The organism is Streptomyces sp. NPDC001604, assembly GCF_042893475.1.
GTDB lineage: Bacteria > Actinomycetota > Actinomycetes > Streptomycetales > Streptomycetaceae > Streptomyces.
Genome location: NZ_JBIAUY010000001.1, coordinates 98,646 through 155,764, shown reverse-complemented (window position 1 = coordinate 155,764; position 57,119 = coordinate 98,646). Strand labels below are relative to the sequence as shown.

Sequence of the window (57,119 nt, the reverse complement as noted above, 5' to 3'; positions counted from 1 at the left end):
CCGTCGTACGCCGGCTGCACGAGAAGCTCTTCTACCGCCCGCTGCTCGACGCGGTCGCCCAACTGGCCCCCGGTGAGGCCCGGTTGAGCCCGGAGGCGGCCCGGGAGCGGCTGGTCGCGCTCGGATACGGCGACCCGGCCGCCGCCCTGCGTCACCTGGAGGCGCTGGCCTCCGGGGTGACCAGAAAGGCTGCCATCCAGCGGACCCTGCTGCCCGTGCTGCTCGGCTGGTTCGCGGACTCCGCCGACCCGGACGCGGGCCTGCTCAACTTCCGCAAGGTCTCCGACGCGCTCGGCAAGACCCCCTGGTACCTGCGGCTGCTGCGGGACGAGGGCGCGGCCGCCGAGAACCTCGCCCGTGTGCTGTCCGCCGGCCGCCTCGCTCCCGACCTGCTGATGCGCGCCCCGGAGGCGGTGGCCCTGCTCGGCGACGGCGACGGCGGGGGGCTGGAGCCGCGCGAGCGGGCCCACCTGGAGCAGGAGATCCTCGCCGCCGTCGGCCGCGCGGAGAACGCGCAGCAGGCGGTCACCGCGGCCCGTGGCGTCCGCCGTCGCGAGCTGTTCCGTACGGCCGCCGCCGACATCGTCGGCTCCTACGGCACCGAGACCCAGCCGGCCGAGGCCGACCAGGGCGCGCTGGTGGACCTGGTCGGCGGCGCGGTGTCCGACCTGACGGCGGCGGCGCTCGCCGGGACCCTGCGCGCGGTGGTGCGCGACGGCTGGGGCGACACGCTGCCGACCCGGTTCGCCGTGATCGGCATGGGCCGCTTCGGGGGCCACGAGCTGGGCTACGGCTCCGACGCGGACGTGATCTTCGTGCACGAGCCGCGGGAGGGCGTGCCCGAGCAGGAGGCTTCGGAGGCCGCGAACCGGGTCGTCTCCGAGATGCGGCGGCTGCTGCAGATCCCGAGCGCGGACCCGCCGCTGCTGATCGACGCGGACCTGCGGCCCGAGGGCAAGTCCGGCCCGCTGGTACGGACCCTGAAGTCGTACGAGGCCTACTACCGCCGCTGGTCCCTGGTCTGGGAGTCCCAGGCGCTGCTGCGGGCCGAGCCGGTCGCCGGGGACGAGGAGCTGGGGCGGTCCTTCATCGAGCTGATCGATCCGCTGCGGTATCCGGCGGAGGGGCTCGGGGACGACGCCATACGGGAGATCCGGCGCCTGAAGGCCCGCATGGAGTCCGAGCGGCTGCCGCGCGGCGCCGACCCCAAGCTGCACACCAAGCTGGGGCCCGGCGGCCTGTCCGACGTCGAATGGACCGTACAGCTGCTGCAGCTGCAGCACGGCTGGTCCGAGCCGGGCCTGCGCACGACCCGCACCCGTCAGGCGCTGGCGGCGGCGGCCGCGGCCGAGCTGATCTCGGCGGAGGACGCGTCGATACTGGACGAGGCGTGGGTCCTGGCCACCCGCGTCCGCAACGCCGTGATGCTGGTACGCGGCCGTGCGGGGGACACCTTCCCCTCGGGAGGGCGTGAACTGGCCGCCGTGGGCCGGTACTTGGGGTACGGGGACGGGCACGTGGGGGACATGCTGGACGCGTATCGCCGTACGGCGCGGCGGGCTCGGGCCGTGGTGGAGGCGCTGTTCTACGGGGCGTGAGGACGGGTTTTCGGCTGCGGGTGCGTTGTGGTTGCTCGCGCAGTTCCCCGCGCCCCTTCAGGGCGCTCTCGTCAACCGGCGGGGATGCGCCCCGTCAGGGGCGCGAGGAACTGCGCGACCAGCCACGACGGCGCAGCAGCCGCATGACGGCCTATCGCGGCACTTCCAACCGCGGCGCAGCCAACGCAGCGCGCGGTAGCGCATACGGCAACGCTCCGTACCAGACCCTGGACACCGCGAACCCGAAGGCCAGGCACAGCAGACCACCCACCGCATCCAGCCAGAAGTGATTGGCGGTAGCCACAATCACCGTCAGCGTCACCGCCGGGTACAGAAGGCCGAGAACCCGCACCCACGGCACCCGGGCCAGCGCAAAGATCGTCAGCCCGCACCACACCGACCACCCGATGTGCATGGACGGCATCGCGGCGTACTGGTTCGACATGTGCTTCAGGTCCCCGGATGCCATCGACCCCCAGGTCTGATGGATCATCACCGTGTCGATGAAGGTGCTGCCGTTCATGAGCCGCGGCGGCGCCAGCGGATACAGGTAGTAACCGACCAGCGCCACACCCGTCGTCGCGAACAGCACCAGACGCGTCGCCGCATACCGGCCCGGATGACTACGGTAGAGCCACACCAGCACACCCAGCGTCACCACGAAGTGCAGCGTCGCGTAGTAGTAGTTCATGCCGATGATCAGCCAATTCACCGAGTTCACCGCGTGGTTGACCGACTCCTCGACGGCGATGCCGAGATGGTGCTCCATCCGCCACAGCCAGTCCGCATTGCTCAGCGCCTGGTCGCGCTGTTCCGGAACCGCGTTGCGGATCAGTGAGTACGTCCAGTAACTCACCGCGATCAGAACGATCTCGAACCAGAGGCGGGGGCGGCGCGGAGTGCGCAGTCGGCGCAGGAATCCCGGGCCGTTCGCGGCCGTGGGGGAGTCGGGAGCGGCCGTCTGTTCGCGGTCGTCCAGACTGGTCACGGTCGAGTCACCCATGGGCACAAAGTCTGCCAGAAACGCCTTCTGCGACCGATCATCCCGCGGTCGGGTTCGGGCCGCATGTTCTACAACAGACGGATGTGTGCGCCTACTCCCGACGCACGGCAGGAACTCGAAGATTCTCCGCCCTAGGGACGATTCCGGTCCCCGGGCGCCGAAGCAGTCGAACCACGCACCACCAGTTCCGGCATGAACACGAACTCACTGTGGGGCGCAGGCGTCCCGCCGATCTCCTCCAGCAACGTACGCACCGCCGCCTGGCCCATCGCCGGGACCGGCTTGCGGATCGTGGTCAGCGGCGGGTCCGTGAAGGCGATCAACGGGGAGTCGTCGAAGCCCACCACCGAGACGTCCCGCGGGACTTCGAGACCGAGCTGCCGCGCCGCCCGTATCGCGCCGAGCGCCATCATGTCGCTCGCGCACACCACCGCCGTGCAGTCACGGCCGATCAGCGCGGTGGCGGCGGCCTGGCCGCCCTCCAGGGTGTACAGCGAGTGCTGGACGAACTCCGACTCGATCGTCTCCGTGGCCAGTCCCAGCTGGTCCTGCATCGTGCGCACAAAGCCCTCGATCTTGCGCTGCACCGGTACGAAGCGCTTGGGGCCGAGTGCGAGACCGATCCGCACATGCCCCAGCGACACCAGGTGGGTGACCGCCAGCGTCATCGCCGCGCGGTCGTCGGGGGAGATGAACGGCGCCTGCACCTTCGGCGAGAAGCCGTCCACCAGCACATACGGCACGCCCTGCGCGCGCAGGCGCTCGTAGCGCTCCATGTCGGCGGTGGTGTCGGCGTGCAGTCCGGAGACGTAGATGATGCCGGCGACCCCGCGGTCGACCAGCATCTCCGTCAGCTCGTCCTCGGTGGATCCGCCGGGGGTCTGGGTGGCGAGCACCGGGGTGTAGCCCTGCCGGGTCAGGGCCTGGCCGATCACCTGGGCCAGCGCCGGGAAGATCGGGTTCTCCAGCTCCGGGGTTATCAGGCCCACCAGGCCCTCGCTGCGCTGCCGCAGCCGCACCGGGCGCTCGTAGCCCAGCACGTCGAGTGCGGCGAGCACGGACTGGCGGGTGGTGGCGGCGACGCCAGGCTTGCCGTTGAGGACGCGGCTGACGGTCGCTTCGCTCACCCCCGCCTGAGCAGCGATGTCGGCAAGCCGTGTGGTCACAGGGGTGGACTGTACCGGCCGACCGTCACTTTGCACACCAATCGGGCGCCGGGCGCGCGCTGTTGCACGGCCCCGAGCGGGTTGCTGCGTCATCGCGGTCCCTCGTGTTCTGGTGGGCGCCTGGTTCGGCAAGAGCTTGCAGAGTCTTGCACAAGACTCCCATGGCCCGCTCAGCGGCTTCAATACTCGGTTGCGCGGGGGTCGAGGAGAGGTCACGGGCGGGTAACTCTCGCGCCGTCTTGCAATTTTTTGCTGCAAGACCTTTCGCGCAGCTTTCAACGCTGTTACGTTCACGTCGCCCGGCGGCGGCAACGGCGCAGTCGGCAAGACGGCAGGAACGGCAGACGGGGCCGCACCTGCACCACACGGGCTTTCACCCTCAAGGAGAACTCATGCGGCGTGGCATAGCGGCCACCGCGCTGGTGGCGTCCCTCGCCCTGGCGGCGACGGCGTGCGGCGGAAGTGACAGCGGCGACAAGGCCAGCGGTCCGGTCACCATCACCTGGTGGGACACCTCCAACGCCACGAATGAGGCGCCGACGTACAAGGCCCTGATCAAGCAGTTCGAGGCCGCCAACAAGGACATCAAGGTCAAGTACGTCAACGTCCCCTTCGACCAGGCGCAGAACAAGTTCGACACCGCAGCCGGCTCCAAGGGCGCCCCGGACGTGCTGCGCTCCGAGGTCGGCTGGACCCCCGCCTTCGCCAAGAAGAGCTACTTGCTGCCGCTGGACGGCACCGAGGCCCTCAAGGACCAGAGCAAGTTCCAGCCCAGCCTGATCAAGCAGGCCCAGTACGAGGGCAAGACCTACGGCGTGCCGTTCGTCACCGACACCCTCGCCCTCGTCTACAACAAGGCCCTCTTCAAGAAGGCCGGCATCACCGAGGCCCCCAAGACCTGGGACGAGCTGAAGGCCGACGCCGCCAAGATCGACTCCAAGGCCAAGGTCTACGGCTACTGGGGCTCCACCCAGTCCTACTACGCGCAGACCTTCCTCTACGGCGAGGGCACCGACACCGTCGACGCCGGCGCCAAGAAGATCACCGTGAACTCGGCCCCCGCGAAGAAGGCCTACGGCACCTGGCTGAGCCTCTTCAAGGGACAGGGCCTGCACAAGGCCGACACCACCGCCGACGCCTACGCCCACATCCAGGACGCGTTCGTCAACGGCAAGGTCGCCTCGATCATCCAGGGCCCCTGGGAGATCACGAACTTCTACAAGGGCTCGGCCTTCAAGGACAAGTCCAACCTCGGCATCGCCACCGTCCCGGCCGGCTCCACCGGCAAGGCGGGCGCCCCGACCGGCGGCCACAACCTGTCCGTCTACGCCGGCTCGGACTCCGCCCACCAGAAGGCGGCCCTCAAGTTCGTCAACTTCATGACCTCCGCGAAGTCCCAGACGGAGATCGCCCTGAAGAACTCCACCCTGCCGACCCGCGACGACGCCTACACCGCCGAGGTCAAGGCCGACCCGGGCATCGCCGGCTACCAGACGGTCCTGCCCGCCGCCCAGCCGCGCCCCGCGCTGCCCGAGTACAGCTCCCTGTGGGGCCCGCTGGACACCGAGCTGCCGAAGATCGCCGACGGCAAGGAGTCCCTGGACAAGGGCCTGAGCAACGCCGAACTGGCCATCGCCAAGCTGGTGCCGGACTTCAGCAAGTGAGCCCCGAGTGACCGTCGGGTCCTCCCCCACTCTCGAATTCGCTCGAGCGGGGGGACCCCCACTTCCATGGGGGGACGGACCCGGCGGTCACCGGCCTGTGCCGAGCCGCCCGCCACTTTGACCGCCGTAGAACTTCCCAGGCTGTAGAACTCCCCAGAAGGTGTCGAACATGACAGTCGCCATCGACCGCGCCACCGGCAAACGCCACGGTGACCGCGCGCCACGGCCCGGGTTGGGCGGGCGCCTCAAGCGCAGCTACCAGAAGTACTGGTACGCGTACGCGATGATCGCCCCGGTGGTCGTCGTGCTCGGGGTCCTCGTGCTGTACCCCCTGGTGTACGGCCTCTACCTCACCCTCACCGACGCCAACAGCCTGAACACCGCGCGCACGATCGGCGTCAACCACATCGACGCCACCTACAAGTTCATCGGCCTGGACAACTACAAGGACATCCTGTTCGGCCCGCTGTCGTACGACCGCTTCTGGTCGCACTTCATCTGGACGGTCGTCTGGACGGCCCTGTGCGTCGCCCTGCACTACACGATCGGGCTCGGCCTCGCGCTGCTGCTCAACCAGAAGATGCGCGGACGCACGCTCTACCGGCTGCTGCTCATCGTGCCCTGGGCCGTGCCCACCTTCGTCACCGTCTTCGGCTGGCGCATCATGCTCTCCGACGGCGGCGTCCTCAACAGCTTCCTCCACACACTGCACCTGCCGACGCCCGACTGGCTGGAGGACACCTTCTGGCAGCGGTTCGCGGCGATCATGGTCAACATCTGGTGCGGTGTGCCGTTCATGATGATCTCGCTGCTCGGCGGACTGCAGTCCATCGACGCCTCCCTCTACGAGGCCGCCGAGATGGACGGCGCGAGCGCCTGGCAGCGATTCCGGTACGTCACCCTGCCGGGCCTGAGGTCCGTCAGCTCCACCGTCGTACTCCTCGGCATCATCTGGACCTTCAACCAGTTCGCCGTGATCTTCCTGCTGTTCGGCCCGACCGGCGCCCCGGACGCCCAGATCCTCGTCACCTGGGCCTACTTCCTCGGCTTCGGACAGCAGCCGCGTGACTTCGCGCAGTCAGCCGCCTACGGCATCCTGCTGTTGGCCATCCTGATCGTCTTCACCTCGTTCTACCGCCGCTGGCTGAACCGCAATGAGCAGCAGCTCGCGGTCTGAGGCAGGAGTTCCCATGAGTACGACCACTGTCGAAACCTCCGCCGCGGTGACCGAGGACGGCTCGGCGCAGGGCCCTCGCAAGGTCCGGAACCGCGGCGAGCGCAGCCTCGCGGCGTCCCTCGCCTCCCACGGCATCCTGATCGCCGGGAGCGTCATCGCGCTCTTCCCGATCGCCTGGCTCGTCTTCCTCTCCCTCGGCCCGGACAAGGACGACTACCTCCACCCGGGCGGCATCTGGAAGAAGATGACGTTCGACAACTACTCGTTCGTCCTGCAGCACACGAGCTTCTTCGACTGGCTGAAGAGCTCGCTGATCGTCTCCCTCGGCACCACCGTGCTCGGCGTCCTCGTCGCCGCGACCACCGGCTACGCCGTCTCGCGGATGCGCTTCCCGGGCTACCGGAAGTTCATGTGGGTGCTTCTGGTCACGCAGATGTTCCCGGTGGCCGTACTCATGGTGCCGATGTACCAGATCCTGTCGGACCTGGGGCTCATCGACAGCTACCTCGGGCTGATCCTCGTCTACTGCTCGACCGCGGTGCCATACTGCGCCTGGCTGCTCAAGGGCTACTTCGACACCATCCCGTTCGAGATCGACGAGGCGGGACGCGTCGACGGGCTGACCCCCTTCGGCACGTTCGCACGGCTGATCCTGCCGCTCGCCAAGCCGGGCCTCGCGGTCGCCGCCTTCTACAGCTTCATCACGGCCTTCGGCGAGGTCGCCTTCGCCACCACGTTCATGCTGGACGACCAGAAGTACACGCTCGCCGTCGGTCTGCAGACCTTCGTCAGCCAACACGACGCCCAACGCAACCTGATGGCCGCCACCGCGGTGCTGATCGCGATACCCGTCTCCGCGTTCTTCTACCTGGTGCAGAAGAACCTGGTGACCGGGCTCACCGCGGGCGGAACGAAGGGCTGACCGCCCACGGGATCCCAGACCCGAGGCGGCCGCGGTGTCCATCCGACCCCGCTGACACCGCGGCCGCCTCGTCACCACAGTCGCCCGTACGCACACACCTGACCCAATGACTCCGTTACGTATCAAGGACGCCATGAGCCAGCAGCAGTCCACCGACCCGGCCCCGGCCCCGACCTCCGCCGTAGCCACCGTCGCCAAGCGCAGCGACTGGTGGCGCGACGCGGTGATCTACCAGGTCTATCCGCGCAGCTTCGCCGACAGCAACGGTGACGGCATGGGCGATCTGGAAGGCGTACGCTCCCGACTCCCGTATCTGCGCGACCTCGGCGTGGACGCCGTGTGGCTCAGCCCCTTCTACGCCTCGCCGCAGGCCGACGCCGGCTACGACGTCGCCGACTACCGGGCCGTGGACGCCATGTTCGGCAACCTGCTCGACGCCGACGCGCTGATCCGCGACGCCCACGAGCTGAGCATGAGGATCATCGTCGACCTCGTCCCGAACCACTCCTCCGACCAGCACGAGTGGTTCAAGCGGGCACTGCGGGAGGGCCCCGGATCCCCGCTCCGCGAGCGGTACCACTTCCGCCCGGGCAAGGGGAAGAACGGCGAACTCCCGCCCAACGACTGGGAGTCCATCTTCGGCGGCCCGGCGTGGACACGCGTCACCGAGCCGGACGGCACGCCGGGGGAGTGGTACCTGCACCTGTTCGCCCCCGAGCAGCCCGACTTCAACTGGGAGCACCCGGCGGTCGGCGACGAGTTCCGCTCGATCCTGCGCTTCTGGCTCGACATGGGCGTCGACGGCTTCCGTATCGACGTGGCCCACGGCCTGGTCAAGGCGGAGGGGCTGCCCGACCTCGGCTCCCACGAGCAGCTGAAGCTGCTGGGCAACGATGTCATGCCGTTCTTCGACCAGGACGGCGTGCACGAGATCTACCGCCAGTGGCGCACCATCCTCGACGAGTACTCCGGCGAGCGCATCTTCGTCGCGGAGGCCTGGACGCCGACCGTCGAGCGCACGGCGAACTACGTCCGCCCCGACGAACTCCACCAGGCCTTCAACTTCCAGTACCTGTCGACCGATTGGAACGCCGACGAACTCCGCAAGGTCGTCGACCGCACCCTGGAAGCGATGCGCCCGGTGGGCGCCCCCGCCACCTGGGTCCTCTCCAACCACGACGTCACCCGCCACGCCACCCGCTTCGCCAACGCGCCCGGACTCGGCACCCAGATCCGCCTGGCCGGTGACCGCGCACTGGGCCTCAGGCGCGCCAGGGCCGCCACCCTGCTGATGCTGGCGCTGCCCGGATCGGCGTACGTCTACCAGGGCGAGGAACTCGGCCTCCCGGACGTCGTCGACCTCCCGGACGAGGTGCGCCAGGACCCGGCGTACTTCCGCGGCGCCGGCCAGGACGGCTTCCGTGACGGCTGCCGGGTGCCGATCCCCTGGACGCGCACCGGATCCTCGTACGGCTTCGGGGACGGTGGCAGTTGGCTCCCGCAGCCCGAGGGCTGGGGCGAGCTGAGCGTCGAGGCGCAGACCGGCGTCCCCGGCTCGACCCTCGAGCTGTACCGCGCCGCCCTCGCCGTCCGCCGCGAGCAGCCCGACCTGGGCGCGGGCGACACGGTGGAGTGGCTGCGCGCCCCCGAGGGCGTACTCGCCTTCCGGCGCGGGGAGTTCGTGTGCGTCGCGAACACCAGCGGTGAATCGGTGACGACTCCGGCGTACGGCCGCGTCCTGCTCACCAGCGGCGAGGTCACCGAGGCGGACGGCGAGACGAAGGTCCCGGCGGACACCACGGTGTGGTTCACCACCGGCTGACCGATCCCGCCAACCGCACCCGGCCCGCTGCCTTTCCCACGGGGAGGGCCGCCGGGCCGGGAACGGGAGCGACCGGTCTTCCTCCTCCCTGTACGCCCCATCGGATTGACCCCACGATCACCACGGGAATCTCCGTCGGCGGAACCGGGTTACTTGCGATCACAACCATGACGACGGGGCCGTGGTCCACCGCAGGAAGGGACGGAAGCCGATGAGCCTTCGCCAGTTCGAGTACGCGTTGGCCGTGGCCGAGGAGGGCTCGGTGACGGCGGCCGCGGAGCTGCTGCACGTCGCTCAACCCTCGGTGTCCCAGCAGATCCGCGGCCTGGAGCGGGAGCTCGGCGTGGAACTGTTCGCCCGTACGCTGGCCGGGCTGGTGCCCACCGTCGTCGGCCGAGCGTTTCTGCGCGAGGCAGAGGTCGCGGTGAGCGCGGCACGGCGGGCGAGGGCGACGGCGCGGGCCGGCGCCGACGATCTGGTGGGCGAGCTGGTGGTCGCGGTGCAGATGGGCTTCGGCACGCGGCAGCTGCCGGGCGCACTGAGCGCCCTGCGCCGGCGCTACCCGCGCCTCGAGGTCACCGTCTTCGAGGAGCCCAGCTCCGCCGAACTGGAGCGGCTGTGCCGCCGGGGTGTGCTGAACCTCGCCCTGATGGCGGCGTGCGAGCGCAGCCCCTCCGACGCCCACCACCTCGGCGACGAGGAGTTCGTCGTGGTGCTGGGCACCGGGCACCCGCAGCTCGCCGCGGACCGGGTCGAGCTGCGGGAACTGGAGGGGGAGCCGTGGGTGAGGTTCGACCGCGACAGCGCGCTCGACGGCGTGCTGCTGAACGTGCTGCGGGAGAACGAGCTGACCCCGATGACGGCCGCCCGTGTGTCCCAGACGGCGACGGCCGTGCGCTGGGCCGCCCACGGGCTGGGGGTGACCCTTGTCCCGGCCTCCGCGGTGCCCCACGGTGACGAGCACCTCGTGCGTCCGGTGTTCCCGGTCGTGTCCCAGCCCGTCATCGCCGTGCTCCGGCCCGGCGCGGGTCCGGCGGAGACGGCCCTGCTCGAATTCCTGCGCCAGGAGACCTGGTCCGATTCCGTTTCCTTGTCGCCGGTTTCCTGACGGCCTGCAAGTAAGCGAGCGCCGTGGAATTCCTCAGGCGGATTCTTTCCGCCGGAAACAGCGTTCCGGGATGCCCTCGGCGTCAACCCCTGGGGAATTCGCCGCCGTCCACGACGAGATTGCTCCCGGTCAGCCAGCTCGCCCGGTCGGACACGAGGAACAGCACCGCGTGGGCGATGTCGTCGGGCTGACCGTCGCGGCCCAGCGGGGTGGTGTCGTCGGCGTTGGTCGGACCGGGCGCCAGCTCCAGGCGCGCCCACTGCTCACGCGTCGCCTCGCCGCCGGGGGTGGCGGTTCTGCCGGGAGTCACGGTGTTGACCCGGATGCCGTGCGGTGCCAGCTCCAGGGACAGCCCCCGGCTGTAGTTCTCCAGCGCCGCCTTCGCCGCCGTGTAGTGCAGGAACGGCCCTGCGGGAGTGAGGACCGCGGCCGAGGAGACGTGCACGATCACGCCCGAACCCCGGTCCTGCATCCCCGGTACCAGGAGCGAGTCCAGCCGCACCGACGCCAGGTAGTTCAGGTCCAGCGCGTCCTGCCACTCCTCGTCGGGAATGGCCGAGGCCCCCTTGTACGGCTGTGCCCCGCCCGCGTTGTGGACCAGGATGTCCACCCCGCCGAGCACCTCCTGCGCGGCCGCGGCGAGCGCCTTCGCGCCGGTGCGTGTCCGCACGTCGGCCTCCACGAAGGCCGCACCCTCAGGCACCGTGCTCGACGCCGACCTGGCGGTGGTGAGCACTTCGGCGCCCGCCTCCAGGAATTGGCGCACGACGGCCGCTCCGATTCCGCGTGAGCCACCCGTGACCAGGGCTCGCTTTCCCGCGAGTTCCCGCTTTTCCGATCCGTTCCCGAACGTGGTCATTCCACTGGTCCTCTCGATTGCGTAATTGTCCGCTCGACAGAAACTACGTACGGCAGACAGCGAGAGGCAAAGACGAAATGTCACCACACGGTATAGGGAGTTCCTATGGCATCCCGGGCCCCTCCGTCGGCACGGACGGTCGGCCTCCTGGGGCGTCAACCGGCCGCGAGAAGGGGGTGCTTGTGAAGGGCGTGACAGGGCCGATGTGAAACTTCTTGCTCCGGCTTTCAACTCTCTTGCTGTAAACGTTTCGTTAGCGGTACGTTCACGCCGGCGCTCGGCAACGGAGCCGCGCCGCGGCGCACGGGGAGACCCGACTGAGCCGCTCTCGCAAGGAGTTCGCCTGTGACATCGACCAGTTCGGCGCCCCCGAAGCGCCACAGGAAGCGACGCCGGACCGCCCTCGCGGCCACCCTGACCACGCTCTCCGCCGCAGCAGCCGCAGCCCTGTGGGCCCCCGGCAGCATCGCATCCGCCTCCCCAGCCGGCACCAAGGACGTAACCGCCGTCCTCTTCGAGTGGAACTTCGCCTCCGTCGCCAAGGAGTGCACCAACACCCTCGGCCCCGCCGGCTACGGCTACGTCCAGGTCAGCCCGCCCGCCGAGCACATACAGGGCTCGCAGTGGTGGACCTCGTACCAGCCGGTGAGCTACAAGATCGCGGGCCGGCTCGGAGACGCGACCGCCTTCAAGAACATGATCGATACCTGTCATGCAGCAGGTGTGAAGGTCGTCGTCGACACGGTCATCAACCACATGACCGCGGGCAGCGGCACCGGCACCGGCGGCTCTTCGTACACGAAGTACAACTACCCGGGCCTGTACTCCTCGTACGACATGGACGACTGCACGTCCACCATCAGCGACTACACCAACCGCGCCAACGTCCAGAACTGCGAACTCGTCGGCCTCGCCGACCTGGACACCGGCGAGGAGTACGTCCGCGCCACCATCGCCGGCTATATGAACAGCCTCCTCGGCTACGGCGCCGACGGCTTCCGCATCGACGCGGCCAAGCACATACCGGCCGCCGACCTCGCCAACATCAAGTCCCGGCTGAGCAACCCGTCGGTCTACTGGAAGCAGGAGGTCATCTACGGCGCCGGAGAGGCCGTCCAGCCCACCGAGTACACGGGCAACGGCGACGTCCAGGAGTTCCGCTACGCCTACGACCTCAAGCGGGTCTTCAACAACGAGAAACTGGCCTACCTCACCAACTACGGCGAGGGCTGGGGTTACATGAGCAGTGGCGTCGCCGGTGTCTTCGTCGACAACCACGACACCGAGCGCAACGGCTCGACCCTGAACTACAAGGACGGGGCGAACTACACCCTCGCCAACGTGTTCATGCTCGCCTACCCGTACGGCGCCCCGGACATCAACTCCGGCTACGAATGGTCGGACAAGGACGCAGGCCCGCCCAACAACGGCCAGGTCAACGCCTGCTGGCAGGACGGCTGGAAGTGCCAGCACGCCTGGCCCGAGATCATCCGCATGGTCGCCTTCCGCAACGCCACCCGCGGCCAGTCGGTGACCAACTGGTGGGACAACGGCAACAACGCCATCGCCTTCGGCCGGGGCAGCAAGGGCTACGTCGCGATCAACCACGAGTCGAGCAGCCTGACTCGCACGTACCAGACGTCGTTGCCCTCCGGGACGTACTGCAACGTGCAGAACAACACGCTCGTGACGGTGAACTCGAGCGGGCAGTTCACGGCCACCCTCGGGTCCAACACCGCCCTGGCGATCTACGCCGGCAAGTCGAGCTGCTGAGGGACGGAAAACAGCGGATCCACAGTCACCGAAGGGGAACGTGGGATTGACGCTCATCGAGTGTCGTCCTACGTTCCCTGATGTCTGTGGGAGCGCTCCCAGGCGGCGTTCCCGTGAAGGGAGCATCATGCAGCGCAGGCTCAGAAAGTGGGCGTTGACGCCCTTGGCGGCCCTGCTGACGGCCGCCACCACCGCGGCCGCCCTGCCGCAGCCGGACGCCGCCACCACGGCGACCATCAACGGCTCGACCACGTACCAGCCCATCGACGGCTTCGGATTCTCCGAGCACTTCGGACGGGCCGCCATCATGAACGGCTCGCAGGGCTTATCCGCCCAGCACCAGAAGGAGATCCTCGACCTGCTGCTCGACCGCAGCACCGGGGCGGGGTTGAGCATCCTGCGCCTGGGCATCGACTCCGGCATCCAGCCCACCGACCCGGGCGGCCCGAACGCGACCCCCAAGTACACCTGGGACGGCATCGACAAGGGCCAGGTGTGGCTGGCCAAGCAGGCCAAGGCCTACGGCGTGAACCGCTTCTACGCCGACGCCTGGACCGCCCCCGGCTACATGAAGACCAACGGCACGGACGCCGACGGCGGCACCCTGTGCGGCCTCTCCGGTGCCACCTGCCCGAGCGGCGACTGGAAGAAGGCGTACGCGAACTTCCTGGTCCAGTACGCCAGGTTCTACCGCCAGGAGGGCATCCGCATCACCGACCTCGGGTTCACCAACGAGCCCGACTGGACGGCGACGTACGACTCCATGAGGTTGACCCCCGCCCAGGCCGTCGAGTTCATCAGGACCTTCGGGCCGATCGCGCGCGCCGCCGGGTACAAGGTCGCCTGCTGCGACTCCTTCGGCTGGGACGAGGAGAAGGCCTACAGCAGCGCGATCGAGGCGGACGCGAAGGCGCGGGGCCTGGTCACCACCCACACCGGCCACACCTACGCCAGCAAGGTCGACGGCCCCCTTCCGACGAAGAAGCGCACCTGGATGTCAGAGTGGTCCCCCGACGGCACCACCTGGAACGAGAACTGGGACGACGGCAGCGGCTACGACGGCTTCACCGTCGCCTCCGCCATCCACGACGCCCTCACCAAGGGCAACACCAGCGGCTATGTGTACTGGTACGGCGCCTCGCTGGGCGCCACCCGAGGCCTGATCCAGATGGACGGCGACAGCTACCACGTCTCCAAGCGCCTGTGGGCGATGGCCAACTACAGCCGCTTCATCCGCCCGGGAGCCACCCGCATCGGCGCCACGACCTCCGACACCGACCTCAAGCTGTCGGCGTTCCGCAACACCGACGGGACGGTGACCGTCGTCGCGTTGAACACCTCCACCAGCGCCACTCCGGTGACCTTCGACCTGAGGAACACGAAAATCGCGAAAGGCACGGCGACCCCGTACCTGACCGACGCCACGCACAGCACGGCACAGCAGCAGACCGTGGCTGTCAGCAAGAGTTCGCTGACCACCACGGTTCCGGCCCGGTCTCTGGTCACCTACACCATCAGGCGATAGGGCCCGCTCACTTCCAGGTGTCAGGGGGTGATGTATCCGGACGAACTGCCCGTCGTGTACGAGCGGTTCGTCCGGGGAGGCCGGTGTCCGGTCATGTGCGGCTCCGAAGAGTTGGGGTGTCGGGAAGGCGCGCCAAAGTTGCTTGTGAAAGTTCTTGCTGTGAGTTTCAAGCCTATTGCTGTAAACCTTGCGTCAGCGATACGGTCGCGCGGGGTCGGACCCAACAGAGCCGTCATCGCAAGGAGTTTCGCCTGTGATACCGAGAGCGAGACGGGTTGCGGCCGTCACCGTCGTGGCCGTTGCCGCCGCCCTGATCCAGCCATTGGCCGCGCAGGCGGCCCCCCCGCCCCCGCCGCCCTCCGACGCGAAGCTCGCCGCCGTGCCCGCCCGGCACGACGACACCCGCGAGCAGTTCTACTTCGTCATGCCGGACCGTTTCGCCAACGGGGATACCAGCAATGACAAGGGCGGGCTCACGGGCTCACGCCTCAGCACCGGCTACGACCCCACCGACAAGGGCTTCTACCAGGGCGGCGACCTCAAGGGCCTGACCAAGAGGCTCGACTACATCAAGGGCCTGGGCACCACCGCCATCTGGATGGCCCCGATCTTCAAGAACCGTCCCGTCCAGGGGACGGGCAGCAACGCCTCGGCCGGCTACCACGGCTACTGGATCACGGACTTCACACAGGTCGACCCGCACTTCGGCACCAACAAGGACCTGGAAACCCTTATCTCGAAGGCCCACGCCAAGGGTATGAAGGTCTTCTTCGACGTCATCACCAACCACACCGCGGACGTCGTCGACTACAAGGAGAAGTCCTACGACTACCTCTCCAAGGGCGCCTTCCCGTACCTGACCAAGGACGGCCGCCCCTTCGACGACGCCGACTACGCGGACGGCAGCAAGCAGTTCCCCGCCGTCGACGCCGGCTCCTTCCCGCGCACGCCCACCGTCGCCGCCGCGGACAGGAACGCCAAGGTCCCGGCCTGGCTCAACGACCCGACGATGTACCACAACCGCGGTGACTCCACCTTCGCCGGTGAGAGCACCACGTACGGGGACTTCGGCGGCCTCGACGACCTGTGGACCGAGCGTCCCGAGGTCGTACAGGGCATGGAGAAGATCTACGAGCGCTGGGTGCGCGACTTCGACATCGACGGCTTCCGGATCGACACGGTCAAGCACGTCGACATGGACTTCTGGACCCAGTGGGCGACCGCCCTCGACGCCTACGCGGCCAGGCAGGGGCGCAAGAACTTCTTCATGTTCGGCGAGGTCTACTCCGCCGACACCTCGATCACCTCGCCGTACGTCACCCAGGGGCGTCTCGACGCCACCCTCGACTTCCCCTTCCAGGACGCGGCGCGCAGTTACGCCTCCCAGGGCGGCAGCGCGCAGAAGCTCGCCTCGCTCTTCGGTGACGACTACAAGTACACGACCGACAAGGCCAACGCGTACGAGCAGGTCACCTTCCTCGGCAACCACGACATGGGCCGCATCGGGTACTTCCTGAAGCAGGACAACCCGAAGGTCACCGATGCCGAGATCCTCAAGAAGGACGAGCTCGCCAACGAGGTGATGTTCCTCAGCCGCGGCAACCCCGTCGTCTACTACGGCGACGAGCAGGGCTTCACCGGCTCCGGCGGCGACAAGGACGCCCGCCAGACGATGTTCGCCTCGAAGGTCGCCGACTACCTCGACGACGACGAGATCGGCACCGACCGCACCCACGCGAGCGACTCGTACGACACGAGCGCACCGCTGTACCGGCAGATCTCCGCGCTGAGCAAGCTGCGCAAGGACAACCCCGCCCTCACGGACGGCGTCCAGACGCAGCGGTACGCGGCCGACGGCTCCGGTGTCTATGCGTTCTCGCGTACGGACGCCAGGACCGGCCAGGAGTACGTCGTCGCCCTCAACAACGCCGACGAGGCGAAGACAGCGGCCTTCGCGACCGGCTCGGCGGCCATGAAGTTCCGCGGGATCTACGGGACTTCGGACGCGGTCACCTCCGACGCCGACAAGAAGATCACGGTCACCGTCCCGGCCGGCTCGGCGATCGTCCTCAAGGCGGCGGGCAGGCTCGCCCAGCCCACCACCGCACCCACCCTCACCCTGAAGGCCCCTGACGCCGGCGCCACCGGCACCGTGGAACTCTCCGCGGACGTCGCCGGCGGACAGCTCGACCGCGTCGTCTTCGCCGCCCAGGTCGGCGGCGGAAAGTGGCAGGTCCTGGGCTCCGCCGACCACGCCCCGTACAAGGTCACGCAGACCATCGGCAAGGACGTCCCGGCCGGAACCGCCCTGCGGTACAAGGCGGTCGTCGTCGACACCGCCGGGCACACGGCGAGCGCCACCGCCGCCTCCACCACCGGAACCCCGCCCGCCGCGGAGACCCCCACCGCCTCCTCCCGCGACTACGCGATCGTCCACTACAAGCGCACCGACGGCGACTACGACAAGTGGGGTCTGTACGCCTGGGGCGACCTGGCCGACGGCGAGTCGACCACCTGGCCGGCCGGGCACCCCTTCGTCGGCCGTGACGCGTACGGCGCCTTCGCCTACGTCAAGCTGAAGCCGGGCGCCTCCAGCGTCGGGTTCCTGGTCGTCGACAAGGACGGCAACAAGGACGTCTCCACCGACCGCACCATCGACGTCACCAAGACCGGCGAGGTCTGGACCGAGCAGGGCAAGGAGGCCGTACAGACGACTCGGCCGGACTACCCGGCGCAGGACAAGTCCAAGGCGGTCATCCACTACCACCGCGCCGACGGGAACTACGACGGCTGGGGACTGCACGTGTGGACCGGCGCCGCGAACCCCACGGACTGGTCGAGCCCGCTGAAGCCGGTGCGGACCGACGCCTATGGTGCGGTCTTCGAGGTGCCGCTCAGCGACGGTGCCACCAGCCTCAGCTACATCATCCACAAGGGCGACGAGAAGGACCTCCCGGCCGACCAGTCGCTGGACCTCAAGTCGAACGGCTACGAGGTGTGGCTGTTGAACGGACAGGAGAAGTACCTGCTGCCACAGCCCGCGGGCTCCGCCGCCGCGCTCGACCTGAGCACCTCCAAGGCCATCTGGATCGACCGCAACACAGTCGCCTGGAACGGCTCCGACGCCGCCGTCTCCACCCAGCTGCTGTACTCCCACGACGGCTCGATCGCCGTGAAGGACGGTGCGCTGACCAGCGACGACGAGCGCTGGCTGCGCCTTGCGAAGACCACCCTCACCGAGGCCCAGAAGGCCAGGTTCCCGCATCTGAAGGACTACACGGCCTGGTCCGTCGACCCGCGTGACCGCGACCGCGTGCGCGAGGCCCTCGACGGACAGATCGTCGCCTCCCAGCGGGCCGCCAACGGCGCCGTGCTCGCGGCGACCGGCGTCCAGATCGCCGGCGTACTCGACGACGTGTATGCGAGCGCGACCAAGGCCGAGCTGGGGCCGACGTTCCACAAGGGCCGTCCCACGCTCGCCGTGTGGGCGCCGACCGCGCAGAGCGTGGTACTGGAGCTCGACGGCTCGCTCAAGAAGATGAAGCGCGACGACTCCACCGGTGTCTGGTCCGTCACCGGCCCGGCGTCCTGGAAGAACAAGCCCTACCGGTACGCCGTGAAGGTGTGGGCGCCCAGCGTCCGCAAGGTCGTCACCAACACGGTCACCGACCCGTACTCGGTCGCCCTCACCGCGAACTCCGAGCGTAGCCTGGTCGTCGACCTGAACGACAAGTCGCTCGCCCCGAGCGGCTGGTCGGGCCTCGCCAAGCCCAGGGCCGTACCGCTGAAGGACGCCCAGATCCAGGAGCTGCACATCCGGGACTTCTCCGTCGCGGACAGGACCGTACCGGCGAAGGACCGGGGCACCTACCTCGCCTTCACCGACCGGAACAGTGACGGCTCCAAGCACCTGCGGCAACTCGCGAAGTCGGGCACGTCGTACGTCCATCTGCTGCCCGCCTTCGACTTCGCGACCGTCCCCGAGAAGAAGGCGGACCAGGCGGCGCCGGACTGCGACCTCGCCTCCTACGCCGCCGACTCCGACAAGCAGCAGGCGTGCGTCGCGAAGACCGCCGCGAAGGACGCCTACAACTGGGGCTACGACCCGTTCCACTACACGGTCCCCGAGGGCTCGTACGCGACCGACCCGGACGGGACCGGCCGTACCGTCGAGTTCCGCAAGATGGTGAAGGGACTGAACCAGGACGGGCTGCGGGTCGTCATGGACGTCGTCTACAACCACACGGCGGCCGCCGGCCAGGCCGACACCAGCGTCCTCGACAAGGTGGTGCCCGGCTACTACCAGCGGCTCCTCGCGGACGGCTCGGTCGCCAACAGCACCTGCTGTGCGAACACGGCCACCGAGAACTCCATGATGGGCAAGCTGGTCGTCGACTCGGTCGTCACCTGGGCCAAGGAGTACAAGGTCGACGGCTTCCGCTTCGACCTCATGGGACACCAGCCGAAGGCCAACATCCTCGCCGTGCGAAGGGCGCTCGACGCGCTGACCCTCGCGAAGGACGGCGTCGACGGCAAGAAGATCATCATGTACGGCGAGGGCTGGAACTTCGGCGAGGTCGCCGACGACGCCCGCTTCGTGCAGGCCACGCAGAAGAACATGGCGGGGACGGGCATCGCGACCTTCTCGGACCGCGCCCGTGACGCCGTGCGCGGCGGCAGCCCCTTCGACTCCGACCCCGGCGTCCAGGGCTTCGCCTCCGGTCTGTACACCGACCCCAACTCGTCCACCGCGAACGGTACTTCGGCCGAGCAGAAGGCCCGGCTGCTGCACTACCAGGACCTGATCAAGGTGGGTCTGTCCGGAAACCTGGCCAAGTACCGCTTCACCGACACCGGCGGCAAGGAGGTCACCGGCGCCGAGGTCGACTACAACGGCCAACCGGCCGGTTACGCCGACGCACCCGGTGACGCCGTCGCCTACGCCGACGCGCACGACAACGAGTCCCTCTTCGACGCCCTCACCTACAAGCTGCCCGCCTCGACGAGCGCCGCCGACCGGGCCAGGATGCAGGTCCTCGCGATGGCGACGGCCACCCTCTCGCAGGGGCCGTCCCTCTCACAGGCGGGCTCCGACCTGCTGCGTTCCAAGTCCCTGGACCGCAACTCGTTCGACAGCGGCGACTGGTTCAACGCCATCCACTGGGACTGCACGGACGGCAACGGCTTCGGGCGGGGGCTGCCGATGGCGGCCGACAACCAGTCCAAGTGGCCGTATGCGAAGCCGCTGCTCAGCTCGGTACGGGTCGGCTGCCCGCAGATCGAGGGGGCCTCGGCCGCGTACCAGGACCTCTTGAAGATCCGTTCGACGGACGGCGTCTTCTCGCTCGGCACGGCCGCGCAGGTGCAGTCGAAGCTGTCCTTCCCGCTGTCCGGGAAGGACGAGACGCCCGGCGTGATCACCATGAAGCTGGGCGACTTGGTCGTCGTCTTCAACGCGACACCGAGCAGGCAGGAGCAGCGCGTCGGTTCCCTGGCCGGAACCGGCTACCGACTGCACCCGGTACAGGCGGCGGGCGCCGACCCTATCGTCAAGAGCTCTTCCTATGAGCGGGATTCGGGCACGTTCGCCGTTCCGGGGCGCAGTGTCGCGATATTCTCCCGGATCTCCTGAAAGGGGCATTACTTTGGTGGGGCAGGCTGAATCCCGGTCTGCCCCACCGGCGTTGTCCCCAGGGCTGGAAGATGGACCTCAACGGCAAGCTCACAGACACGACCGTGCTGGTCGTGGACGACGTCGCGGCCAGCCGGTACGCGATGGGGACGGTGCTGCGCCGGGCCGGACACCAGGTCGTACCGGTCGCCACCGGCCAGCAGGCGCTCGTCGAACTCGATGTACGGCTGCGCAAGGGCACCCTGCCCGACGTGGCCCTCGTCGACATCGACCTGCCGGACATGAGCGGCTTCGAGCTGTGCCGGCGGCTCAAGGAGCGGCCGCACATGGCGGGCCTGCCCGTCGTGCACTTCTCGGCCGCCGCCGCGGCCCCGGGCAACCGCTGCCAGGGGCTGGACGCGGGCGCCGAGATCTATCTGACGGTGCCCGCCGAGCCCGAGGAGATCGAGGCGGTGGTCCGCTCCGCGGTGCGCACCGCCCGGCTGCGGGCCGACGACCAGGCGCTGGTACGACGGCTGACGATGCTGTCCCAGGCGATCGTCACCATCCAGGCCGCGCGCTCCCTGCAGGAACTCGCCGACGCCGCCGCCGACGGCACCGCGCGGCTCATCGGCGGCCCCGCCGCCGTCTTCGTCCTCGGCCCGGACGACGAGCTGTACTGCGGCCTCTCCCGGGACCGCACCTCCCTCGCCCTGCCGGACGCGGGTGCCCACCGGACCGTGGCCGGACTGCTGCGGCGGCTGACCCGCGGACAGGCCGGGGTGCAGATCACCACCGTGCCCGCGCCGCTGTGGCCCGCCGGGTTCTTCCGGCCCGGCATGCAGCACGACGCCCGGCTGGCGCTGGTCCTCACCCAGGACGGGCAGGCCCCCGTGTGCCTGGCCACGCCCACCCGCGGGGTGCGCCGGGTGAACCCGGAGGAGGAGGCGCTGGTGGCCCAACTGGCGCAGGCCGCCGCGCTCGCCGCCGAGCCGCTGCTCATGTACCAGGTCGAGCGGCATGTGGCCCTGACCCTCCAGCACAGCTTCCTGCCCCAGCCGCACCGGCTGCCCGAGCTGCCCGGCATCGATGTCGAGGTCCGCTACGTACCCGCGTCCCGGGAGACCGAGATCGGCGGCGACTTCTACGCGGCCCTGCGCACCGACGAGGGTGTGCTCACCGCGGTCGGCGACGTCGTCGGCCACTCGCTGGAGGCGGCCACCGTCATGGTCGAGATCCGGCATGCGCTGCGCGCCTACTGCGTCGAGGAGAGCGACCCGGCCGTGCTCGCCGAGCGGCTCGACCGGATGCTGCAGCACTACCACCCCGAGGTCACCGCCACCGTCTGCCTGGCGCTGATCGACCCCGGGACGGGCCGCACCCGGATCGCCAACGCGGGCCACATCCCGCCGCTGATCCTGAGTACCGACGGCGACGCCGAGTACGCCAAGGCCGACGGTCCGCTGCTCGGCCTGGGGCTGCCGCACCCGCCGCCCACCGAGCTGTTCCTGGAGCCCGGCGACCGGCTCCTCATGGTCACCGACGGCCTGATCGAGACCCGGGGCACGGACCTGAGCCTCTCGATGGAGCAGCTCCGCTCGGCGGCCGTCGGCGCGCTGCCCGGTCTGCACGCGCTGTGCGACACCCTCCTGGCCTGCTTCGGGCACGACCGCGAGGACGACATCGCGATGCTCGCGCTCCAGCTGAGGAATTAGGCTGCCCGTGTCGCTGCCGTTCCGGATCAGGAGTGCCCCATGCCGCAGATCACCGTCGACCATTCGAAGTCGATCGACTTCGACCGGGAGGGCTTCGCCCACAACCTGCACACCGCGCTCGTCGAGATCGCGGCCGCCAAGCCGGAGGCCTGCAAGACGCAGTTCCGCGCGTCCGAGGTGACCGCGTTCGGCTACGAGGACCCCTCGGACCAGGGGCACGCCGTGGTGCACGTCATGATCGGACTGCTGGCGGGCCGCACCGAGGAGACGAAGGCGAAGCTCACCGAGACCGTCCTCGAGCTGCTGAAGAAGCACGTCGAGGACGACGGCCACGCGGTCCTGCACGCCTCCGCCGAGGTCCGGGACCTCGACCCGTCGTACCGGAAGTTCGAGCGTTAGACAGTCCTACGACGCCAGCGAGAGCAACCGGGCGACCAGGTCCGCGAACGGGCCGTCCGGCGGCTCGTCCTTGACCATGCGGCGCAGCAGTGCGCCCATCTCCTCGTCGTAGGCGGCGCTCACCGCGGCCAGCGCCGCGAAGTCGTGGACGAGTTGGGCTTCCAGTTCGGCGCGGGGGATGCGGCGGCCGTCCAGCCAGATCAGGGCGGTCGACTCGGCCAGGGAGATCCAGGAACGTACGACCAGTTCCAGTCGGGCGGACGGTTTCTGGACGTCCAGGTGCGACAGGATCTGTTCGTACGCGGCCTGGCGTACGGAGTCGATGAGGGCATTGGTGGCCGAGGAGCCCACCGCCGGGCCGCCGCGCATCAGTGCCGAGAAACCGGGGCCGTGGTCGTCCACGAAGTCGAAGAAGCGGCGCATCGCCCGCAGCAGCCGCGCGCCCAGCGGGCCCTCCTGCGGCTCCTTGAACCGGCCCGCCAGATCCTCCGCCGCACGCCTCAACGCGGCCTCGTACAGGCTGAGTTTGCCGGGGAAGTAGTGGTACACCAGCGGGCGCGAGATGCCCGCGGCGGCGGCTATCTCGTCGATGGAGACGTCGTCGGGAGAGCGTTGGCTGAACAGTTCGAGGGCCACGCCGATCAACTGCTGCCGCCGCTCCTCGACTCCCATTCTGCGGCGTACCCCGGTAGTCATGCGAACACCTTACCGATCGGATCCGGCCCGGAACGGTCCGGTCCGGCCATCGATGTTCACATATCCAGCACGAGACGCTCACTTCGTGCCCGCGAAACACAGATCAGCATCGAGTCCGCGCGCTCGGCGTCCGTCAGCAGTTCGTCCCGGTGCTCCACCTCGCCCTCCAGGACCCGTTGTTGGCAGGTTCCGCAGAAGCCCTGTTCACAGGAGTAGGCGGTGTTCGGCAGCGCGGCGCGCACGGCGGCGAGCACGGTCGAGTCGGCCGGCACGGTCAACGTCCGTCCGCTGCGCCGGAGTTCGACCTCGAAGGCGCCGTTGCCGTCGGCCGCCGTACGGGGTGTGAACCGCTCCAGGCGGACCCGCGGGAACCGCTCCTCCATCGCGGCGATGAGCCCCTCCGGGCCGCAGCAGTACACGGCGGCGTCCTCGGCCGTGTCCGCCAACAGGCCGTCGAGATCGGGCAGTCCGTCCTCGTCCTCGGCGACGACGGTCACCCGGTCACCGCCCAGCTTCCCGAGCTCCTCCAGGAACGGCATCGACGCCCGCGTCCGCCCGCCGTACACCAGCCGCCACTGCGCGCCGTCCCCGAGCGCCCGCAGCATCGGCAGCACGGGCGTGATCCCGATGCCGCCGACGACGAAGACGTACGAAGGGGCCTCGACGAGCGGGAAGCGGTTCCGCGGCCCGCGCACCTCCAGCTCCATCCCCTTCGTGATCTGCTCGTGCACCTCGCGCGAGCCGCCCCGCCCGTCCTCGATCAGCCGGGTGGCGACGGTGTACGCGGAGGTGTCCTCCGGGTCGCCGCACAGCGAGTACTGCCGCACAAGACCCGAAGGCAGTACGAGGTCGAGATGCGCGCCGGGCTCCCAGCGCGGCAAGTCCCTTCCTTTCAGGCGCAGTTGTACGACGCCGTCGGCGACCGTCTCGCGCGAGGCGACCAGCAGCCTGACCGCCCGCGACCGCGGCCGCCCGGAGGTCGGGTTCTCCAGTGCGGGCATCGGCCACAGCGGCGAGGTCCGGATGCGGCGCCGCATCGCCCGTCTGACCAGCATGGCCGTGCCCGCGACGACCGCCACCGTGCGCAGCTTCGGCATCACAGGGCTCCCTTCTCTGCCGCGAGGGCCGCGACCGCCGCGGGGGAGGAGGCGAGATAGGCGACGGCCTGCTCGGTGGAGCCCTCCTGGGAGGGGTGGTAGGCCCGGCTGAGGTACCGCGGAATGGACCTGAGCATGTCGCCGGTCGCGGGCAGCGTGCCGCGCCTGCCGCGTACGTAGAACTCCTTGAAGCTCGCGTGGCCGTCGATCAGCGTCGGGTCGTTCTCCATGAAGAAGCGCGCCCCGCGCTGCCACAGGAAGACCAGTGCCGTGAACGCGGTGGCCCAGGTGCGCACGCGGCGCCGGTAGCCGCCGTCGACGTGCAGGAACAGGTCGAAGGCGACGGACCGGTGCTCGACCTCCTCCGCGCCGTGCCAGCGCAGCAGATCCAGCATGGTCGGGTCGGCACCGCGCCGGTCCAGTTCCTCGGCGTTGAGGACCCAGTTGCCGAGGAACGCGGTGTAGTGCTCGATCGCCGCGATGATCGCCACCCGCTCCATCAGCCACCACCTGCGCGCCCTGCCCGGCGGCAGCGTCCGGTCGCCGAGCAGCTTCTCGAAGAACCAGTCGACCTGCGCGGTGTAGGGCGTCGGATCGAGCCCGAGCTCCTTCAGATGCGGCAGGACCTCGTCGTGGGCCTGTGAGTGCATCGCCTCCTGCCCGATGAACCCGATGACGTCCTGGCGCAGCCGCTCGTCACGGATGTACGGCAGCACCTGCTTGTAGACGTGCACGAACCACCGCTCACCGGCGGGCAGCAGCAGATGCAGCACATTGATGGTGTGCGTGGTGAAGGGATCCCCAGGCACCCAGTGCAGCGGGGTCTCCTCCCACGAGAAGGACACCTTCCGCGGCTTGAGGGCGACCCGCTCCGAGGCCTGACTGTTAGACATGGCGTCAATGTACTGACGGGTAAGTCCGAGGGGAACCCTTCGGCGGGGACTTGTTGACGCCATTGTCAGCAAGGGGCGGGGGAGCGCGCGAAGGGGCGCGGGACTGTATGGAATTTGCGGCTACCGCCGCGTGGGCGCGACCAGCCACGGACGATGCCGCAGACAGGGAAAGCACATCGCGGCACCTCCCGCGGAGCGCTCAGTGCAGGCCGCTGATCTGCCGACCGTCCTCCAGGGTCCCCGCCAGCTCCGCCCGCACCCCCTGCTTGGCCCGTACGGCCAGCAGGCTGCCGGGGGTGGAGGCGCTGACCCCACCCGTCGTACTGATCGACGCCGTTCCCGGGCTGCCGGCCGCGAGGAGGTACCAGTTCTTCGCCTCCGACTTCCACAGCACCCCGGCGAGCACATGCGGGTCCTTCGTCCCGCACGCCGGTACGTTCTCCGCCTTCGCGGCGACCGCCCCGTACGCGCCGCCCGGCGTGTGGAACTGCGCCAGTACCCGCGTCCCGCCGCCCCGCCAGGTCTCGGCCCGGGTGCACACCCAGTCCGCCGCGCCGCTCGCGTCGGGCAGCGGCTGCCGGCCGTAGGCCCAAGCGTTGACCGTGCGCACGCCCGCCGAGCGCATCGAGGCCAGCGAGCAGGCGTACGGCGCCCAGGTGTGCAGAGCTGCGGCGCCGGTGACCTCGTGGGTGGCGCCGGGCCGTCCGGTGGTGAGGTGGGCGGGGACGAGTTCGCCGAGGTCGGTGCTGAGGCGGGTGCCGGTGGCGTCGGTGAGCTGGAGCACCTTCCACGACGTGCAGTCGCCGCTCTCGGCGGCGGGGCCGGCCAGTGGTGCCGTGACACCGCCGGTCAGGGCCAGGGGTGTCGTGCCGGAGGCCGGCTTGAGCAGGTCCCGCTCGGCGGCCTGCTTCACCCAGGGGGCCGTCAGATAGCGGACGTTGCCGTCGGCCCGGTTCAGGACCAGCGCGTCCGCCTCGGAGCGGTCGGCGCCGTCGACCCGTGCGAAGTCGAGGGCCGCGCCCTTCGTACCGCTCTTCGGCTCGGCGTACCGGGCGATGCGCAGACCGTCGTAGAGCATCACCACCCGTGCGCTGTCGACGTTCCCCGCGTACAGCAGCTGGGGCGGGCCGGAGGGGCCGCCGGACGGGGTGCCGGGGGTCGCGGAGACCTGGACGCTCTCGCCGGGGCGGGCCCAGACGGCGAGGGCGCGGCGCAGCAGGGCCTTGTCGCCGGTGAGGTCGCCGCGGGCGGGCCAGACGGAGAAGTCGGTGCGCGCGGAGGTCGTCCAGGCGGTGGGGGCGACCCGCAGCAGCTCGGCCGGGTCCAGGGCGGCCTCGGCCGCCGGGTTCTGCGCGTACACGGGGGCGGCGGCGCCGTCGGGGGCCCAGCCGTCCCCGGGCAGACCGAACAGCACCCCGCAGACGGCGACGGCCGCCGCGGCGGCGAGCGCGGCCCTGGTGTGCTGTCTGCGGCGCATCAGATCGGTGGGCCGGGCATGCAGTGAACAGGGGTCGAACTCGGGGGAGTCGAGCAGGGCGTACTGCTCCGGGACCTCGTCGGCCTCCCGGAGCGCATCCTGCGGGTCCTCGCAGCCGGCGGCGGTCAGCACCTCGGCCACCTCACCGTCGGGGAGTTCCTCCAGGCCGCGCAGGACGTAGGCGGCGCGGGCGGGGCCGGACAGGGCGGACAGCCGCTGGTCCAGGGCGAGTTCGTCGGCACCGCCGGAGCGCGGGAAGAGGCGCAGGCCCCACACCTGGGGGAGCAGCGGCGGCAGCTGGGACCGCTTGGGGAGTGCCGTGCGCTTCAGCGGCAGGCCCGCCTCCAGCGCCGTACGCAGCACCTGGAGGCGGACGAAGGCGTACCCGGGGTCGCCGTTGCGCCCGGTCGAGCGGGCCGGGATCGCGGGTGCCTGCGCCCGGCTCCGGGGCAGGGCGCGCTGGGTGAGGGCGTGTGCGGTCACCACGCGCCGGTTGCGGCCGAGGCTCGGCGGCAGCACCAGATAGGCGAGCCGGACCAGCCGCGGGTAGTGCTCGACGAGCGCGGCCTCGGCCTGTTCGACGTCGACGGCCAGGTCGGAAGGGGACGGTGCGGGGCGCGGGGCGACATCCTGTGACTGCACGTTCAGCAAAACGAGCGAATCGTGGGATAGTCACCGCTGCGCGAGTGGCTCAGTCCTCCGGCTCGACCAGTGCGCGCGCGTAGTTCGCCATCGAGCGCTGGTAGCGGGGGAGATGGGGCGCCAGGGCGCCGAGCACCAGGGAGAGGCCCTCACGGTCCCGGCCGAGGCTGGACAGGCACAGCGCCAGACACGCCCGTACCGCGTCGTCCAACTCGTCGGAGGGAGCGTCCAGTTCCGGCGTCAGCAGCTTGACGCCCTCTTCCGCCCGCCCGGTGTTCCTGAGGGAACTGGACAACTGGATCTTGGCCCTGCGGCCCTTGTACTGGCTGATCTCGCCCAGCCCGCGCGCCAGCGCCTCCTGGTACAGCGGTACGGCCTTGTCCGAGTGCCCGGTGGAGTCCCAGGCGCAGGCCTGCTCGAAGAGACCGAGCGGGCTGCCCTCCGGCAGTTCGGCGGCGAGGGCGTCGACAACGGCCCGGAAGTCGGCGGCCTTCTCCTCCGGATAGTCGTCGAAGGTGGCCCAGGCGGCGGTCACGCGATCTTCCCAGTCTTGATTCACCGGAGAAGCTTCGCACACACGTGCACGGCCGGACCGTCGTATTTTTGAGCGCACCGGCGTTCACAGCCGTATCGAAGGGGACGGGCCCTCAGTGCCTGGCCGGCACATTCCCGCCTGCCCCGCGAATGTGCCGGTCAGGCCCGGGCCAGCAGAGCGACCCGGAGGAACAGATGAGGTTGACCCGACCGATGCTCGCCGTGGCCGGAGCCGCGGGCGTCCTGGCGCTGGCGGGCTGTGGAACCGGAAACAGCGACGCGGCCGCCAAGGTGCCGACCGCCGCCACCGGCTCTCTGGAGAGCCTGGCCGCCAAGGTGAAGTGCAAGCCGGACATGCAGATCGACTCCGACGAGGTCCGCCAGGCCATCTGCAAGACCTCCGACGGCAAGTTCGTCTTCGCCACCTTCGCCACCGACCGCGGCCAGCGCGAGTGGATCAACGACGCGAAGGACTACGGCGGGTTCTACCTCGTCGGCCGCAAGTGGGTCGCCGTCGGTGAGGACAAGGTGGTCAAGGCGCTGCAGCACACCCTGGGCGGCGACGAGGAGATCGGCACCAACCACAGCGCGCACTCCGGCCACAGCGGCTGAGCTTCGCGCCACATACGAAAAGCGGGCGGTGGGAGATTCCCACCGCCCGCTTTCCTAGGGCCTCGTCACTGGCAACGCTGCCCGCTGTTGATGCAGTTGGCGATCTTGTTCGCCAGGTTGTTCTTGAAGACCGCGATGAAGTCGTCGTGGTCGGTGGCCGCCTTGTGCAGCTGCTCGGGGAAGCCGTCCACCGCGTAGGCGTTCTTCACCTGGCCGTTCTGCAGGACCGGCGGGTTGATCTTGTACACCAGACGCATCGTCAGCTGCGGGATCGCCTTGAAGCCGTTCTGGCAGTTGCCGTTGGCGTCGGCGAAGGCGACATGCGTGCGGTGGTTGGCGCTGTCGATGTTCTTGCCGTCCCAGCAGGACTGGAAGGCGAAGGTGCGCACCACGTTGCTGCCCTGCGGGCAGATCGGGTACTGCGTCGTCAGCTGGACCTTGTTCTCGAAGCCGGTGCAGCTCCAGTGCGCGTTGGCGTTCGCCAGACCGTTGGTCGTGGTCTTGGCGTCACCGGTGATGATGCGCAGGAACTGCGGCATCGCCGTGACCTTGCTGGTCGGGCTGCCGACGTACTTGATCTGCGCCTGGACCGGCGTCAGGATCTTGCCGACGTTGCCCTCCTTGCCGCCGCCGTCCCTGTTCTGGTCGAAGTCCTGCGAGCCGTCCTGGATGCGGACCACCGGCCAGTAGTAGGCCGACAGGTCGCCCTGGTTCTGGCAGCTGGTCTGGTCCGCGATCAGCGTGTTGTTGTTCGCGAACGCGTCGACCTTCTGGTTGCCGACGTAGTCGTGCAGGTGGTGCGCGCCGTTGGTCACGCCGGGAGCCACGATCACGTTGTCCGTGTTGTGGTTCTTGTTGGCGTTCACACCGCACTTGGTGATGAAGACGCCCTTCGAGGCGTTGCCGTTGGCCCGCGGCTTCGCGGCCACGTTCGGCTGGACCTTGGTGATGTCCACGAAGTCGGCCGCGACCGGGCCGTTGCCGGCCTGCCCGCCGATGTTCTGACCGGCTCCGGCCTGTCCGTTGCCCTGCTGCTGGCCGCCGTTCTGCTGCTGGCCACCGTTCTGCTGCTGGCCGCCATTTTGCTGCTGGCCGCCGTTCTGCTGCTGGCCGCCGTTCTGCTGGCCGCCGGCGGTGGTCTGGTTGGCGGTCTGCGTGGTGCAGGCGGCGAGCGCCTGCAGCCCGGCTGCGTCGACCTGGCCGCCCACCCGCTGGATGTCGATGCGGATGCGGTTGAGCGTCGCGGCGCGCTTCTCCTTGAGAGGGCCGACGATCGCGTTCTGCACGAAGTTCGCGTCGCCCGCCTGCGCCTGCCGGGTGGAGGCGAGCCGGGCGTAGGCCTCGGTGATCTGCTTGTCGAGGTTCGCCAGCTCCGTGGCCACGCCCTGCTGGGCCTGGGCCGGAATGTTCGTCAGCTTCTGCTGGACGTCGGGGCAGGCGATCGTGGCGACCTGACCGGCGGCGGCCTTGGTCTGGTTCATCCCCGAGTTGTTCGACTCGTGTGCCGAGGCGTAGAAGTTCGCCCAGATCAGCCCGCCCCCACCGAGCGCTAGGGCCGCCGATGCGGCTATGGCCTTGGTGGCCAGCGGCGTACGGCGTTTGCGTGTGTTGCGTCCCATGGAACTCCTCTGACTTCCTTGCGGGCTTGGCGGGGCATCGAGGCGCCCGACAGGAGTGAAGCGGCGCCTACTCATACGCGCGTGGTCCCAGGGGTGTTCAGCAGCCCCACAAACAAATCAGAGGTTTACCGGGCCTTTGCGACCCAACCGCCGCCTGAGCAGCGGAAGTTACGCAGAATCAGCAACCGCTTACTGGTCCCGGTCCAGATAGGCGAGAACCGCCAGGACGCGACGGTTGTCGTCGTCCGAGACCTCCAGGTCCAGTTTGGTGAAGATGTTGGAGGTGTGCTTGGCAATGGCCCGTTCTGTGACCACCAGCTGCCCTGCGATCGCCGCGTTGGAGCGGCCCTGCGCCATCAGTTCCAGCACCTCCCGCTCCCGGGGCGTCAGCCGCGCGAGCGGCCGGTCGTCGGCGGCCCGCCGCGACAGCAGCTGCTGGATCACCTGCGGGTCCATGGCCGTACCGCCGGCCGCGACCCGCCGTACGGCGTCCACGAACTGGTCCGCGTCGAACACCCGGTCCTTCAGCAGATACCCGACGCCGCCGCTGCCGTCGGCGAGCAGCTCGCGCGCGTACAACTGCTCCACGTGCTGGGACAGCACCAGCACCGGAAGCCCGGGTCTGTCCCGGCGGGCCTGCAGTGCACACTGCAGCCCCTCGTCGGTGTGCGTGGGCGGCAGGCGTACGTCGACCACGGCGACGTCCGGCTCCAGCTCGGCCAGCGCCCGGGCGAGCTCGGGGCCCGACTCGACGGCCGCGGCGATCTCGAAGTCGTAGGCCTCCAGAAGCCGTACCAGGCCGTCGCGCAGCAGGAAGAGGTCTTCGGCTAGGACAACACGCACGGGATCTCCATGGTGACCATGGTGGGACCGCCCGCGGGAGAGCTGACGGCCAGGACGCCGTCGAATGTACCCAGGCGCCGCTCGACCCCGGCCAGGCCCGAACCGGCTCCGATCGCCGCGCCGCCCTTGCCGTTGTCGGTGACGCTGATCCGCAGCTTGTCCTCGCTGTGATGCAGGTCGATCCAGATGCGGTCGGCGCCGGAGTGCTTGACCGCGTTGGTGAGCACCTCGCTGACCGCGAAGTACGCGGCCGACTCCACCGGTGCGTCCGCGCGCCCGTCCAGCTCGACGTTCACCTCGGTGGGCAGCGACAGCCGCAGCGCCAACGCCCTGACCGCGTCGCCGAGTCCGCGTTCGGCCAGCACCGGCGGGTGGATGCCACGCACCAGGTCGCGCAGCTCGGCGAGCGCGTCCACGGAGGACTGCCGGGTCTGCGCGAGGAGCTGCCTGGCCTTCGCCGGGTCCTTGTCGAGGAGCATCTCGATGGTGCCCAGGTGCATGCCCATGGCCACCAGCCGCGCCTGCGCCCCGTCGTGCAGATCCCGCTCGATACGGCGCAGTTCGGCGGCGGAGGTGTCGACGGCGTCCTTCCGGGTCTCGGTCAGCACCTGCACCCGCTCGGCCAGTTCGGCCTGGCTCGCGCCGAGCACGGACCGGGTGAGCCGGAAGTGCGTGGTCAGCAGGGACGGGGCGTAGCGGTAGGCGAAGGCGAGGATCACGAGGGCCAGGGCACCGGCGCCGAGCGCGGAGGCCTGGTCGGTGACGTGCACGAAGCCGTACCAGTACCCGCCGTACGAGGAGAGCGGCCGCCACAGCCCGGCCGCCACCGCGAGGCCCTCCAGGGGGTACAGGACAAGGACGGCCGGCAGCAGTGCGGTGATGTACCCCGCCGTCATGTCGACCTGCAGCCACCGCAGATCGCGCCAGACCGCCGGGTCACGGAGGAGGGCGTACGTTCGCGTCCAGGGGCCGGCGCCTTCGGGTATCGGCCGGTACGCCGACGGGATCCGCACCCCGCACCACCGCGCCGCGAGCGCCCGCCGCCGGTCGGCGAACGCCCGCACCCTCGCCAGCACCCATGGCGTCGTGACGAGCCCGATGCCGATCGGTACGAGTGAGATCGACACAAGGGCCAGCGTGAACCACAGAACCGCTCCGGGAAGGCTCACCAGTGCCAGCACGAACCCCCGCCCGGCCGCCACAGCAACGGCCCGCACCCTCGCGGAGAGGGAGCTGCTTTTCGTGTTGGTGTTCATGGCAGAGAGTCTGACCGAGCGCGGTGGGGGCGGTCACGGGGTCAGGCCCCCCGGGCTGGGGGTGGTGCCAGCTACACCCCTTGCCCCAACACCTTCGCCTCCACCTCCGGATCCAGCCCCACCGGCGGCCGGTCAGGGCGCTGCGGCGCCGCACCGCCGATGCCCTGCAGCCACCGCCAGGTGTCGGCCACCGTCTCGCCGACGGGACGGCACACCAGCCCCGAAGCCAGCGCACGCGAAACGTCCCCGCTGTGCATCGAGTCATGCATGTCGGTGCCCGGCGGCACCCACACCGGCAGCTGGGTCCACGGCGCGATCCCGGCATCGAGGACGACCCCGGGGTCGATCCACCGCAGCTCCGCGTCCGACCCGGTGACGGCGACGCACGCGTCCAGCAGGCTGCCCATGGTGGCGTGCCCCTGCTCGCTGACCATGTTGTACGGCCCGCTCAACTCCCGCTCGACCGCTCCGAGGATCCACTCGGCCATGTCCCGCACGTCGACGTACTGGAGCGGCAACTCACGCGGCCCGGGGGCAAGGACCGGCCCGCCCCGTGCGATCCGCCCCAACCACCACGGCAGCCGCCCGATGTTCTCGTACGGACCGAGGATCAGCCCGGCCCGTACGAGCACGGAGCGGTCCGTCCCGAACGCCTCGACGGCGGCGATCTCCGCACCCCGCTTGTCCCGCGCGTAGTCCGTCTGATCCGCGTCGGGCTCCGCCCCCTCGACCAGCGGGGCGCTCTCGTCGTGCCCGGCCGGCGCGGGCCATGCGTACACCGAGCAGCTCGACACATACACATACCGCCCGGCACGACCCCGCAGCAGCCGTGCCGCGCCGTGTACCGCCCGGGGCGCCGCCGACCAGGTGTCGACCACGGCGTCCCACTCGCCCTCCGTGAGGGCGGCGAGGCCGTCGGGCGCGGTGCGGTCACCGGTCAACGCTCGTACCCCGGACGGGACTTGGTGCCGTCCCCGGTTGAGGACGGTCACCTCCCAGCCGCGCCCCAGGGCCGCCTCGACGACGGCCCGTCCCGCGAACTCCGTTCCACCCAGCACCAGAAGTCTCATGCCGGTGAGCCTGCCCGGTCGGCCCGCGGGACGGAACGGCAATCTGCCGTCAGCAGAGGACGAACGCCCGGTGGACGGTCAACGGCCGGTCGGCGGCGTGTACTTGTACCCGACCCGCCGTACCGTCTGGATCGTCCCGCGGTGCTCGGCGCCCAGCTTGCGGCGCAGACGCGCGATGTGGACGTCGACGGTGCGGCCGTCGCCCACATGGCCGTACCCCCATACCGTGGTGACCAGCTGGTCGCGGGTGTGCACCCGGTGCGGATGCGCCACGAGATGCGCGAGCAGCTCGAACTCCAGGTAGGTGAGGTCGAGTTCGCGCCCGTCCACCTCGGCGGTGCGCTGCACGGAGTCGATCCGCACGAGCGGGTTGCCGCTGCCCCGCTCCTCACCGGTGGGGTCGGGCACCGCCACCGGAAGGAACGGCGGCTGCTGGTCGGCCGGGACGAGCACCAGGTAGCCGATCATCGGCGGCTGGCCCGGCAGGGTCGGCAGGGTGTGCTGCGGAGCGGGCAGCCAGGTGGCGCCCGGCGGCAGGAAGTCCGTCACGTCCACGACCTCGTCCCGGTCGACGGCCCGCAGCCGGTGCCGGGCGCCGCTCTGGGCGGGGGAGGTGAGGGTGGCGGTGGAGAGAGAACGAGTGGTCGCCATGAGAGGTCAGCTCTTTCGCGCGAGGAGTTCGTCTGGGAGGACGGCGGCCGCGATTCGTGGTCGGGCTCGCCGGGACGTACGTCGTGTCGCGCTGGCCGAAGGCCGGGGGTGTACGGCTTTAGAGGGCCGGCGCGTTCATCGCGCGGCAACACACCCGGTCGAAGTCGTGGTGCTGACGGGAAGGCCAGAACGGCTCGAGGTCATGGCGACCCGTCGCGGTGTGGTTCTTGAAGCTGGCCATGACCTCATTGAAGCAGACACCGGCCCCGACGAGGACCCTTCTCTCACTACTTGGACGGCAAAAGGGGCGCCCACCGTGAACGGCGGGCGCCCCTTTTGCCGAAAAAGCGGGGATCAGACCTGGCCGGCCTTCTCCAGAGCGGAGCAGCAGGTGTCGACGAGCAGCCGCGTCACGACGTACGGGTCGACGTTGGCGTTGGGACGGCGGTCCTCGATGTAGCCCTTGCCGTCCTTCTCGACCTGCCACGGGATACGGACCGAGGCGCCGCGGTTGGAGACGCCGTAGGAGTACTCGTTCCACGGGGCGGTCTCGTGCAGACCCGTCAGGCGGTCGTCGATGCCGGCGCCGTAGTTCTTGACGTGGTCGAGCGGCTTGGAGCCCTCGCCCAGCGACTCGGCGGCGGTGATGATCGCGTCGTAGCCCTCGCGCATCGCCTTGGTGGAGAAGTTGGTGTGCGCGCCGGCGCCGTTCCAGTCGCCCTTCACCGGCTTCGGGTCCAGCGTCGCGGCGACGCCGAAGTCCTCGGCGGTGCGGTAGAGCAGCCAACGGGCCACCCACAGGTGGTCGGAGACCTCCAGCGGGGAGACCGGGCCGACCTGGAACTCCCACTGGCCGGGCATGACCTCGGCGTTGATGCCGGAGATGGCGAGACCCGCGGCGAGGCAGTTCTCCAGGTGGGCCTCGACGATCTCACGGCCGAAGATCTCGTCGGCGCCGACACCGCAGTAGTAGCCGCCCTGCGGGGCCGGGAAGCCGCCCTTGGGGAAGCCCAGCGGGTAGCCGTCCTGGAAGAAGGTGTACTCCTGCTCGATACCGAAGATCGGCTCCTGCGCGGCGAACTTCTCGGCGACCTCGACCAGCGCTGCGCGGGTGTTCGACTCGTGCGGCGTGAAGTCGATGTTGAGGACCTCGCACAGCACGAGGACGTCGTCGCCGCCGCGGATCGGGTCCGGGCAGGTGAAGACCGGCTTGAGGACACGGTCCGAGGAGTGGCCCTCGGCCTGGTTCGTGGAGGACCCGTCGAAGCCCCAGATCGGCAGCGCGTCCAGACCGGCGGGCTCGCCCGCGATGATCTTCGTCTTGGAACGGAGCTTGGCGGTCGGCTGGGTGCCGTCGATCCAGATGTACTCAGCCTTGAAGGTCACGGGCCACTTCCTTCGGGGATGTGTCTACGCACTTGCGGGTGCTGCGGCGCTGCGGCACTGAGGCGCCGCGGTGGATGCCCGCGAGCCTGTCAACAGGCGATTTCCCGGCCATTGCTCGAGTGTGAACCCCGTGTTACCTGGCGGTGGTGTGGCGCGATTCACGGTGTGAGGGCCGGTGGTGCACAGCAAGTCGACAGGTCGACCAGGCCGGCGGGAGCGGTCGGCCCGTCGTACGGCGGCTCGTATGCGATGGGGTTGTGCGGGGGCCGGAGGGTCAGCCACCCCCCGCGGCCGCGTCCCGCACCCCCGCCAGGAACCCCTTGATCGCGCCCAGCTCCCGCTCGTCGTACCCCTGCAGCAGCTCCACCGTCTGCTCGATCAGCGGTCCGAAGGACGACCACCCGAGTTCCACTGCACGCTCGGTCACCTCGATCACCACCTTGCGCCGGTCCCGCGGGTCACGGAGCCGCCGTACATGTCCGGCCCGCTCCAGCCGGTCGACCAGCGCGGTGGTCCCCGCCGAGTTCAGCCCGAGCGCGGTGCCGAGCCGCCCGGCCGACATCTGCTCACCCGCGCGGGAGGCGTCCATGAGGGCGATCAGGGCGCGTACGTCCGTGGGGTGCATGCCGTTGCGGGACGCGAACCGGGCGCTGTGCAAGGCGAGTTCGACGGTCGCCGCACGCAGCAGATGGACGACCTCCATCTCTGGGCCCCGGGGGTTCGGCACGGGCTGCCTCCGACTATTATCTCGCTCGTCGAGTATCTCGCTCAACGAGATAATAAGGGGGTTCCGGTGTCTGCTCGCAGCACCTACGACATGGACGGCTTCCTCGCCGCCTACGACAAGGTCATGGCCAAGTGGCCCGCCGAGCGCGAGGCGGTGACCGTCCCCACGCCCTTCGGGACGACCTACGTCAACATGTGCGGCCCTCTCCACGCGCCCCCGGTCGTCCTGCTCCCCGGCGGCGGGGGAGCCACCTCCGCCGGCTGGTACGCCCAGGCGGGCGAACTGGCCCGTACCCACCGCGTGTTCGCCGTCGACCTCCCCGGCTGCGCGGGCCGCGGTACCGAGGCCGGCGACCGTCACCCCCGTACGGTCGCCGACCTGGTGGCCTGGCTGGACGCGGTCCTGGACGACCTCGGCCTGGCGGAGACGGACCTGGGCGGGCACTCGTACGGCGGCTGGATCGCCCTGCACTGCACGCTGCACGCACGCGCACGCGTACGTCGCCTCTTCCTCCTGGACCCCACCCAGTGCTTCGCCGGCTACCGGCCCGCCTATCTCCTGCACGCCCTGCCGCTGGTGCTGCGCCCCTCGCCCCGCCGGGTCCGTGCCCTGCTGGAGTGGGAGACCGGGGGAGTGCCCCTCGACCCCGACTGGCTCCGCCTCCAGGAGGCGGCCGCCGGCTTCCCCTCCGTCGCGAAGCCGGTGACCGGTCCGCGCCCGGCGCCGGAAGCGCTGCGCGGCCTGGACATGCCGGTCCTGCTGTTCCTGGCCGGGAACAGCAGGACCTGTGACACGTACGAGATGGCGGCGAAGGCGGATGCGCTGCTGCCGCGCGCGGAGACGGTCGTGGTCCCCGGCGTCTCCCACCATGCGCTGCCGCAGTCAGCACCCGCCGACCTCGGCCGCCGCCTCACGGAGTTCTTGACCCCTTGAGTCTCACCCCACCTTCTCGATCAGTGCGTGGCGGATGAGGAACTTGCCGGGCTCCCGGACCTGTTCGAAGGCCGCGTTGTTGAGCAGGGCACAACTGCCGGAGACCGAGGTGACCTTCACCGTCGTGGACTTGTTGTTGTCCAGGTTGGTGACCTTCAGCGTCGTCCCCGCCGGGAACTGGTTGCTGGAGGCGGCAGGTGCGCCGCCCTCGCCGGAGAGGGTGACGGTGGAGCCGTTGCACACCTGTCGGCCCGAGGCGGCAGCGCCACCACCCGCGTTCGCGTTTCCCGCGGGTGCCGAGGCCGCCTGCGAGGGCTGCGCGGACTGCTGCGCACCGCCGGCCTGCTGTCCGGCGTTCTGCGCCGGCTGCGTCGCCTGGGAGCCCTGAGCCGACTCCCCAACGGTGCAACCGGACGCCTTCTGCTGGACCTTGATCTGCGCGATGACCGCCTCGCGGTTGGCGATCCGGGCCGCGGACTGGGCGTCGGGGTTGGCCTTCTGCCCGTCGATGAACCTCTGGTTGTTGCCGAGGGCAGTGGCGAGCCCCTGGCAGACGTTCGAGTCCGCGGCCGACAGGGTCTTGGCCTGAGGGCTCTGTGCGGCGTTCGAGGTGCTCGCCATGACGAAGGCGCCGCCTCCCGCCACCGCCGCCGCGCTCACCAGCAGCGCGATCTTCTTCTTCGTACCGAGACTTCTCCTACGCGACATGCGCGCCTCCTGCGAGGTAGGGGAGCGTACGCCGCTATGTACGAGATACCGAACGAAGTTACTCAGTGGTTACAGGAGTCACTGAAGTAACCTGCGTCACAGGAAAGTTGAAGTCGGCTCACAGCGTCGGCCCCCGCCCCCTGCTGTCGGGCCTGTCGTCACTATCGGGACAGGGCGTCCCGTACGGCCTCGTCGGTGCGGCCGACCACCGCGGTGCCGTCGTCGGCGGTGATGATCGGGCGCTGGATCAGCTTGGGGTGCTCGGCGAGGGCCTTGATCCACCGTGCGCGCGACGAGTCGTCCCGCGGCCACTCCTTCAGCCCGAGCTCCTTGGCGTCGGCCTCCTGGGTGCGGGTGATGTCCCACGGTTCGAGGCCGAGACGGTCGAGTACGTCCCTGATCTCGTCCTCGCTCGGTACGTCCTCCAGGTAGCGGCGGACGGTGTAGTCGGCGCCCTCGGCGTCGAGCAGGCTGATGGCGCTGCGGCACTTGGAACAGGCCGGGTTGATCCAGATCTCCATGGGGTCAAAGGTACCCCTGAGGTCCCCTCAAAGGCGCTGTGGCCAGGGCCTTTTGTCAGTGCCGGGCGGTACACTAGAAGAAGTGTTCGAGGGTGTGGGGGGTGCCGAAACCCCCGTTCGTTCCCACACCCTCACCGCGACAGGAGGATGCCTGTGCCCGCTGCCGCACTGAAGCCGAAGCCGACCCAGTCCACCGCCAAGCACCCCGTCCTGCTCGACCTGCCCTACGCCCCCGTGGAGAAGCGCCCGCTGCCGCCGGGCCGTCCGCGCGAGTGGTACGTCACGCACAACCGCCGCCTCAAGGCGATGCGGCTCGCCATCGCCCTGCTCGACAGGGGGGTGTACGTACCGAACCAGGCCCGCAACGAGACGATCCGGAGCACGGCCGAACTGATCGGCGTCCACCCGCCGTCGGACACGACGTGCCACATGGTGCGGGCGCTGATGCGGTATTCGCGTTGAGCGTGGTGCCGGGTGCCCCGTGCCTGCGGGGTGCCCGGCACGTGCGTCGCCGTCTGCTGGGGGCTGCCGCCCCCAGACCCCCGCTTCGGCCCTGAAGGGGCCTCGTCCTCAAACGCCGGACGGGCTGAAAAGACGCCGGACGGGCTGAAGATGCGCGATCGGCGCTCAGAGCTTGCCCGCCAACTCCTTCTCCAGCGGCGTCCGGAACCGGGGTGTCACCTTCGTGGCCCCCACCCACCCCTGCAACCGCTCAGCCTCGGCCGCGATCGTCGCCTCGGCCTCGCGTCCCACTCCGTCCTTGTCGAGCAGCCGCCAGACGATCTCACCGTCGGGACGCTGAGCCCATCCGCCCACCACTCGGCCGTTCCACCACACCGTCGGCCCCACGTTGCCGCTGTAGTCGAACAACGACGGCCGCAGTTCGGGCGCCAGATACCAGTCCCGCTCGCGCCACCCCATCGCCGTCGGATCCAGCGCGGGCAGCAGCGCCGCCCAAGGCCGGTCCGGGCCCGCCACCGGCTCGACGTCACCGTGGGCGACGTACCCCACACCCTCGTCCAGAGACACCTCCTGCGCGCCGATCGCCGCCAGCGCACGCCGGACGTCCGTGACCTTCCAGCCCGTCCACCACTTCAGATCGGCCTCCGTGGCGGGCCCGCATGCCGCGAGCCAGCGGCCGAGCAGTACCGACTGCGCCTCGGCCACGTCGAGTTCGGGGTGCAGCGGGGCCACGGCCCAGCGGAACTGGCTGGACGTCCACGAGCCGAGCGGCCGCCCCCGTACGACCTTGCCCTCCACGCCCAGCACCCTCAGCAGCCGGGTCGAAACGGTGTGCACGCCCTCGTAGCTCTTGCCGGCCGCGTACGCGAACTGCTCTCTCAACCGCGGCTCGTCCTCGGCTAGTTCGGCCGCGGTCGCCTGCCCGCGCCGCGCCAGGGCCGCCAACGCCGACTCCTCGACGTCCTTCAGCCAGGCCGCGTCCGGCGCCCCGGCCTTCGCCATGTCCTTGAGCAGCGAGGCCCGTTCGCGGCCCGCGACCGTGAGCCCGGTCGAGGCGTGCACGACGGCGGTGAGGTCGGTCGGGAACACGAACACCGTGTGCCGCATGCCGTGCATCCGCACCAGTGAGCGGTCCGTGTACAGCGCCCGCTCGGTCTCCGCCACGGTCCGCGCCGCGTCCACGAGCCGCGCGCCCACCGCCAGATGCACCGTCGCCGGGTCCGACCCGTGCAGCGCCACCAGCGTGCCGGCGACCTCCTCCGGACTGCCCGCCCGCGCCCCCGGAGCCAGCCGCTGCCGCAACGCAAGCCGCGCCCGCCGCTCCGCCACCCCGATGTACCGCACCATTCCGGCCTCCCCGTCACACCATCCGTCCCCTCATCCTGCACGAGTGCACTGACAACGAGGGGTCCTCCCTCTCAGCCCGTCCGGCGTTTGAGGACGAGGCCGTTCAGGCCGAAAGCGGGGGTCTGGGGGCGCAGCCCCCAGGTACGGGACGGGTAGGGGCGGCGGGGGCGCGAAAACCGGGGCGTCGGCGCAAGCGTCCTCACCCGATCGCCGCCCCCGGCATGCGCACGCCCCCGCCCCCGCCTTCACTGCGAACAGGAGGCGATGGCGGGCGACCGCACCGGAGGCGTGATGGGCAGGCGCGGTGTATCGCGGTGGGTGTCGTGAGCACGTCCGTCGTTCGCGCCGAACGGGGGAAGGCCGCCCGTCGGCGGGTGGCACGTTCCGCGCATGCCGGGTGGGTCCCGCCCGTCGACCGGGCCGACCCCGTTGCCGTACTGGAGCGGCAGGGACGTGACCGGCTGCCGGAGCTGCTGCCGATCCGGTACGGACGGATGGCCGCGTCGCCGTTCGCGTTTCTGCGCGGTTCGGCCGCCGTGATGGCCGCCGACCTCGCCTCCCGGCCGCACACCGGCCTGACCGTGCAGCTGTGCGGCGACGCCCACCTGCTGAACTTCGGTCTGTACGCCTCCCCGGAGCGGGCGCTTCTCTTCGATCTCAACGACTTCGACGAGACCTTCCCCGGGCCCTTCGAATGGGACGTCGAGCGGCTCGCCGCATCCGTCGCCGTGGCCGGGCGGGCGAACGGGCACGCCGAGGCCAAGGTGCGGCGCGCGACGCTGGAGGCGGTGGCCGCCTATCGGATCGCGATGCGGCGGCTGGCCCGGCGGGGCGAGCTCGCCGTCTGGTACGAGCGCATCGACGCCGACAGCCTGCTGCCCCTCGTCCGCTCCGCCGGCCGCCGCAGACAGGTCGCCTCCAGCCTCACCCGGGCCCGCCGCCGCACCAGCCTGCAGGCCCTCGGCAAGCTGACGGAAGTGGTCGACGGGCGCCGCCGGATCATCCACGACCCACCGCTCCTCGAACCGACCGGCGCCTCCGACATGGCCTCCCTGCGCAAGATCTTCAGCGACTACCGTTCCACCCTCTCCGAGGAGCGCCGTCTGCTCCTGGACCGCTACCGCTTCGTGGACGCCGCCCGCAAGGTCGTCGGCGTCGGCAGCGTCGGCCTGCGCTGCTTCGTCGTACTCCTGACGGGACGGGATCACAGCGACCCCCTGTTCCTGCAGATCAAGGAGGCTCGGAGGTCCGTCTGGGAGGAACATCTGCCACACGGGCCGTACGTTCACCCTGGGCATCGCGTCGTCGCAGGTCAGCGGCTGCTGCAGGCGGGGAGTGACATCTTCCTGGGGTGGATGAGCGGGCCGCAGGGGCGCGCCTTCTACTGGCGGCAGCTGCGCGACATGAAGGGCTCCGCGGACGTGGCCGGCATGAGCCCGGCCGATCTGCTCGGATACGCCCGCCTCTGCGGAACCGCCCTGGCCCGCGCCCATGCCCGCTCCGGCGACCGCATCGCCATCGCCGCGTATCTCGGCGGCGCCGACACCTTCGAGCAGGCCGTCGCCGACTTCGCCCTCGCCTACGCCGACCAGACCGCCAAGGACCACGCAGCCCTCGGCGCGGCGATCGCCGCGGGCGTGGTCGCGGCGGCCCCCGAAGCGTGACATCCGGGCCTAGGCTGGCCAGGTGCAGTTCTCCGCACCACAGTCCGACGGCTTCGAAGTCGTCGTCGCCGCCTCCTCCGCCGGTGGCATCAACGCCCTCGTCGTCCTGCTCGGCGCCCTCCCCGGTGACCTGCCGGTGCCGGTACTGGTCGTGCAGCACCTGGACCCCCGCCACCGCACCGTCATCGCGGACGTCCTGGGCCGCCGTACACCGCTGGCCGTGAAGCTCGCCGAGGACCACGAGCAGACCCACCCGGGCACGGTGTACATCGCGCCCCCCGACCGGCACCTGCTGGTGCGGCCCGGCGGCAGGCTGGCCCTCACCGACAGCGAGCTGGTGCACTTCGTGAGGCCCTCCGCCGACCTGCTGTTCGAGTCCGTCGCGGGGGCCTACGGGCCGAAGGCCATCGCCTGTGTGCTCAGCGGCACCGGGCGGGACGGCGCGATGGGCGTGGACGCGGTCAAGTCGCGCGGCGGCACCGTGATCGTGCAGGATCCCTCCACCGCCGAGTTCAGCGGCATGCCCGAGGCGGCCGTGGGTACGGGGACAGTGGACTTCGTGCTACCTCTGGAGGAGATCGCCGCGGTGATCCGCGGTTTGGTCGGGACCGAGAAGCAGTAGCAGAGAAGTGGCGGCAGCAATGGGCGAGCGACAGCCGGACCTGGAGACCGACGAGGAACTGGAGCAACTCCTCGGTTTCCTCCGCGACGCCCGTGGATTCGACTTCACCGGTTACAAGCGCTCGTCCCTGGGCCGCCGCATCCGCAAGCGGATGGCGGACGTCGACGTCGCGACATACGCCGACTACCGCGACCGGCTCGAGGCCAATGCGGATGAATTCAACGCCCTGTTCAACACCATCCTGATCAACGTCACGTCCTTCTTCCGCGACCCCGACGCCTGGACCTTCCTGCAACGTGAGGTACTGCCCGAACTGCTCGCCCGGAACAGCGCCGACGACGAGATCCGGGTCTGGAGCGCCGGCTGCTCCAGCGGCGAGGAGGCCTACTCCCTGGCGATCATGTTCGCCGAGGCGCTGGGCCTGGACGAGACCCTGGACCGGGTCAAGATCTACGGCACCGACGTCGACGACGAGGCGCTGCGCGACGCCCGCTCCGGTCTGTACTCGGCCAAGTCGCTCGCACCGCTGGAAACCGAGCTGCGCGACAAGTACTTCGAGCAGAGCGGCGCACGCTTCGCATTCCGCCCCGATCTGCGCCGCAGAGTCATCTTCGGCCGCCACGACATCACCCGCGACGCCCCGATCTCCCGCCTCGACCTGCTCGTGTGCCGCAACACGCTGATGTACTTCAACGTCGAGGCGCAGACGCAGATCGTCGACCGCTTCCACTTCGCGCTCGGCGAGGGTGGCTTCCTCTTCCTCGGCAAGGCCGAGATGCTGCTCAACGACGCCGAGCGGTTCTCGGTCATGAGCATGCGGCAGCGGGTGTTCCGGCGCCGTCCCAGCGAGGCCACGGCGCCGTACCAGGCCGCTCCGGTGAAGATCAGGAGCGGTCTGAGCGGCGAACTGCACTCGGTCGCCCGAAACCGGCAGCTGCGCGACCTCATCCTCGACTCGACCCCGAGCGCGGCCGTGGCCGTCGACTCCGACGGCACCGTCCTGCTCATCAACAGCCACGCGCGCGTGCAGTTCGGCCTCACCGCGAACGACATCGGGCGCCCCTTCCAGGATCTGGAGATCTCCTACCGCCCCGTGGAACTTCGCTCGCTGATCGAACAGGCCACGCACGAACGCCGCACCCTTCGCGTCAACGGCGCCGAGCGGCGGACGGGCGAGGAGGTCCAGTACTACGACATCCTGGTCCAACCCCTGAACGGGGTCGACGGAATGACCGCCGCCACCAACATCACCTTCACCGACGTCACGGTCACCACCCAGCTCAAGGCCGAGATCAAGCGCGTACGCGAGGACCTGGAGACGGCGTACGAGGAACTCCAGTCCACCAATGAGGAGCTGGAGACGACCAACGAGGAGCTCCAGTCGAGCATCGAGGAGCTGGAGACGACCAACGAGGAACTCCAGTCCACGAACGAGGAACTGGAGACCACCAACGAGGAACTCCAGTCCGGCAACGAGGAACTGGAGACCATGAACGAGGAGATGCGGGTCCGCACCGAGGAACTGGACGAGGCCCGTACCTTCCTGGAGGCCGTGCTGACCTCCATCGCCGCCGGAGTCGTCGTCCTGGACCAGGGCCTGAAGGTCAAGAGCTGGAACCGCGGCGCAGTGGACCTGTGGGGCCTGCGTCCCGACGAAGTCATCGACCAGCCCTTCTTCGGTCTCGACTTCGGTCTGCCCACCGAGAAGCTGCGCGAGATCATCCAGAACTGCGTCGACAGCGGCCGGCGGGGAGACCCGCTGCCCGTGCCGTCCGTCAACCGTCTGGGCAGGGCCATCACCTGCCTGGTGCAGTGCAGCCCCTTCGACGCCCACAACGGCGGTGTCGTGCTGCTGATGGAAGAAGGCCGGGCGAACGGCCCCGGGTGAGCGAGCGGGGCGTACGCTTCCGGTATGGCCACTGTCGGCGGGTCCCAGGACCCCATGGCTTCCGCGGAGCGGAGAGCCGCTACGGCGCGTGCACGTTCCGCGCAGGAGACCAGGAGCGCCGAAAGGCAGGAGGCCCTCGCCGAGCAGGCGGTCAGCGAAGTGCGCAGGGACACGCACCTGCGGATGGCCGCAGTCCACCGCTCGACCGCGTCCTGCCATCGGTCCGCGGCCCGGCTCCACGAGAGCTACGCGGCCCGGCTCGCGGGCTGGGCAGGCGCCACGAGCACTCCGCGGCCGCTGTTCATGACGGGTGTCGCGGCAGCCTGCGGCACCCGGAGCGCCGCCCTCACGCTGGTCGGAGCCACCTTCGACCAGCTTTCGCTCGCCGCCTCCGACGAGCCCTCCCGTGCCGCACAGGAGTTGGAGTTCCTGCTCGGTGAGGGCCCGGCCCGGGACGCGACCAGGCAGGTCCGGGCGGTGACGGCGACCGGCTCGGGAATGACCGACCGCTGGCCCGGCTACGGGCCGGCAGTCAGCGAACTCGGCATCGAGGAGGTGACGGCCGTACCGCTCAGCATGGAGGGCACCTGTGTCGGTGCCCTCACCGTCTTCGACGCCGCCTCCCGAGTGACCGGCTCGCAGACCTTCGCGGAGGTCGCCGAGGTCCTGACCCGCACCATGATCCTCAACCCGGCCGGTGACCCCGAACTGTACGGCGGCACTGACCTGCGCGCCCTGGTGCACCAGGCCGCCGGCATGGTCTCCGTCCAGCTCGACTGCTCGGTGAGTGACGCACTGGAACTGATCAAGGCACGTGCCTTCACCGAGGGCGTCTCCGCGCACGCCGTCGCGGAACGCATCGTGCGGGGCGAGCTGCGACTTGCCTGAAACGGGTGGCAGCCGGGCGTCGACAGGGAAGACTGCGGAACCCGAGCCGCGACCGGTTCCGGGAGACGACGGGAGACGAAGGGAAGCTGATGAGCACGGTATCCCCGTCGCGGCAGCAGCTGGCACAGGCGTTCGTCGACCTGGCCGCCAGCCCGGTCACGGAGGCCTCCGATCCGACGGGGCTCCTCGCGGCCCTCGCCGCGCACGGAACTGAACTGCTCGGCGACTGCGCCGCGGTCGTGCTGTACGCACCCGACGACTCCTGCGGTCCCGAGGTGGCCGGCACCGGCAAGGAACTGCTGCACCTGGCGCGCTCCGCCGCCACCTGGGGCGAGGGGCCGGGGTCGGAAGCCCGCCGCACCGGCCTCCCGGTGCCGGACACCGCCCTGGACGGCGACCGGGCCCGCCGGGACTGGCCGCGCTACACGGCCCACGCGGTGGAACTGGGCTACGACCGGGTCGCCGCGCTGCCCCTGCGCGCCGGCGAGGACACCCTGGGCGCCCTGGTGCTGCTGGGCCGCGGCGGCACACCGCTGCACCCCGACCTCCTGGCGCTGGGCCAGTCCCTCGCCGACGCCGCCGGCTGGACCCTGCAACGGGAGCGCCGGCTGCGCGAGAGCCGGGCCCTGGCCGACCAACTGGGCCAGGCGCTGACCAGCCGTATCGTCATCGAACAGGCCAAGGGCACGCTCGCCGCCCGGCACTCCATCACCGTCGACGAGGCCTTCCGCGTTCTGCGCTCCCACGCCCGCTCGCACCGCCGCCGTCTGACGGAGGTGGCCCGCGAGGTGGTGGAACGGAAGCTGGACCTGCAGCCGGACTGAACGCCGAGGCAGCCGGAAAACCGGATGCACGCCCGGTGACCGTCTCCCTACGCTGGACATGCATTGCGGAGCTGCCCACCACCGCTTGCCGCAGGACAGGCATCACCCTGCGGACTCGGGGCTACTCTCTACGCACCGCCGGACGGGCGCCCATCCCCCAGCGCCCCGCCGGGACGGAAAAACCATCACCGCTCACTCATCCACGCCCACACGGAGGCCCGTCATGGGCACCATCGTCATAGCCGGGACCGCCGTCCTGGTGCTTTTAGGATTCGGAAACCACGTCTGGTGGCTGGCCGCGGCCGCCGTACTCTTCCTGTACACGCAGTACGGGCGCAGCGGCACCAAGGGCGGCTCCGCCTCGCAGTCCTCGCAGTCGTCGGGGGGCTCCTCGTCGGGGTCGATGCCGGCCACGTACCAGGCCTACCGCAAGCGCCGTGACATGCAGGCCAAGTGGGAGCGCCGCTACGCTCGCGAGCGCCCCCTGGAGTCGCGCCGCCAGCAGCGCGAGAAGAGCAAGTGAGACGAACCGACCTGCTGACAGGCGCCGGTCACAGTCCCGGCGCACCCCACACCGGGAACCAGCGGCTCAGGTCCTGCTCCATCCGCAGGTCGTCGGCGAGCGCCGCCTTCACCTGCAGTTCCAGCGCGTTGTCGCGCCGCTGCCCACCGCCGGGCAGCGGCGCGAACGGGTAGAACGTGCCGCGCTTGTAGAGATAGACCAGCGCGAGCCGCCGGCCCCCCTCGCCCTGGAAACCGGCCAGGGAGCACAGCAGTTGCGGCCCGAAGCCGTTGACCTCCATCGAGCTGTTCACCGCGTGCAGATCGTTGACCAGCTCGGACAGCTGGCCCGGGGAGCGGCGTGAGACCAGCCAGGAGTAGCCGTACCCGTCCTGGCTGAGCTCCACCGGGGGTCCTTCCCGGTCGGCATCCGCGTCAAGGAGGGCCTGGACCTCCCGGTGCGTCTGCTCGAAGGCCCCGCCCTCGACCGTGGCAAAGCACACCGCACCCGTGCCGGTCGGCGTGAAACCGGCCGCGGCCTCGAGGGTCACGGCCGCCGACGGCAGCGCGAAGAGCTGATCGAGATCGGGCAGGACCGGTTTCGTACGGCCGAGCAGAATGTCCAGGAGCCCCATGTCACCCCTTTCCGGGTGTTGCCGCCTCACCCAACTCGGCGGAGATCCGCCCCAGTTGGTCGAGCCGCTGCTCCAGGCTCGGATGCGTGGAGAAGAACCGCTCGATGCCGGGCTCCTTGCCGGCCGCGGGGGTGAAGTAGAAGGCGTTGAAGGCCTGCGCCGTCCGCAGGTCCTTGGTCGGGATCCGTGCGATGTCGCCGGAGACCTTGGTCAGCGCGGAGGCCAGCGCCGAGGGCCGCCCGGTGAGCAGCGCCGCCGCCCGGTCCGCGGCCAGCTCCCGGTACCTCGACAGCGCCCTGATCAGCAGGAAACTGATCGCGTACACGGCCGCCGACACACCCATCACCGCGGCGAAGACGGCAGCGGTGTTCTGGTCCCGGCGCCCTCCGCCGAACAGCTGCGAGTAGAAGGCGAACCGTACGATCAGGCCCGCGATCACGCCGAGGAACGACGCTATCGTGATCACGGCGACGTCCTTGTGCGCCACGTGCGACAGCTCGTGCGCGAGCACGCCCTCGAGCTCCGCGGGCTCCAGCCGCCGCAGCAGCCCGGTCGTCACACACACCACCGCATGGTCGGGATTGCGCCCGGTCGCGAACGCGTTCGGCATGTCCATCTCGGACACCGCCACCACCGGCTTGGGCATGTCCGCGATCGCGCACAGCCGGTCGACCACCGCGTGCAGCTCGGGATACTCCTCGCGCTCCACGACCCGCCCGCGCATGGCGAACATCGCGATCCGGTCGGAGAACCAGAACTGCGCAACGAACATCGCCGCCACCAGCACCACGACCAGCAGCCACGACTTCAGCAACACGATCAACGCGGCGACGAACGCCACGTACAGCAACCCGAGCAGGAACATCGTGACCGTCATCCGCACGGTCAACCGCCGGTCGCTCCGGAAGCGGCTCTGCATCTGCCATCACCCCGCAGTCAGGCACTCGTCCCACTGCCAGTGTGCACCCGGCCACTGCCATGAAGTGGTTCCGAACGGCTCTAGGAGCCGCAAAAGGTCCCTGTGAGGGGCCTCTAGTACGGCGCCCGGAACTGTGCGTACCCCAGCAGCAGGATGATCGCGGCGACACTGCCCAGCACGATCGCCGTCGACACCCACGAGGAGCGGCGCGGCGCCACCGGCTCGGGATCCGCGCGGAACGGCTGCGGCTCCGGCGGGTTCTCCCTCCACCGCGCGGCGAGCATCCGGGCCCGTGCCGAAGGCTCCTTGTGCTCCGCGTCGTCCGCCCACCGCAGGTCGAACTCCCGCTCCTGGTCGTCGTGTTCGTGCTCCGGCATCCCGTCCACCCCCGTGTCATGTCATCGGCAGAGGCAGAATAGAACATACGCCCGCGCCCCCGCTGTCGTACGACAACGGGGGCGCGGGCGCAGTGCCTGGGACAGGCGTCGATCACACGTCGAAGTACAGCTCGAACTCGTGCGGGTGCGGACGCAGCTGCAGCGGAGCGATCTCGTTCGCGCGCTTGTAGTCGATCCACGTCTCGATCAGGTCGGACGTGAAGACGTCACCGGCGAGCAGGAACTCGTGGTCGGCCTCGAGGGAGTCGAGGACCGCCGGGAGCGAGGTCGGGACCTGCGGGACGCCCGCGTGCTCCTCGGGGGCCAGCTCGTAGAGGTCCTTGTCGATCGGCTCGGCGGGCTCGATCTTGTTCTTGATGCCGTCCAGACCCGCGAGCAGCAGGGCCGAGAAGGCCAGGTACGGGTTGCCGGAGGAGTCGGGCGCACGGAACTCGACGCGCTTGGCCTTCGGGTTGGAGCCCGTGATCGGGATACGCATGGCCGCGGAGCGGTTGCGCTGCGAGTACACCAGGTTGACCGGCGCCTCGAAGCCCGGCACCAGACGGTGGTAGGAGTTCACCGTCGGGTTGGTGAAGGCGAGCAGCGACGGGGCGTGCTTGAGGATGCCGCCGATGTAGTAGCGGGCGGTGTCCGACAGGCCCGCGTAGCCGGCCTCGTCGTAGAACAGCGGGTCGCCGTTGGCCCACAGCGACTGGTGGACGTGCATGCCCGAGCCGTTGTCACCGAAGATCGGCTTCGGCATGAAGGTCGCGGTCTTGCCGTTGCGCCAGGCGACGTTCTTCACGATGTACTTGAAGAGCTGGAGGTCGTCGGCCGCGGCGAGCAGCGTGTTGAACTTGTAGTTGATCTCGGCCTGGCCGGCGGTGCCCACCTCGTGGTGCTGGCGCTCCACGTTCAGCCCGGCCTTGTTCAGCTCCAGGGAGATCTCGGCACGCAGGTCGGCGAAGTGGTCGACCGGCGGGGTCGGGAAGTAGCCGCCCTTGTAACGGACCTTGTAACCACGGTTGTCCTCGAGGGCACCGGTGTTCCAGGCGCCGGCCTCGGAGTCGATGTGGTAGAAGGCCTCGTTCGCGGAGGTCTGGAAGCGCACGCTGTCGAAGACGTAGAACTCGGCCTCGGGGCCGAAGTACGCGGTGTCGGCGATACCGGTGGACGCCAGGTAGGCCTCCGCCTTCTTCGCCACGTTGCGCGGGTCACGGGAGTACTGCTCGCCCGTGATCGGGTCGTGGATGAAGAAGTTGATGTTGACCGTCTTGTCGCGGCGGAAGGGGTCGACGCGCGCGGTGGACAGGTCGGCGCGGAGCGCCATGTCGGACTCGTGGATGGCCTGGAAGCCGCGGATCGAGGAGCCGTCGAAGGCCAGCTCCTCGGCCGGGTCGAAGGCCTCTGCCGGCACCGTGAAGTGCTGCATCACACCGGGCAGGTCGCAGAAGCGGACGTCGATGAACTTGACGTCCTCGTCCGCGATGAACTTCTTGGCCTCGTCGGCGTTCTGGAACATCCAGCTCCTCCTACTCCCGACCGCCTCGCCGGGGTGGTAGTTCGTTCGTGCGGCCAGTGCGGTGGCACACGCTGTCCCCGACACTAGGGACGGGTGATTTCTCGGGCGTGACCCATTTGTTTCGCACAAGTTAACCGGAGCGGGTCCGCTCTACCCCCACCTGTCCGTATCGCGAAACGGGCGCAGTACCGTGGACGCGTGGACAACAGGGATGCAATCGGCTCATGGCTCTCGGGCCCCCGCGCGGCCGCAGAGGAAGCCGGTGTCGACTTCGGATACCGCGGCGAGCAGCTCGGTCTGCCGGAGGAGGGGCCGGGCTCCGTCGCCCGCCCGGGCCGCCGGTTCGGCGCCCTTCTCGTCGACTGGGGGCTGTGCCTCTTGATCGCATACGGTCTGGTCACGCACGGCTACAACCAGGCGACCGGCAACTGGGCCCTGCTCATCTTCTTCCTGCTCGGCGTCCTGACCGTCGGCACGGTCGGCTTCACTCCCGGTAAGCGCCTCTTCGGCCTCCGCGTGGTCGCCCTGGACACCGGCCGCCCGAGCCCCCTCCGCGCCACCCTCCGCACGGCCCTCCTGTGCATCGCGATCCCGGCCCTGATCTGGGACCGAGACGGCAGGGGCCTCCACGACCGCCTGGCCCGCACCGTCGAGGTGCGGATCTGACGCTGGTACGACGATGGGGGCGCCCGGATCACTCCGGGCGCCCCCATCGTCGTACCAGGAAACTCAGCGGGCCTTCGGCCCACCCCTGGGCAGCTTCATGCCCTTGGGCATGGGCCCCTTCGGCAACGGCATGTTGCTCATCAGGTCACCCATCGCCCGCAGCCGGTCATTGGTGGCCGTCACCTGCGGCCCGGTGAGCACCCGCGGCAGCTTCAGCATCGTGGTCCGCAGCTTCTTCAGCGGGACCTGCCCCTCGCCCGTGCCGACGATGACGTCGTGCACCGGTACGTCCGCCACGATGCGGTTCATCTTCTTCTTCTCGGCGGCCAGCAGGCTCTTCACCCGGTTCGGGTTGCCCTCGGCGACCAGGACGATGCCGGCCTTGCCGACGGCCCGGTGCACCACGTCCTGACTGCGGTTCATCGCCACCGCGGGCGTCGTCGTCCAGCCCCGGCCGATGTTGTCCAGGACCGCCGCGGCCGCGCCCGGCTGGCCCTCCATCTGCCCGAAGGCCGCCCGCTCGGCCCGGCGCCCGAACACGATCGCCGTTCCGAGGAAGGCGAGCAGCAGGCCCAGGATGCCGAGATAGATGGGGTGACCGATCAAGAAACCGATCGCGAGGAAAACACCGAAGATGCCGATGCCTACAGCCGCGAGTACAAGACCGATCTTCTTGTCGGCCTTGCGGGTCATCTTGTAGGTCAGAGCGATCTGCTTCAGTCGCCCGGGATTCGCAGCGTCCGCTGCAGGTTCCTTCCTCGCCATGCCACGAAGTCTACGTGGCCCCGGGAGCGCCGTACGACGGCACTGTCCGGAGGGTGGGATTCAGGGACGTACGAGGGTGGTCTGTTCCATGACGCGCTGGGCCTCGACCCGGTCCTTGGCGCGGCGGCGGTCCTCCAGGACGGAGGTCCAGGCATTGCGACGGGCGGTGCGCTGACCGCTGCTCATGAGCAGCGACTCGACGGCACGCAGTGCAGTGGTGAATGACGGGATGGCGTTGGCGCGAACCGGCGCGGCCTGCATAGTTGAGGTCCCCCCTCGGGATACGGGCACTGGGGCGGGTGTACGTGGCGTGAGTCCAGCGTCACTGATTGGTGTTACCAGGGCGTGACCGACCGGTCAAACACCCATGAAGCCTTGATGCGACGAGCGCAAACACCGACGCGGCCCTGACATGTGCCCTCATCTGCGAGGACTGTCAGGACCGCGTCGAATCGGCCGTTACTGGCGGGTAGTTTCTTGTGCCCAGATTCACACGGAGTAGTGGCACTCCGTGCCATCGGGCGAGGGGGCGTGCGACCGTCAGACGGCCTGTGAAGCGACGTAGGAACCGCGCTTCTCGACGGCCATCTGGTACAGCCGGCCGGCCCGGTAGGACGACCGGACCAACGGGCCGGACATCACGCCGGAGAAGCCGATCTGCTCGGCCTCCTCCTTCAGTTCCACGAACTCGTGCGGCTTCACCCAGCGCTCCACGGGGTGGTGGCGCACGGAGGGCCTCAAGTACTGGGTGATGGTGACCAGTTCGCAGCCCGCCTCGTGCAGCTGCCTCAGTGCGTCGCTGACCTCCTCGCGGGTCTCGCCCATGCCGAGGATCAGGTTCGACTTGGTGACGAGCCCGTGGTCGCGGGCGGCCGTGATGACCTTCAGCGAGCGGTCGTAGCGGAAGCCGGGGCGGATGCGCTTGAAGATCCGGGGAACGGTCTCCACGTTGTGCGCGAAGACCTCGGGGCGGGAGGAGAAGACCTCTTCGAGCTGCTCGGGGATCGCGTTGAAGTCGGGGGCGAGCAGTTCGACCTTCGTCCGCCCGGCCTCGCGGCCCGCGGTCTGCTGGTGGATCTGGCGGACCGTCTCGGCGTACAGCCAGGCGCCGCCGTCCTCCAGGTCGTCGCGGGCGACGCCGGTGATGGTGGCGTAGTTCAGGTCCATCGTGACCACGGACTCGCCGACGCGGCGCGGCTCGTCACGGTCGAGCGCCTCGGGCTTGCCGGTGTCGATCTGGCAGAAGTCGCAGCGCCGGGTGCACTGGTCGCCGCCGATGAGGAAGGTCGCCTCGCGGTCCTCCCAGCACTCGTAGATGTTCGGGCAGCCGGCTTCCTGGCAGACCGTGTGCAGGCCCTCGCTCTTCACGAGGTTCTGCATCTTCGTGTACTCGGGGCCCATTTTCGCCCGGGTCTTGATCCACTCGGGCTTGCGCTCGATGGGGGTCTGGCTGTTGCGGACCTCCAGGCGCAGCATCTTGCGTCCGTCGGGTGCGACTGCGGACACGACCGGCTCCCTAGCGTTGATTCTTCGGCGTGCTCAAGGGTACGCCCGTTGATTTGAAAGCTTTCGGCGGTCTTCAGGCGGCCGGTGTCTTCTCGATCACCCTCGGCCTGAGGTCCGCGTTCTCCAGTACGTCCCTCAGGTGCCGCTCCACGACCGGCAGCACTTCCGCGATCGTCACGTCGCGGCCCAGTTCACCGGCGAGGGAGGCGACGCCCGCGTCGCGGATGCCGCACGGGATGATGCGGTCGAACCACCGGTTGTCCGGGTTCACGTTCAGCGCGAAGCCGTGCATCGTGACGCCCTTGGCCACGCGGATGCCGATGGCCGCGATCTTGCGGTCCTCGCGGCGCTGGCCGGCGTTGGACGGGGCGTACTCCGGGCCGTTCATCCGCGGGTCGAACTCCTCGTCGTGCAGGCGGGGGTCGAAGTCCAGGGACAGCCCGCCGAGCGACGGACGCTGCTCGACCGGGTCGCCGAGGACCCACACCCCGCTGCGGCCCTCGACCCGCGTGGTCTCCACCCCGAACTCCGCGCAGGTGCGGATCAGGGCCTCCTCCAGGCGCCGTACATGGGCCACCACGTCCACCGGGCGAGGGAGCTTCTGGATGGGGTAGCCGACCAGCTGGCCCGGGCCGTGCCAGGTGATCTTGCCGCCGCGGTCCACGTCGATGACGGGGGTGCCGTCCAGGGGGCGTTCGCTGTCCGCCGTGCGGCGGCCCGCCGTGTACACCGGCGGGTGCTCCAGGAGCAGCACGGTGTCGGGGATCTCGTCGGCGAAGCGCGCCGCGTGCACCCGGCGTTGCTCGTCCCACGCCGTCTGGTACTCGACGGCCTCGGCACCGAATCCCATGCGGACGAACCGCAGCTCACTCACGGCAAGCGCCTCCCTAGAAGGTCGTAAGGCACGAAACGCGCCTACGCCACTGTACGACCGACCGTCTCACGTCAGCCCTGGGGCCAATCCTCACACGATCGGATGAACGAGGGTCGAAATGTGCGACCACCTGCTCACTCTCCGCTACATTCGCGCCGTTCACAGAGGCCATAAGGGCTGCTCACAGGCAATCCGGGCACACGGGGCCGACAGAGGTCCCGGTAGCCCGAAAGGCAGGAGACCGCACCGCAGATGACGGAACGACCCGCGCAGCGCACTCCCAACCGCCAGCTCGCCGCGCTCATCGCAGAAGCCGGGTTCTCCAACGCGGGTCTCGCCCGCCGAGTCGACCAGCTCGGCCTCGAACACGGGCTTGATCTCAGATACGACAAGACGTCGGTCACCCGCTGGCTGCGCGGGCAGCAGCCCCGCGGCACCACTCCCGCCCTGATCGCCGAGGTCTTCACCCGCCGCCTCGGCCGCCGCCTCACCGCCCAGGACCTCGGCCTCGACGCCTGCGCGCCGGTGTACGCCGGGCTCGAGTTCGCCGCGACCCCCGAGGAGGCCGTCGACATCGTCGGCGGCCTGTGGCGCAAGGACTCCGGTTCGCACGCCGAACTCCGCAAGATCGCGTTCACGCCCGCCGGCCTGGTCGTGCCCAGCCGGGACTGGCTGATCGGCCGCGCCGACGACAAGGTCGCCCGGGGCGAACAGCCCGCCCGGGTCCCCGCCCAGGGCCGCCCGGTGGTGCCCCGCCAGCGCGGCCAGGCCGAACGCGGCCCCGGCCAGAAGGTCACCGCCGGCGACATCGCCGCACTCCGCTCGGTCGGCGAACTGTTCCGCACCCTCGACGACAAGTACGGCGGCGGCCACGCCCGCCAGGCCCTGGTGCGCTACCTGGAGCACGAGTGCGAGCCGATGCTGCGCGGCACCTACGGCGAGCAGACGGGCCGCCGGCTGTTCGGCGCGGCCGCCGACCTGACCCGGCTCGCCGGCTGGACGTCGTACGACATCGCCGCACACGGGCTCGCGCAGCGGTACTTCGTGCAGGCGCTGCGGCTCTCCCAGGCGGCCGGGGACCGGGCGTACGGCTCGTACGTGCTCGTCACCATGAGCCGGCAGGCCGTCTATCTCGGCCATGGGCGGGAGGCCGTGCAGCTGGCGCGGGTCGCCCAGCAGGGTGTCGGGACCACCGCCCCGCCGGTGGTGCAGGCGCTGCTGCACTCGGCCGAGGCACGCGGGCACGGGGTGCTCGGCGAGGTGCGCAACTGCACCGCCTCGCTGGTGCGGGCGGAGCGGGCCCTGGAGGCCGCACGATCCGGTGACGAGGTGCCCTACTGGGCGCGGTTCTTCGACGAGGCGCAGCTTGCCGACGAGTTCGGGCATGCGCACCGGGATCTGCAGCAGTTCCGTGCGGCTGCGCAGCATGCGGAGCGGTCACTGCAGTTGCGTGCGCCTGCGTATGCGCGGAGTCGGCTGTTCTGCCGGGTGGTGCTGGCCTCTGCGAGGCTTGGGCTGGGGGAGCTGGATCAGGCCTGTGCGCTGGGGGCTGAGGCGGCGAGTGCTGCGGCGGAAATGCGGTCTGTCCGTGCTGTTGAGTATGTCCGGGAATTTGAAAGGCGGTTGGAGCCCTATAAGGATGCGGCGCCTGTGCGGGGGTATCGCGACAAGGTCGCGGCGCTGGGGTGACTGTTCGCCGTAACTCCGAGCGCTGTATGTCTCGTGCGGCGATCGTCGTGGTTTCTCGCGCAGTTCCCCGCGCCCCTTTGGGGGCGCGGTTGCTCACGCTGCCTGTTTGACCGCGCTGCTGGGTGGGTCCGCCCTGTGCATCGAGCCCGCCGCCCCGAGGTCCGTGAGGATGGCTGTGGAGGCCCTGTGGGCCGAGTGCAGGGCTCCCTGCACCGTGCTGGTGTCCCGGTGGTCGCCGCAGACGTACAGGCCTGCCAGCAGCCTTACGGGGCGCCGGAGATCGTGCGGTGGGCGCATGGCGGGGACGGCCTCCGGGGTGTGGTGGACGGCCAGCGTCTCCCAGCGTGTGGTCGAGGTGCCGTAGAGGCGGGAGAGGTGCATGCGTACGGCGGTGTCCAGTTCGGGCGGGGGTGGGCCGAGGACCGTGGTGGAGATGAGGGCGCGGCCCGCGGGGGCGCGGCTGGGGTCCACCGCGCTGACGATCGCGGTGTGGGCGACCGGGCCGCTGCGGTCGGCGTCCAGGAGGAGGGAGGCGCCTGTGGTCGGGGGCTCGTCCGTGGTGTGGTGAAGGACCGTCAGCGGGTGGAAGTCCGGTACGCGCAGGCCGGGGAGCAGGTCGGCTGCGGCGCGGGCGTCCGTCGCGAGGAGTACGGCTCGACAGCGGATCTCGCCGTGTTCGGCGGTCGTGACCGCGCTGGTCGAGACCGAGGTGACGCGGACGCCGGTGTGGACCGTGCCGGGCGGCAGCGCTCGGGCGAGCAGCTCCGGGAGCAGCTCGGCGCCGCCCTCCGGCAGACACAGGCGCCCGCAGGCGAAGGCGCGCAGCGCGAGGTCGGCGCACCGGCTGGAGGTGGTCAGGTCCGGGTCGCAGAGCAGGGCGGCCAGCAGCGGGCGCAGGAAGCCGTCGATCGTGCGGGCGGGGACACCGCGGGCCGTGAGGGCCTGGGCGGCGGGCAACTCCGGTCGCGACAGCAGGCGTTCGATGGGGATCGTGGCGAGCCGGGACAGGGCGTTGCCGAGGCGGGCCTGGTCCACTGCGGTGCCGAGCGGGGCAGTGGTCCGGGGGGCGTTCTTGGCGGGGGCGCTCGCCAGGGCGCGTACCGCATGGAGTGCGCCCCTTGCGCCCCCCGCGGCCGCCGGGGCGCCCGCGTGATGGTGGCGTCCGTCGCTGTGCAGCAGGACGCCGGGCGCGAACGGGCGCAGCGCGAGCGCGTCCAGCCCCGGGGTGAGCCGTAGCTCGGGATATGCCGTGGACAGCAGCTGGCCGATCCGGTCGAGCCGGAATCCGTCGACCTTCTCCGTCGACATGCGGCCCCCCACGCAAGGGGCGGCCTCCAGAACCGCGGTCGTCACTCCTGCGCTGGTCAGCCGATGCGCGGCGGAGAGTCCGGCAACCCCGGCTCCCACGATCACGACGTCCGCCTGGTACGCGGGCTCAAGCACGTGCCCCTCCTCGAGGTTGCGCGGCCGGTGGAGACGTCATGCCCCCAACTGGCTCCAGGGATACCCGAGTTCGGGTCGAGGTTAGGGCCGCGATCGGTCAAGTGCAGTCGCGCATGAACAGAGCACGGTCGCACAACGGTCGCATACGGTCCCCCCTTCTTTCTTGCGCCCCCGGACCGCCTGAGCCCTACGGCTCCGCGAGTGCGGCCGTGAGTGCTCCTTCGATGTCCGGGAACGTGAAGGTGAAGCCGGACTCCAGGAGTCGTTTCGGTAGTACGCGTGCGCTGCCGAGGACGTCCCCGGCCATTTCGCCGAGGACGGTTCGCGAGCACGGGATCAGCGTCCGCCGGCGCAGCACGTTGTCCATGGCCGTGGTGATCTTGGGGCGCCTCGGGCCTATGGTTCCGCGAGTGCGGCCGTGAGGGCTCCTTCGATGTCCGGGAACGTGAAGGTGAAGCCGGACTCCAGGAGTCGTTTCGGTAGTACGCGTGCGCTGCCGAGGACGTCCCCGGCCATTTCG

At 69.9% G+C, this 57,119-nt stretch carries 51 protein-coding genes and 1 pseudogene (1 of these 52 only partly in view); 22 read left to right on the top strand and 30 right to left on the bottom strand.

What is annotated here, in order from left to right; genetic code table 11:
- Positions 1–1,598: the 3' portion of a bifunctional [glutamine synthetase] adenylyltransferase/[glutamine synthetase]-adenylyl-L-tyrosine phosphorylase gene (locus ACFY1E_RS00715; protein WP_389069753.1), read on the top strand. Its footprint begins 1,399 nt before the window's first position; only the last 1,598 of its 2,997 coding nucleotides appear in the window; its start codon lies beyond the left edge, outside the window; its stop codon occupies positions 1,596–1,598.
- Between the two features lie 151 nt (positions 1,599–1,749).
- Here the strand turns inward: ACFY1E_RS00715 and ACFY1E_RS00710 are convergent, their stop codons facing one another.
- A complete protein-coding gene (locus ACFY1E_RS00710; RefSeq protein WP_389069751.1) occupies positions 1,750–2,601 on the bottom strand; it encodes a phosphatase PAP2 family protein in 852 nt (283 codons plus the stop codon).
- 131 nt (positions 2,602–2,732) lie between these two features.
- A complete protein-coding gene (locus ACFY1E_RS00705) occupies positions 2,733–3,767 on the bottom strand; it encodes a LacI family DNA-binding transcriptional regulator (protein WP_389069748.1) in 1,035 nt (344 codons plus the stop codon).
- A gap of 392 nt (positions 3,768–4,159) precedes the next feature.
- Between ACFY1E_RS00705 and ACFY1E_RS00700 the strand changes: the two genes are divergently transcribed.
- From ACFY1E_RS00700 to ACFY1E_RS00680, 5 genes are all read left to right on the top strand, one after another.
- Complete coding sequence (locus ACFY1E_RS00700) at positions 4,160–5,431, top strand: extracellular solute-binding protein (RefSeq protein WP_389069745.1); 1,272 nt, start codon at positions 4,160–4,162, stop codon at positions 5,429–5,431.
- A 169-nt stretch (positions 5,432–5,600) separates the two neighbouring features.
- Positions 5,601–6,608 carry a carbohydrate ABC transporter permease gene (locus ACFY1E_RS00695; RefSeq protein ID WP_389069742.1) on the top strand — a complete coding sequence of 336 codons (1,008 nt, stop codon included), beginning with the start codon at positions 5,601–5,603 and terminating at the stop codon, positions 6,606–6,608.
- Positions 6,609–6,621: 13 nt separating this feature from the next.
- Positions 6,622–7,530, top strand: coding sequence for a sugar ABC transporter permease (locus ACFY1E_RS00690; protein ID WP_389069740.1), 909 nt, complete (start codon positions 6,622–6,624; stop codon positions 7,528–7,530).
- Between the two features lie 133 nt (positions 7,531–7,663).
- The gene (locus ACFY1E_RS00685) at positions 7,664–9,352 is read left to right on the top strand and encodes a glycoside hydrolase family 13 protein (protein ID WP_389069737.1); all 1,689 of its coding nucleotides are present in this window, start codon (positions 7,664–7,666) and stop codon (positions 9,350–9,352) included.
- 211 nt (positions 9,353–9,563) lie between these two features.
- Positions 9,564–10,460, top strand: a complete 897-nt coding sequence (locus ACFY1E_RS00680) for a LysR family transcriptional regulator (protein WP_389069735.1) — start codon at positions 9,564–9,566, stop codon at positions 10,458–10,460.
- An 82-nt stretch (positions 10,461–10,542) separates the two neighbouring features.
- Here ACFY1E_RS00680 and ACFY1E_RS00675 read toward each other — a convergent pair whose 3' ends face one another.
- Positions 10,543–11,319 (bottom strand): SDR family oxidoreductase, encoded by a 777-nt coding sequence (locus ACFY1E_RS00675; protein WP_389069733.1) that lies wholly within the window; start codon positions 11,317–11,319, stop codon positions 10,543–10,545.
- Between the two features lie 414 nt (positions 11,320–11,733).
- On the opposite strand from ACFY1E_RS00675, the gene ACFY1E_RS00670 reads away from it, so the two are divergent.
- The 5 genes from ACFY1E_RS00670 to ACFY1E_RS00650 all read left to right on the top strand — a co-directional run bounded on the left by ACFY1E_RS00670 (position 11,734) and on the right by ACFY1E_RS00650 (position 22,342).
- On the top strand, positions 11,734–13,092 hold the full coding sequence (locus ACFY1E_RS00670; protein ID WP_389071552.1) for an alpha-amylase family protein: 1,359 nt from the start codon (positions 11,734–11,736) through the stop codon (positions 13,090–13,092).
- A gap of 127 nt (positions 13,093–13,219) precedes the next feature.
- Positions 13,220–14,617: a glycoside hydrolase family 30 beta sandwich domain-containing protein gene (locus ACFY1E_RS00665; protein ID WP_389069730.1), complete on the top strand. Its 1,398-nt coding sequence runs from the start codon at positions 13,220–13,222 to the stop codon at positions 14,615–14,617.
- Positions 14,618–14,870: 253 nt separating this feature from the next.
- On the top strand, positions 14,871–20,249 hold the full coding sequence (gene pulA / locus ACFY1E_RS00660; protein ID WP_389069728.1) for a pullulanase-type alpha-1,6-glucosidase: 5,379 nt from the start codon (positions 14,871–14,873) through the stop codon (positions 20,247–20,249).
- Positions 20,250–20,320: 71 nt separating this feature from the next.
- Positions 20,321–21,943, top strand: coding sequence for a SpoIIE family protein phosphatase (locus ACFY1E_RS00655; protein ID WP_389069725.1), 1,623 nt, complete (start codon positions 20,321–20,323; stop codon positions 21,941–21,943).
- 39 nt (positions 21,944–21,982) lie between these two features.
- Entirely contained in the window at positions 21,983–22,342 is a 360-nt protein-coding gene (locus ACFY1E_RS00650; RefSeq protein ID WP_389069722.1) for a 5-carboxymethyl-2-hydroxymuconate Delta-isomerase, read from the top strand.
- A gap of 6 nt (positions 22,343–22,348) precedes the next feature.
- On the opposite strand, the gene ACFY1E_RS00645 is transcribed toward ACFY1E_RS00650, so the two are convergent.
- From ACFY1E_RS00645 to ACFY1E_RS00625, 5 genes are all read right to left on the bottom strand, one after another.
- Positions 22,349–23,038 (bottom strand): TetR/AcrR family transcriptional regulator, encoded by a 690-nt coding sequence (locus tag ACFY1E_RS00645; protein WP_389069721.1) that lies wholly within the window; start codon positions 23,036–23,038, stop codon positions 22,349–22,351.
- Positions 23,039–23,094: 56 nt separating this feature from the next.
- Positions 23,095–24,135, bottom strand: a complete 1,041-nt coding sequence (locus tag ACFY1E_RS00640; RefSeq protein WP_389069718.1) for a PDR/VanB family oxidoreductase — start codon at positions 24,133–24,135, stop codon at positions 23,095–23,097.
- Positions 24,135–25,028: a metal-dependent hydrolase gene (locus ACFY1E_RS00635; protein ID WP_389069716.1), complete on the bottom strand. Its 894-nt coding sequence runs from the start codon at positions 25,026–25,028 to the stop codon at positions 24,135–24,137. The genes ACFY1E_RS00640 and ACFY1E_RS00635 overlap by 1 nt, the downstream gene beginning before the upstream one ends.
- 199 nt (positions 25,029–25,227) lie before the next feature.
- Entirely contained in the window at positions 25,228–27,147 is a 1,920-nt protein-coding gene (locus tag ACFY1E_RS00630) for a hypothetical protein (RefSeq protein ID WP_389069713.1), read from the bottom strand.
- A 49-nt stretch (positions 27,148–27,196) separates the two neighbouring features.
- Positions 27,197–27,724 carry a tetratricopeptide repeat protein gene (locus tag ACFY1E_RS00625; protein ID WP_389069711.1) on the bottom strand — a complete coding sequence of 176 codons (528 nt, stop codon included), beginning with the start codon at positions 27,722–27,724 and terminating at the stop codon, positions 27,197–27,199.
- Positions 27,725–27,876: 152 nt separating this feature from the next.
- Between ACFY1E_RS00625 and ACFY1E_RS00620 the strand changes: the two genes are divergently transcribed.
- Positions 27,877–28,293, top strand: a complete 417-nt coding sequence (locus tag ACFY1E_RS00620) for a hypothetical protein (RefSeq protein ID WP_389069710.1) — start codon at positions 27,877–27,879, stop codon at positions 28,291–28,293.
- A gap of 65 nt (positions 28,294–28,358) precedes the next feature.
- On the opposite strand, the gene ACFY1E_RS00615 is transcribed toward ACFY1E_RS00620, so the two are convergent.
- The 8 genes from ACFY1E_RS00615 to ACFY1E_RS00580 form a co-directional block, all read right to left on the bottom strand.
- A complete protein-coding gene (locus ACFY1E_RS00615) occupies positions 28,359–29,912 on the bottom strand; it encodes a DUF1996 domain-containing protein (protein ID WP_389069707.1) in 1,554 nt (517 codons plus the stop codon).
- 189 nt (positions 29,913–30,101) lie between these two features.
- Positions 30,102–30,755, bottom strand: coding sequence for a response regulator transcription factor (locus ACFY1E_RS00610; protein ID WP_344406352.1), 654 nt, complete (start codon positions 30,753–30,755; stop codon positions 30,102–30,104).
- Positions 30,740–32,011, bottom strand: coding sequence for a sensor domain-containing protein (locus tag ACFY1E_RS00605; RefSeq protein WP_389069705.1), 1,272 nt, complete (start codon positions 32,009–32,011; stop codon positions 30,740–30,742). The genes ACFY1E_RS00610 and ACFY1E_RS00605 overlap by 16 nt, the downstream gene beginning before the upstream one ends.
- A 71-nt stretch (positions 32,012–32,082) precedes the next feature.
- Positions 32,083–33,081, bottom strand: a complete 999-nt coding sequence (locus ACFY1E_RS00600) for an SDR family oxidoreductase (RefSeq protein ID WP_389069703.1) — start codon at positions 33,079–33,081, stop codon at positions 32,083–32,085.
- Positions 33,082–33,159: 78 nt separating this feature from the next.
- Positions 33,160–33,732, bottom strand: a complete 573-nt coding sequence (locus ACFY1E_RS00595; protein WP_389069700.1) for a winged helix-turn-helix domain-containing protein — start codon at positions 33,730–33,732, stop codon at positions 33,160–33,162.
- 118 nt (positions 33,733–33,850) lie between these two features.
- A complete protein-coding gene (locus tag ACFY1E_RS00590) occupies positions 33,851–33,973 on the bottom strand; it encodes a hypothetical protein (protein WP_365845753.1) in 123 nt (40 codons plus the stop codon).
- Between the two features lie 113 nt (positions 33,974–34,086).
- Positions 34,087–35,118 carry a glutamine synthetase gene (gene glnII / locus ACFY1E_RS00585; protein WP_389069697.1) on the bottom strand — a complete coding sequence of 344 codons (1,032 nt, stop codon included), beginning with the start codon at positions 35,116–35,118 and terminating at the stop codon, positions 34,087–34,089.
- Positions 35,119–35,392: 274 nt separating this feature from the next.
- Positions 35,393–35,821, bottom strand: coding sequence for a MarR family winged helix-turn-helix transcriptional regulator (locus ACFY1E_RS00580; protein WP_389071550.1), 429 nt, complete (start codon positions 35,819–35,821; stop codon positions 35,393–35,395).
- A gap of 90 nt (positions 35,822–35,911) precedes the next feature.
- Here ACFY1E_RS00580 and ACFY1E_RS00575 point away from each other — a divergent pair, with 90 nt between their 5' ends.
- Positions 35,912–36,778, top strand: coding sequence for an alpha/beta fold hydrolase (locus ACFY1E_RS00575; RefSeq protein WP_389069695.1), 867 nt, complete (start codon positions 35,912–35,914; stop codon positions 36,776–36,778).
- A gap of 3 nt (positions 36,779–36,781) precedes the next feature.
- Here ACFY1E_RS00575 and ACFY1E_RS00570 read toward each other — a convergent pair whose 3' ends face one another.
- Positions 36,782–37,486 carry a hypothetical protein gene (locus ACFY1E_RS00570; RefSeq protein ID WP_389069693.1) on the bottom strand — a complete coding sequence of 235 codons (705 nt, stop codon included), beginning with the start codon at positions 37,484–37,486 and terminating at the stop codon, positions 36,782–36,784.
- A gap of 161 nt (positions 37,487–37,647) precedes the next feature.
- Complete coding sequence (locus ACFY1E_RS00565; RefSeq protein WP_344406342.1) at positions 37,648–38,007, bottom strand: arsenate reductase family protein; 360 nt, start codon at positions 38,005–38,007, stop codon at positions 37,648–37,650.
- A 153-nt stretch (positions 38,008–38,160) separates the two neighbouring features.
- On the opposite strand from ACFY1E_RS00565, the gene ACFY1E_RS00560 reads away from it, so the two are divergent.
- Positions 38,161–38,469, top strand: a complete 309-nt coding sequence (locus ACFY1E_RS00560) for a hypothetical protein (RefSeq protein WP_099928355.1) — start codon at positions 38,161–38,163, stop codon at positions 38,467–38,469.
- A 165-nt stretch (positions 38,470–38,634) separates the two neighbouring features.
- Here ACFY1E_RS00560 and ACFY1E_RS00555 read toward each other — a convergent pair whose 3' ends face one another.
- The gene (locus ACFY1E_RS00555; protein WP_389069689.1) at positions 38,635–39,816 is read right to left on the bottom strand and encodes a winged helix DNA-binding domain-containing protein; all 1,182 of its coding nucleotides are present in this window, start codon (positions 39,814–39,816) and stop codon (positions 38,635–38,637) included.
- 323 nt (positions 39,817–40,139) lie between these two features.
- Here ACFY1E_RS00555 and ACFY1E_RS00550 point away from each other — a divergent pair, with 323 nt between their 5' ends.
- From ACFY1E_RS00550 to ACFY1E_RS00525, 6 genes are all read left to right on the top strand, one after another.
- Positions 40,140–41,480 carry a DUF2252 domain-containing protein gene (locus tag ACFY1E_RS00550; protein ID WP_389069687.1) on the top strand — a complete coding sequence of 447 codons (1,341 nt, stop codon included), beginning with the start codon at positions 40,140–40,142 and terminating at the stop codon, positions 41,478–41,480.
- 22 nt (positions 41,481–41,502) lie between these two features.
- Positions 41,503–42,102, top strand: coding sequence for a chemotaxis protein CheB (locus ACFY1E_RS00545; protein WP_389069685.1), 600 nt, complete (start codon positions 41,503–41,505; stop codon positions 42,100–42,102).
- Between the two features lie 19 nt (positions 42,103–42,121).
- Positions 42,122–43,990, top strand: a complete 1,869-nt coding sequence (locus tag ACFY1E_RS00540; protein ID WP_389069682.1) for a CheR family methyltransferase — start codon at positions 42,122–42,124, stop codon at positions 43,988–43,990.
- Between the two features lie 24 nt (positions 43,991–44,014).
- Entirely contained in the window at positions 44,015–44,878 is an 864-nt protein-coding gene (locus tag ACFY1E_RS00535) for an ANTAR domain-containing protein (protein WP_389069681.1), read from the top strand.
- An 89-nt stretch (positions 44,879–44,967) separates the two neighbouring features.
- Positions 44,968–45,702 (top strand): ANTAR domain-containing protein, encoded by a 735-nt coding sequence (locus ACFY1E_RS00530; protein ID WP_389069678.1) that lies wholly within the window; start codon positions 44,968–44,970, stop codon positions 45,700–45,702.
- Positions 45,703–45,925: 223 nt separating this feature from the next.
- Positions 45,926–46,225: a hypothetical protein gene (locus ACFY1E_RS00525; RefSeq protein WP_389069677.1), complete on the top strand. Its 300-nt coding sequence runs from the start codon at positions 45,926–45,928 to the stop codon at positions 46,223–46,225.
- A gap of 28 nt (positions 46,226–46,253) precedes the next feature.
- Here the strand turns inward: ACFY1E_RS00525 and ACFY1E_RS00520 are convergent, their stop codons facing one another.
- From ACFY1E_RS00520 to glnA, 4 genes are all read right to left on the bottom strand, one after another.
- The gene (locus ACFY1E_RS00520; RefSeq protein WP_389069675.1) at positions 46,254–46,838 is read right to left on the bottom strand and encodes a hypothetical protein; all 585 of its coding nucleotides are present in this window, start codon (positions 46,836–46,838) and stop codon (positions 46,254–46,256) included.
- Position 46,839: 1 nt separating this feature from the next.
- Positions 46,840–47,757 carry a zinc metalloprotease HtpX gene (htpX, locus tag ACFY1E_RS00515; protein WP_389069673.1) on the bottom strand — a complete coding sequence of 306 codons (918 nt, stop codon included), beginning with the start codon at positions 47,755–47,757 and terminating at the stop codon, positions 46,840–46,842.
- 113 nt (positions 47,758–47,870) lie between these two features.
- Complete coding sequence (locus ACFY1E_RS00510; RefSeq protein WP_389069670.1) at positions 47,871–48,134, bottom strand: hypothetical protein; 264 nt, start codon at positions 48,132–48,134, stop codon at positions 47,871–47,873.
- Between the two features lie 112 nt (positions 48,135–48,246).
- Positions 48,247–49,656: a type I glutamate--ammonia ligase gene (gene glnA / locus ACFY1E_RS00505; RefSeq protein WP_389069668.1), complete on the bottom strand. Its 1,410-nt coding sequence runs from the start codon at positions 49,654–49,656 to the stop codon at positions 48,247–48,249.
- Positions 49,657–49,854: 198 nt separating this feature from the next.
- On the opposite strand from glnA, the gene ACFY1E_RS00500 reads away from it, so the two are divergent.
- On the top strand, positions 49,855–50,322 hold the full coding sequence (locus tag ACFY1E_RS00500; RefSeq protein ID WP_389069666.1) for an RDD family protein: 468 nt from the start codon (positions 49,855–49,857) through the stop codon (positions 50,320–50,322).
- Between the two features lie 63 nt (positions 50,323–50,385).
- Here ACFY1E_RS00500 and ACFY1E_RS00495 read toward each other — a convergent pair whose 3' ends face one another.
- The 4 genes from ACFY1E_RS00495 to lipB all read right to left on the bottom strand — a co-directional run bounded on the left by ACFY1E_RS00495 (position 50,386) and on the right by lipB (position 53,467).
- Complete coding sequence (locus ACFY1E_RS00495; protein ID WP_389069665.1) at positions 50,386–51,087, bottom strand: DUF4191 domain-containing protein; 702 nt, start codon at positions 51,085–51,087, stop codon at positions 50,386–50,388.
- A gap of 60 nt (positions 51,088–51,147) precedes the next feature.
- Entirely contained in the window at positions 51,148–51,348 is a 201-nt protein-coding gene (locus tag ACFY1E_RS00490) for a hypothetical protein (RefSeq protein ID WP_389069664.1), read from the bottom strand.
- A gap of 279 nt (positions 51,349–51,627) precedes the next feature.
- Positions 51,628–52,593, bottom strand: a complete 966-nt coding sequence (lipA, locus tag ACFY1E_RS00485) for a lipoyl synthase (RefSeq protein WP_389069662.1) — start codon at positions 52,591–52,593, stop codon at positions 51,628–51,630.
- 73 nt (positions 52,594–52,666) lie between these two features.
- Positions 52,667–53,467 (bottom strand): lipoyl(octanoyl) transferase LipB, encoded by an 801-nt coding sequence (gene lipB / locus ACFY1E_RS00480; protein WP_389069661.1) that lies wholly within the window; start codon positions 53,465–53,467, stop codon positions 52,667–52,669.
- Between the two features lie 252 nt (positions 53,468–53,719).
- Here lipB and ACFY1E_RS00475 point away from each other — a divergent pair, with 252 nt between their 5' ends.
- Positions 53,720–55,156, top strand: coding sequence for a regulator (locus ACFY1E_RS00475; protein ID WP_389069659.1), 1,437 nt, complete (start codon positions 53,720–53,722; stop codon positions 55,154–55,156).
- Positions 55,157–55,249: 93 nt separating this feature from the next.
- Here ACFY1E_RS00475 and ACFY1E_RS00470 read toward each other — a convergent pair whose 3' ends face one another.
- The 3 genes and pseudogenes from ACFY1E_RS00470 to ACFY1E_RS00460 all read right to left on the bottom strand — a co-directional run.
- Positions 55,250–56,599, bottom strand: coding sequence for an NAD(P)/FAD-dependent oxidoreductase (locus tag ACFY1E_RS00470; protein ID WP_389069658.1), 1,350 nt, complete (start codon positions 56,597–56,599; stop codon positions 55,250–55,252).
- A gap of 187 nt (positions 56,600–56,786) precedes the next feature.
- Positions 56,787–56,924: pseudogene (locus tag ACFY1E_RS00465) on the bottom strand (DUF1731 domain-containing protein); the annotation flags it as partial.
- A gap of 71 nt (positions 56,925–56,995) precedes the next feature.
- Positions 56,996–57,119, bottom strand: a 124-nt coding sequence (locus ACFY1E_RS00460; RefSeq protein WP_389071547.1) for a DUF1731 domain-containing protein, incomplete at its 5' end; no start/stop codon positions are given.

Coding starts and splice junctions, on each gene's coding strand:
- ACFY1E_RS00710 (WP_389069751.1), bottom strand. CDS start 2,601: ATGGGTGACTCGACCGTGACCAGTCTGGACGACCGCGAACAGACGGCC.
- ACFY1E_RS00700 (WP_389069745.1), top strand. CDS start 4,160: ATGCGGCGTGGCATAGCGGCCACCGCGCTGGTGGCGTCCCTCGCCCTG.
- ACFY1E_RS00695 (WP_389069742.1), top strand. CDS start 5,601: ATGACAGTCGCCATCGACCGCGCCACCGGCAAACGCCACGGTGACCGC.
- ACFY1E_RS00690 (WP_389069740.1), top strand. CDS start 6,622: ATGAGTACGACCACTGTCGAAACCTCCGCCGCGGTGACCGAGGACGGC.
- ACFY1E_RS00685 (WP_389069737.1), top strand. CDS start 7,664: ATGAGCCAGCAGCAGTCCACCGACCCGGCCCCGGCCCCGACCTCCGCC.
- ACFY1E_RS00680 (WP_389069735.1), top strand. CDS start 9,564: ATGAGCCTTCGCCAGTTCGAGTACGCGTTGGCCGTGGCCGAGGAGGGC.
- ACFY1E_RS00675 (WP_389069733.1), bottom strand. CDS start 11,319: ATGACCACGTTCGGGAACGGATCGGAAAAGCGGGAACTCGCGGGAAAG.
- ACFY1E_RS00665 (WP_389069730.1), top strand. CDS start 13,220: ATGCAGCGCAGGCTCAGAAAGTGGGCGTTGACGCCCTTGGCGGCCCTG.
- ACFY1E_RS00655 (WP_389069725.1), top strand. CDS start 20,321: ATGGACCTCAACGGCAAGCTCACAGACACGACCGTGCTGGTCGTGGAC.
- ACFY1E_RS00650 (WP_389069722.1), top strand. CDS start 21,983: ATGCCGCAGATCACCGTCGACCATTCGAAGTCGATCGACTTCGACCGG.
- ACFY1E_RS00645 (WP_389069721.1), bottom strand. CDS start 23,038: ATGACTACCGGGGTACGCCGCAGAATGGGAGTCGAGGAGCGGCGGCAG.
- ACFY1E_RS00640 (WP_389069718.1), bottom strand. CDS start 24,135: ATGCCGAAGCTGCGCACGGTGGCGGTCGTCGCGGGCACGGCCATGCTG.
- ACFY1E_RS00635 (WP_389069716.1), bottom strand. CDS start 25,028: ATGTCTAACAGTCAGGCCTCGGAGCGGGTCGCCCTCAAGCCGCGGAAG.
- ACFY1E_RS00620 (WP_389069710.1), top strand. CDS start 27,877: ATGAGGTTGACCCGACCGATGCTCGCCGTGGCCGGAGCCGCGGGCGTC.
- ACFY1E_RS00615 (WP_389069707.1), bottom strand. CDS start 29,912: ATGGGACGCAACACACGCAAACGCCGTACGCCGCTGGCCACCAAGGCC.
- ACFY1E_RS00605 (WP_389069705.1), bottom strand. CDS start 32,011: ATGAACACCAACACGAAAAGCAGCTCCCTCTCCGCGAGGGTGCGGGCC.
- ACFY1E_RS00600 (WP_389069703.1), bottom strand. CDS start 33,081: ATGAGACTTCTGGTGCTGGGTGGAACGGAGTTCGCGGGACGGGCCGTC.
- ACFY1E_RS00595 (WP_389069700.1), bottom strand. CDS start 33,732: ATGGCGACCACTCGTTCTCTCTCCACCGCCACCCTCACCTCCCCCGCC.
- ACFY1E_RS00590 (WP_365845753.1), bottom strand. CDS start 33,973: ATGGCCAGCTTCAAGAACCACACCGCGACGGGTCGCCATGACCTCGAG.
- ACFY1E_RS00580 (WP_389071550.1), bottom strand. CDS start 35,821: ATGGAGGTCGTCCATCTGCTGCGTGCGGCGACCGTCGAACTCGCCTTG.
- ACFY1E_RS00570 (WP_389069693.1), bottom strand. CDS start 37,486: ATGTCGCGTAGGAGAAGTCTCGGTACGAAGAAGAAGATCGCGCTGCTG.
- ACFY1E_RS00565 (WP_344406342.1), bottom strand. CDS start 38,007: ATGGAGATCTGGATCAACCCGGCCTGTTCCAAGTGCCGCAGCGCCATC.
- ACFY1E_RS00555 (WP_389069689.1), bottom strand. CDS start 39,816: ATGGTGCGGTACATCGGGGTGGCGGAGCGGCGGGCGCGGCTTGCGTTG.
- ACFY1E_RS00540 (WP_389069682.1), top strand. CDS start 42,122: ATGGGCGAGCGACAGCCGGACCTGGAGACCGACGAGGAACTGGAGCAA.
- ACFY1E_RS00535 (WP_389069681.1), top strand. CDS start 44,015: ATGGCCACTGTCGGCGGGTCCCAGGACCCCATGGCTTCCGCGGAGCGG.
- ACFY1E_RS00530 (WP_389069678.1), top strand. CDS start 44,968: ATGAGCACGGTATCCCCGTCGCGGCAGCAGCTGGCACAGGCGTTCGTC.
- ACFY1E_RS00525 (WP_389069677.1), top strand. CDS start 45,926: ATGGGCACCATCGTCATAGCCGGGACCGCCGTCCTGGTGCTTTTAGGA.
- ACFY1E_RS00520 (WP_389069675.1), bottom strand. CDS start 46,838: ATGGGGCTCCTGGACATTCTGCTCGGCCGTACGAAACCGGTCCTGCCC.
- htpX (WP_389069673.1), bottom strand. CDS start 47,757: ATGCAGAGCCGCTTCCGGAGCGACCGGCGGTTGACCGTGCGGATGACG.
- ACFY1E_RS00510 (WP_389069670.1), bottom strand. CDS start 48,134: ATGCCGGAGCACGAACACGACGACCAGGAGCGGGAGTTCGACCTGCGG.
- glnA (WP_389069668.1), bottom strand. CDS start 49,656: ATGTTCCAGAACGCCGACGAGGCCAAGAAGTTCATCGCGGACGAGGAC.
- ACFY1E_RS00495 (WP_389069665.1), bottom strand. CDS start 51,087: ATGGCGAGGAAGGAACCTGCAGCGGACGCTGCGAATCCCGGGCGACTG.
- ACFY1E_RS00490 (WP_389069664.1), bottom strand. CDS start 51,348: ATGCAGGCCGCGCCGGTTCGCGCCAACGCCATCCCGTCATTCACCACT.
- ACFY1E_RS00475 (WP_389069659.1), top strand. CDS start 53,720: ATGACGGAACGACCCGCGCAGCGCACTCCCAACCGCCAGCTCGCCGCG.